Source organism: Bacteroides faecis MAJ27, from assembly GCF_900106755.1.
GTDB classification, from domain to species: Bacteria; Bacteroidota; Bacteroidia; order Bacteroidales; family Bacteroidaceae; genus Bacteroides; species Bacteroides faecis.
This window is the reverse complement of record NZ_FNNN01000027.1, coordinates 1-56,463: the sequence shown is the minus strand read 5'-3', so window position 1 is coordinate 56,463 and position 56,463 is coordinate 1. Positions and strand designations below refer to the sequence as shown.

Here is a 56,463-nt window from a genome sequence, read left to right as displayed (position 1 = left end):
CCATATTCCCATTTTACCCCTGTATTCCGTACGGACAAGGGAGATGTAAAACTAGAAGAGAAAGCAGTCTATAAATCAGCTATAGATGACGAGTTGATTATGCTCGAAATGACCAAACGGGAGAAAAAGAAATTTCAGAAGCAGAAATATTCAAAATAGAGGGAAACAATATGCGTACATTTTATCTGATCCTGTCTTTTGTCTGCCTTTGCGATCTGCTTCATGCACAAACCGTACGAATCGCCTATGAAGGGGATCCGCTTACGGACAAAGAGCGTCAGAAAATTGAACTGACCCTTCAATATGAAGTCGAATTCTACTCACAATTCGGACTTCCCGATACGCTTAACCTTAAATTAACTGTATTCAATAAAAGAGAAGACGCTCTGGTTTATCTCAATAAATTCAATATACATCCCCCTAAAAGCACAAACGGTATATACATCTCCAGATTACAGAAAGCCATCATATTGAGCAGGGAGAAAGAATACCAACAAGGTCTTGGTGTCATCTATCACGAACTGAGCCACCACCTCACCTTACAAATTACGGCAGGGCGCCCTCCAATTTGGCTCAACGAGGGACTTGCTGAATACTTTGAGCACTGTAAAGTCAATAAAAAAGGACTCCAACATACATTTACCGAATACGAAAAAGGAAGAATCCGCACCATATATATGCTGGGGGACATTGATTTACCTACCTTCATCAACAGCCGCCAAAACGAATTCATGAAGCAACAAAGAACCGATGAACAATATGCTTATATCCTCTCCCATGCGCTTGTCACTTTCTGGATTGAGAAAGCTCCCCGGCAGATATTCCGTGATTTCGTACTTTCCCTACAAAACAAAGACGACTCATCCACTGTTTCTGAACGGATAGAGCAGATTTACACCGGAGGGTTCAAACAATTTGAAAAAGATTTTGAAGCCTTTTGCAAATAGTTTTATCTTTTTTCTATCTTTGCACCGGCTATGGGATTAGCCTTTAACCGCCCTTTGGAGCTGATGATCCCTACAATTTGAATGTATAACTCTTAAATTGTCAGCTTATGCTCAAAACTCTATTATTTATTGGAATGGGAAGTTTTACCGGAGGTGTACTACGCTATCTCATCTCACGCTACGTTCAGAATTTCCTGATTCCTTCCTTCCCTTTGGGAACGTTTCTGGTCAACATACTCGGTTGTTTTGCCATCGGTCTGTTTTATGGACTCTTCGAACGGGGAAATCTGATGAGCCCCAATCTGAGAATGTTTCTCACGGTAGGATTCTGTGGAGGATTCACCACCTTTTCAACGTTCATGAATGAGAACTTTCTGTTAATTAAAGATGACAATTTCTTCTACCTCTCTCTCTATGTAGGCCTCAGCTTATTTGTAGGATTCATTATGTTGTACTTGGGACATTCATTGATAAAATTATTCTGAAATGTAATATGATAAAAAGAAATGCAGCCAAACCTGTCCGTGTAGTTCCTCCCATGATGGAGGAACAGGAAACCAGTACAAGCACATTGCAAGAATTGCTTGAAAAAGAAGAAACAGTCTCAAACCTTATATTCTGCAAAGGAAAAGAAGAAGGAATCAGCAAATCTTACAAGAGTTTCAAGAATTGCACATTCCGGAATCAGACATTCAGCGAATGTAAGTTCCGTTCTTCCCAACTGACAGATGTACGGTTTGAAAACTGCGACCTGTCCAATATATCTTTTGCCGAAAGTTCTCTTTACCGGGTAGAATTTATTTCTTGCAAATTATTGGGAACCAATCTCTCTGAGACGACTATGAATCATGTTTTGCTGCATGACTGCAACGCCGCTTACATCAATCTGGCAATGAGCAAAATGAATCAGGTACGCTTCTCGCACTGCCATCTCCGAAACGGCAGTTTCAATGATTGTCGTTTCTCTTCCGTCGCCTTCGAAAGCTGCGATCTGGTAGAAGCCGATTTTTCTCACGCTCCGCTTCGGGGAATCGATCTTCGCACTTCGCGTATTGGCGGGATAACACTCAATATCAGCGATCTGAAAGGAGCTGTCATTACTTCTTTGCAGGCTATGGATTTGCTTCCATTGTTGGGAGTTATTATCGAGGATTAGAATTTCACAAATTTCATCTATCCACATTCAAACAAAAAGCATCGTCACATTGTTATTTTATAAGACCGGACTAATGACATCTAGGGAATATGATTCGAAAGAATACCTATTTATAGTGATTTCCCACTCCCCGTCAAGTCCGTACTTTTGCAAAAATATTATTCAAAACAATAGAAACGATGAAAATAGAAAAAATTGTAGCTCGAGAAATTCTCGATTCAAGAGGTAATCCCACAGTAGAAGTTGACGTAGTATTGGAATCTGGTATCATGGGACGCGCATCTGTTCCGTCAGGTGCTTCCACAGGTGAACATGAAGCACTGGAACTTCGTGATGGCGACAAGCAACGTTACGGTGGTAAAGGCGTACAAAAGGCGGTTGATAATGTAAATAAAATCATCGCTCCGAAACTGGTCGGTATGTCTTCTCTCAACCAAAGAGCAATCGACTACGCAATGCTGGCACTGGACGGCACTAAAACTAAGGCTAACTTAGGCGCTAATGCCATTCTTGGTGTGTCTCTCGCTGTAGCGAAAGCAGCAGCTAACTATCTTGACCTCCCACTCTACCGCTATATCGGCGGAACAAATACTTATGTAATGCCTGTACCGATGATGAATATCATCAATGGCGGTTCACATAGTGACGCTCCTATCGCATTCCAGGAATTCATGATTCGTCCGGTAGGTGCACCCTCATTCAGAGAAGGTTTGAGAATGGGTGCCGAAGTATTCCACGCATTGAAGAAGGTACTGAAAGACCGCGGTCTCAGCACTGCCGTAGGTGATGAAGGTGGTTTCGCTCCTAATCTGGAAGGTACAGAAGATGCTCTGAACTCTATCATCGCAGCCATCAAAGCTGCCGGATACGAACCGGGCAAAGACGTAATGATCGGTATGGACTGCGCTTCTTCCGAATTCTATCATGATGGTATCTATGACTATACCAAGTTTGAAGGTGAAAAGGGTAAAAAACGCACTGCTGAAGAACAAATCAATTATCTGGAAGAACTGATCAACAAATTCCCGATTGACTCTATCGAAGACGGTATGAGCGAAAACGACTGGGAAGGCTGGAAAAAACTGACTGAACGTATCGGCGACCGTTGTCAGCTAGTAGGTGATGACTTGTTCGTAACAAACGTCGACTTCCTCGCAATGGGTATCGAAAAAGGTTGTGCAAACTCTATCCTGATTAAAGTAAATCAGATTGGTTCACTGACAGAAACACTGAATGCTATCGAAATGGCTCACCGTCATGGATATACGACTGTTACTTCTCATCGCTCCGGCGAAACAGAGGATGCTACTATTGCGGACATCGCGGTAGCTACCAACAGCGGACAGATCAAAACCGGCTCATTAAGCCGTTCAGATCGTATGGCTAAATACAACCAACTGCTCCGTATCGAAGAAGAACTTGGCGACTTAGCTGTATACGGATACAAGAGAATCAAATAACTTTTATTTTCTTTTTTAGATATCTTTCCCCGGGCAATGCGTTGTCCGAGGATTTTTTTTATATATTTGATGTTTTACAAACGACCTGAAGCATTTGGTTACGTATCATATAGTAAACAGGAATAAATAATGATGAATCAGGAAAAAATACAGGAACTGGTAAACCGGAGTCAGCAGAATGACAAAAGGGCATTCGCTCTATTGGTTTCGGAATTCCAGCCACTAGTGTTCCGACTCGCTTTCCGGTTACTTTGTGATGAAGATGAAGCCAGAGATATAACACAGGAAACGTTTGTAAAAGTATGGTTATCCCTAAAAACGTATAATCAGGAAAACCGCCTGTCAACCTGGCTCTATAAAATCACTTGCAACACCTGCTATGACCGCTTGCGTTCGTTACATCATTCTCCTCTGAATAATGAATCTGCTTTTTCCGGTTCGGTAAATATTCCTTCAGACGATAATATTGAAATATCTCTGTCCAACAAACAGTTGAAAGAGCTTATTCTGAGGTATACCAGCGAACTGCCTCCCCAACAGAAGTTAGTCTTTATGCTTCGCGATGTAGAGGAACTGGAAGTGGCGGAAGTACAGACTATCACCGGATTATCGCCCGAAAAAATAAAAAGTAGCTTGTATCTTGCCAGAAAGAATATACGTTATAAAATGAATCAAATAGATCCCGACTTATGAAACAAGAAGATAAACAGTACGAGAAATGGCTGGCTGAAGTCAAAAGCAGACAACCGATATTGGATAATCCGGAAGAACTGACAGCATCTATCCTCGACAGGATATCCGGAATCTCGCCCCCAAAGAAACAGAGAAAGTTTCTCATAGGAGCATGGGCATCAGGCATTGCCGCAACATTATTACTTTTATTATTCATCAATGACACATGCTTCACTCCTGTATCTCAAAGAACAGGAAAGCAAAATGAATATGATAATTGGTCGAACAGCATTCCATTACCTGCCAACTGGGAAGAAATGCGACTTCAGGAAAAGAACATTTATCTATCCTCTCAGTATACGCAACACCGGAAGTTCCGAAAAGCGCAAATCTTACAAGTCATTAAAGAAAAACGATTAAAATAGACAGGATATGAAAACTAACTATTTCATAATGGCAATGCTACTGCTACTTAGCGTGACTTCTTGCAGCACCTACTACCGGATGAGTTCACGGATAGAAAAGGATGGAAGCATATATAGAGAAATTTACGCACAGGGTGATTCAGCCTTCCTTGCAGGAGATAAGACACACAATCCATTTCTGTTTCAACCAGATGCCAACTGGCAACTAGTAAATCTGGACTCCACAATCAAATTCAACTTTTGGGGAGAAGAGGAAAAGCTGAACGTCAAAGCCTGCCAAAAAATTTCGGTAACGGACGGAGAATACTTCACTGTTGCCAAAAGCAAAGAACACCTAAATTCTATGGCTATCCCCATGGAACAGCTAAAAAAGAAATTCAGATGGTTTTATACCTATTATATATACACCGCTACTTACAAAGAACTTCAAGATAAAGGGCCCGTACCTCTTAGTGATTATCTGAATAAAGAAGAGCAAATAATCTGGTTTCATGGAAACGACGATGCTTTTAGAGGCATGAACGGCATCGAAATGAATGACAAACTGGATAAACTTGAAGCTAAATTCGGAGAATGGTATAATCGCAGCATCTATGAAATTAATTGGGAGGTCATCCATCACTTCGTTTCCCAACAAAAAGATACTGCCTGTCTGCATCGCCTGGAGGAATTGAAAGATGCTGTCTACAAAAAATATTCATCGGAAAAAGGATATAGTTTGGAGGATGCTGATCTTGAAGAAGTCTGCAGCTTATTTGATAAGGTCTGCAGTACGAAATATTTCTCAGACCTTTATAACACAAATAAGGAAATGATGGAAACCTTTTGTGAAGAGAAAATCAATATTGCCGAAGCCTTCTACCATGCCATACAGTTTGAATTGACAATGCCCGGCAGGCTGCTCACATCCAACGCCAAAGTTCAGAAGGACAGTTTAGTGATCTGGAAAATAGACGGTTTCCGACTTCTTGCCGATGATTATGTACTCACAGCAGAGTCACGGGTTATCAATTACTGGGCATTCGGGATTACCTTATTTATTATTCTGCTTATCTTAGGGCTCTGCATAAAATTATATAGAAGTTAGATTGACTTTAATCAGGATATAAAAGAAAAAAGCATCCAAGTAAATACCTGGATGCTTTTTTGAGCCTCTTGTCGGATTCGAACCAACGACCCCGAGATTACAAATCACGTGCTCTGGCCAACTGAGCTAAAGAGGCGGGTGGGTAAGCTTACTATATCGCACCGCTACAACCAACTACCTTTGCTGCGATCAAGCCCTGGAGGATTCGAAGGGAGCTGGCCGTATAGGACTTACCCGTTTTGCGGTTGCAAAGGTAGGCATTTTTATCAATTCTGCAATAGCTTCAGATAACTTTTTTACATAAAAGAAAGTAACACACTACATTTCAAGCAATTAAAAACCTAAAAAAATATTCGGAGAGCAACTTTTACTGCTTTATTAACTTTAACAACCATATTCCCTTTACCAACCGATATTATTTGTACCTTTGTGCGCAATTTATTAACGAAGATGACAGAGAACAGAAGCTATTTACAGAAATATGCCATGCACTTTGGCACGTATATGGGAATCTATTGGATATTGAAGTTCATTTTATTTCCGTTGGGATTCCACATCCCTTTCCTTTCGCTATTATTTGTAATTCTGACGTTGGCAGTGCCATTCATTGGCTATCACTACGTGAAGATGTATCGTGATAAAATATGCGGAGGAAGTATCCAATTCTCACATGCGGTTCTTTTTACCATATTCATGTACATGTTTGCTTCCTTATTGGTAGCCGTTGCACACTACGCTTATTTCCAGTTCATTGACCACGGTTTTATCATCAACTCCTATATCCAGTTATGGGACGAACTGATGACCAAAACACCCGCTTTGATGGAAAATCAAGAGATAATAAAAGAAACGATAGATACCGCCCGTTCACTTACGTCCATCAATATCACCATGCAACTCCTGTCATGGGACGTATTCTGGGGAAGTTTACTGGCCATTCCTACCGGATTGATGGTAATGAAGAAAGCACGACCGGAAAACAATACCCCGGTTTAATCATAATTCGTAATTCATAATTATAAAAAATGAATATATCAGTTGTAGTCCCATTATTCAATGAAGAAGAGTCACTGCCCGAACTCTACGCTTGGATAGAACGGGTAATGAAAGCCAACGGATTCTCATTCGAAGTGATTTTCGTTAACGACGGAAGTACAGACCGTTCATGGGAGGTGATAGAAAAACTCAAAGCCCAATCGGACTGCGTAAAAGGCATCAAGTTCCGCCGCAACTACGGTAAATCGCCCGCACTCTATTGCGGATTTGCAGAAGCACAAGGAGAGGTGGTGATCACAATGGATGCCGACTTACAGGACAGCCCGGACGAAATACCGGAATTATACCGGATGATTACGGAAGACGGATATGATCTGGTATCCGGATGGAAACAAAAAAGATATGATCCGCTATCCAAAACACTACCGACCAAGTTATTCAATGCTACCGCACGCAAAGTATCAGGCATTCCAAATTTGCACGACTTCAACTGCGGCCTGAAAGCCTACCGCAAAGATGTCGTGAAAAACATCGAAGTGTATGGCGAAATGCATCGTTATATCCCCTATCTGGCAAAGAATGCCGGATTCCAGAAGATAGGTGAGAAGGTGGTACACCACCAGGCACGTAAATATGGCTCTACCAAATTCGGATTCAACCGTTTCTTCAACGGATATCTGGATCTGATTTCTCTTTGGTTCCTTTCCAAATTCGGAGTGAAGCCGATGCACTTCTTCGGATTGCTGGGATCGCTCATGTTCTTTATCGGAATGATCTCCGTTATCATTGTTGGTGTAAGCAAACTGCATGCAATGTACAACGGTCTCCCCTACCGGCTTGTAACCGATTCCCCTTATTTCTACCTATCGCTTACGGCGATGATTATCGGTACACAGCTATTCCTTGCCGGATTCTTGGGAGAACTGATTTCACGTAATGCCCCCGAACGGAACAATTATCAGATAGAAAAGAAAATTTAATTCACGCCCAATAACCGAGATTATGAAGAATTTAATTCGTATCTTTTTAATATTAGTAATTGTTGGTGCAGGTATAAGCATCGGCAGTTCGTGTTCGGACGAAAATGATTGTTCATTGGCAGGACGTCCTATGATGTACTGCACATTGTATACTCTTGATGAAATAACCGATGACAGAGTAAAAGACACACTGGACTCATTGACTATTACAGCATTAGGGACAGATTCGATCATTCTCAACAACGAGAAAAATGTGCATACCCTGATGTTGCCGTTGCGATATACCAGTGATACGACTGTATTTGTTTTCCGTTACGATCCGAAACGCAGACCGAACGACGTTGATACATTATATATTGTACAACAAAACACACCTTACTTCCAGTCTATGGAATGTGGATACATGATGAAGCAAAACATTCTCGGCACTAGATTCGGAAATACCAGAAATAGCTCAGAAAGAATAGACTCACTTCGTATATTAAATAAAGAAGCCAATACAAATGAAATTCAGAATTTGGAAATATTCTATAAGTATCGCGACCGTACACCTCCTACGATTGAGTAGTGTGTTGCTCCTACTTTGTATTGGACTACCGTCAATTGCACAACAGCAACAACAACGACCGGCTCCCGTACAGAAAAGAGACCAGAAGAAGAAAGAGGTTGTAGTCGACACTATCCCGTTTTATAATGGGACGTATGTCGGCGTGGACTTATATGGCATCGGAAGTAAGATGTTAGGCGGCGACTTTATGAGCTCCGAAGTCAGCATAGGTGTCAATCTTAAAAACAAATTCATCCCAACTATCGAGTTTGGTATGGGAGGAACAGATACATGGAATGAAACGGGAATACACTACAAAAGCAAGGCTGCCCCATTCTTCCGGATCGGCGTGGACTATAACACGATGGCAAAGAAAAAAGAAAAGAACAGCTATCTGTATGTAGGTCTTCGCTATGCGTTCAGTTCATTCAAATATGATGTGTCTACCATGCCGGTTGATGACCCGATTTGGGGAGGAAGTATCGGAAATCCAAGTCTGGAAGACGACTATTGGGGAGGAAGCATTCCTTTCAGTCATTTGGGGATGAAGGGGTCTATGCAGTGGTTCGAATTAGTGGTAGGCGTCAAAGTACGCATTTATAAGAATTTCAATATGGGCTGGTCTGTACGCATGAAATACAAGACAAATGCTTCGACCAATGAATACGCCAACCCTTGGTATGTACCCGGCTACGGAAAATTTAAATCAAATAACATGGGAATTACCTATTCCCTCATTTACAAATTACCTCTTTAAAGAATAATGACAGGACTAGAAATTTGGCTGCTTGCAATAGGTTTGGCGATGGATTGTTTCGCTGTTTCAATTGCAAGCGGTATTATTTTGAAACGTACTCAATGGAGACCGATGCTGGTCATGGCTCTGGCATTCGGGCTTTTTCAGGCTCTCATGCCTTTTATCGGATGGATGTTTGCAAAAAGTTTCAGTCACCTAATAGAAAGTATAGACCATTGGATTGCTTTCGCTATTCTTGCCTTTCTGGGCGGTCGCATGATTCTTGAATCTTTTAAAGACGAGGAGTGTCGCCAGACATTTAATCCGGCAAGTCCGAAAGTTGTGTTTACGATGGCAATAGCGACAAGCATCGATGCTCTGGCCATAGGTATCTCCTTTGCCTTTCTCGGCATCAACGACTATACTGAAATCCTCTCCCCCATCCTTATCATCGGATTCGTCTCATTTGTCATGTCACTGATCGGCCTTTTCTTCGGCATCAAATGTGGCTGCGGATGTGCACGGAAATTAAAAGCAGAATTATGGGGCGGCATCATTCTGGTAGTTATCGGATTAAAAATATTGATAGAACATTTATTCTTCCAATCATAGAAACTTGTTCCTCCAATTATAGAAAAAAGAAAAGTGTATGAAAACAAAAAAGAGCTTCCTTTGGCTGGCTTTCCTGATCCTGGCAACAATCTGGATATTAGCCAGGCGTAATCAAAAGACTGATTTTAACACTGCCAGCGGTTTTGTCTTTGGAACAGTATATAAAATTACATACCAGTGTAAAGACGACCTGAAACCGGAGATAGAAGCGGAACTGAAACGTTTTGATCAGTCTCTGTCACCGTTCAATGACAGTTCTGTCATCAGTCGTGTCAATCGTAATGAAGAGCTGGTAACAGACAGCTTCTTCCAGACTTGCTTCAATCGCTCTATGGAAATCTCCCGCGAAACGGAAGGAGCTTTCGACATTACAGTAGCACCTCTTGCCAATGCCTGGGGGTTCGGATTTAAGAAAGGAACTTTCCCGGATTCATTGATGATAGACAGTCTGTTACAATTCACCGGCTACGAAAAGGTTAAGTTAGAGAACGGCAAGGTTATCAAGCAAGACCCACGTACGATGCTCAGTTGCAGTGCTGTGGCAAAAGGATATTCTGTAGATGTAGTAGCACATCTGCTTGACCGGAAGGGTATCAAAAACTATATGGTCGACATAGGTGGAGAAGTAGTGGTAAAGGGTAAGAATGCGACAGGAGACCTGTGGCGCATCGGTATCAACAAGCCTTACGACGACTCACTGGCCGTGAAGCAAGATATACAGACTATACTCAACCTGACAGATGTGGGTATGGCTACTTCGGGAAACTACCGCAACTATTATTATAAGGATGGCAAAAAGTATGCTCATACAATCGACCCCAGAACAGGATATCCGGTACAACACAGCATTCTATCTTCTACAGTGGTTGCAGAAGACTGTATGACAGCCGATGCTTTGGCTACCTCTTTCATGGTGATGGGGCTGGAAGAAGCGGAGAAATTCTGTAAAGCAAATCCAATGATTGACGCTTACTTTATATATAGCGGTGAAAACGGAGAATTTAAAACTTACTATACGGATGGTATGAAACGATACTTCAAATAGAGCATTCTTTTACTTCTGAGTAAGACTCCCATGCAAAATAAATCAAACTTGTATTAGAGTACTTCCCGATAAGTACAAGACTTGCTTGTGACAAATACTTAAGTGGTCCGGTTCTTGTACAACGTTTGGGTCGAAGATGTACAACATTGGAATGAAAGATGCAGTACCTTTACTCCACACACTATTACAGAGTACTCACCGCCTTCAGCCCTTTCAGTTTCGCTCGCAAACGCCCTTGCAGAAGGGGATACCGGCTGAAGGCACTATTTTGCAACTTGTCTCTGATAAGCTCAGGGAGGGGGGGGCAGTAGTTTCAGCCCTTTCAGCCTTGATCCTACATAAATTCTTTGTTTGTTTTGCCTATGGTTACTCTACCTGCGAGTGATCGTTACTTTATATACGGGCTGCACTCCGCAAGACCCGAGGTGAATCTCACTCACCACCGAGATGAAGGATACTCACCTCCGAGGTAAAAGTGGATGGTATACTAGCTTATTTTAAATGAATAAACCGATCTATAGCTCAGAAAAAACTGAGGTTCCATTTGCCTCAAACAGAGATTTTGTTTATCCTCAATAGAGCCTCTGTTTGAAGTAAATACAGGCTCTATTGAATCAGATATTATTAGCTTCCGAATTTATGGTCTTCCCGACTGAAAGGGCTGAAACCACTGCCCCCTCCCAAAGTTTATCAGGGACAGGTTGCAAAATAGTGCCTTCAGCCGGCATCCCCTTCTGCAAGGGCGTTTGCGAGCGAAACTGAAAAGGCTGAACGCGGAGTGTCAGTTCTTTGTTAGGGAGGTAGGATTTTGTCTCTTTTGGCGTAATAATGAAGAAAAATGAGAGCCGGTGTCATTCTGCGCTGCGAAGGAGAATTCACTGTAAATCTCTAAATACAAACGACATAGTTTTATGCGGAAGAAGTGGATCGTATTAAGCATAAATCATTTGTACTACCTGTAAACAAGAAAAGCCCGGAAAAGATTTGCATCGCCAACAGAAAAAGTATACTTTTGTAAAGTTCTAATTGTGCATTTGAGATAATGCCATGGAACATACATATTGAGAGACGTTTTCATGCGTTCATCTTCGACCTTTTGAATCTCGCAAATCCAAAACTCAGAGAAGATAAGGCAACAAAGGCGTCTACGTGGTATGATTGTATCATTTTATACTTGTCAATGAACAATTGACAAGAGGAAGTGTATATCATACAGGCGTGGGCTAACTGGCGTTGTATCAGCGTCGTACATTGAAAGACGATATTTCTTATTTGTTACCTACTTGATTATCAGCAGGTACAGGAAAACTCAAACGTAAGCATCATTTTATTGGGTGACAAGAAAGAACCAACAAAATGAAAAACAAATCTTGTGCAACAAATTTTGCTACCCAACAACCATTTTCCCTGTTACTTTTACTTCAAGAACCATTTTTACTGGCGGAAAGAAAAAAGATGTGTTACTTGTCTATGGCTGCCAACCAAAGCCAATACACAAATATAAATTCATTCATCTTAGGATATATATACTAATGGATTGGATGAACTGAACGAATTGCGGAGCGATAGCCCAATCGTGCCATGTGCAGTATTGGGTTGTCGCTCTCTTTCTTTCCGCCAGTAAGAACTCTTGTATGATTTCTGTTACTTTCCACTTGTAATCGCTTGTTTCAAGTCGTTCTTGTCTCTTTTTATCCTCATATCTCAACTTTTCTAATTGTTACTCCGTTACCTGAATCTTCATCACCATTTCTGGGCTTTGATAAATTTGGTTGCAAAGGTAATGTCTGTACCCATATTCCTTGCAAGGTCAGTGCCTATGGTCTCTTGCTAAAATCTCCACCTTGCAGGTTGTATTTTAGCAGAGAACCTTGCAGGAAAAGCACAGACACCTTTTGAGGCAACAAAATTTAAATCAATCCCGAAATTGCAGATGCAAAATTAGGGAATAAAAAAATGAAGACTTATGGCAAACATTTGTGACACTCAGTACAAGGTGATGGGCGAACGCAAGGCGGTAGCCGACCTTTGGAACACGCTCCAAACAATGGAGGTGAACACCAAGAACGTACATCTCTACAAGTTGGCGGAACACTATGGCATCGACTATGAGAAGATGGGCATATCGGTAAGAGGATATATCTATTGGGCAGAGTTTGAGGCTGACGAGGACATCTGCTTGGTGTCCTTTGACACCGAAAGTGCATGGTCTGCCTGTGAGGAGTTCTTTGATGAACTGAACAAAGTTCTTGGTGGAGAACTTTCCGTCAGTTATCGTGAGATAGAATGTGGATGCGACATTTTCTATGTCCATGACGAGCAAGGCTTCTTCCCAGAGGAATGCTGTGTGAGTTCTTCGGGTGAGCCTTTCGAGGATGCTTGTGAGGACATCTTTGACACTTGCCAAGATGCTATTGCCAAGTGGTGTGAGAAGATGGGTATATCGCAAGGTGACAGAACCGAAGATGAAATGGTGGACTTCATCAACGGCTATGAGTATGAGAACGAGGACACCTATTATTATATAAACAAGTTCACGTTTGACTGATGGAAAGATTTGAGACGATAGAGAAAATCCCCACATGGGCATTATGCTACATCATCAATGGCGACCCTACGGGATTGAGTGATGAAGACATCAAGATGGTTGATGGCTTCATGCAGAAATGGCAAGTGGAGATTGTTTCTCCACTCAGCCAAGATGGAAACGCATCATTCTCACACTATCCTGCCTTTGGACTACCTGCCGAGGTTGAGGATTGCAAGGTGATTTATCATTCGGAGAACCCACAAACTTTATAGAGCTATGTTTGAATACGAAGAATTGACCGACATTATCGGTTGCAGTTGCACACTGCTGATACCCTACAGAGGACGCACAGAAGGTTTCGTGGTTGCAGACTATGGTGAGGACATCGTAGTGAAATTGCGCAATGGCAAGGAAATTGTAGAAAGACGTGATGACGTTCTTGTCTATGACTGACGAAAAGGATGCTTGGTGAAGGTTATACTCGCCAGGCATCTTTTTTCTTTCCGCCAGTAAAAGCCCTTTTGTATGTAACGGCAAACTCCCTTCATCGTTTACCGATAAACTTTTATATGGCTATGCTTTGATGGTTGTATTCGCCAAATGGCGACCTGCCTCTTTGTATGAGATAAAATCTGCGACTACGCCTTTCTTGGAGCTTTTCGTGCAATGAAGCCTTTTGTCTGAGGATGGATCTTGTTTGCAGCATTGCGATTGTAGTTGGTTGCTCATGCTTACCTTCCTCTACAAATAGGAGTAGCCTTCGAAGCTGGTTTTCCTTCTGCTTGTCTTGGTCAATATGCTCATGCGACCACCCTCCATGCGGAAAAGTATATTGCCTGTTGGTTTACCATTGTTTATGACGGCACACGCCATGGAAACGTGTTTTGCATTGGTGATGGTTGCAGCAAATGATTGAGCCATACGATGCTGTTACGGTGTTCTTGCGTCCTTTTCTGAATTACCGATTTTTTGAAGCCACTATTTTTCCTATGCAAAGGTAGCGTGATGCTTCGACAGATGGAATCCGTCTTGTGCGGTCGCTTCGCTGTGACCAATAAAATAGCCGATAATCTTCCTTTTTCTCCTCACCGCCAACAGAAAACGAGTATTATAGTCGATTTTCATGGTGCTGCCCTCATGTGCCACATCCCTGCTCTTGGATTGCATGTAAAAATTAAGTTTCACTTCAAAAAGTAATTCTATATGAAAAAGATCGAGAACACTTTCGTAGTAACAGGATTCGTAGGCAACAACGCAGAAATCCGTCAGTTCACCAACGCTTCTGTAGCACGTTTCTCATTGGCAGTCAGCCGTCAGGAGAAGAATGGTGAGGAAACCAATAGAGTATCAGCTTTCATGAACATGGAGGCATGGCGCAAGAACGAGCATGTTGACTCTTTCGACAAGCTGCAGAAGGGAACCATGCTCACCGTCGAGGGCTACTTCAAACCAGACGAGTGGGTTGATCAGCAAGGCACCAAGCACAACCGCATCGTCTTCATCGCAAACAAGTTCTATCCTACACCAGACAAGGAGGAAACTCCAGCGGCAGAGCCTGAAAAGCCTACCAAGAAAGGCAAGAAATAGGATTTCTTCATTCTCTCCAATAAACAAAGCGGCTTCGGTCGCTTTTGTTTTGCTCATACAACCATGTTTTCTTTTATACCCACTATTAGCAAGTTTACTCTTATAACCGCATGCGTACTGCTATTATAAGCGTCAAGCCGTCTTCCCTTTTTATTACTTTGTCCCACCCATCTGCGAAACCGCACCAACAGTTCGTCAAAGCGACATTCTTTATTTATCGGGAGTAATATCCCGAAAGATGAAGAATGACCATTGGCCGAAGGACAAGCACGAACAGAATGGCATTGGCTAACGGCATCCGTGACGCAACCGTCACTTACATGCTGTCTACCAATGCCACCCCTTTCGTTAAGTTGCTTGTCTGGCTGTTGCGCAGTTTCACTCCCACCCATATCTTTTATATTCGCTTCTCGTCTTCCTTTTATAATCCATGGTTTACCCTTTTTATAGCCGTCACAAAGATTTCATGCCAAAAGGCTCCTTGACTGTGGCGACCAACTGTCGCTACTGCAATAAGCCACATGGCATGAAGGCTGGAGCGGAAACACACTCGGCATAGATGCCAAGAGAGTTTCCCAATTACTCCTGCCGCATCTTTGTTCCATTCTCTTTTATAAACGACAGGTCGTCTTTCCATTTTTATTACTTTGTCCCACCCATCTGCGAAACCGTACCAACAGTTCGTCAAAGCGACATTCTTCATTTATCGGGAGCAACATCCCGAAAGATGAAGAATGACCATTTGCCGAAGGACAAGCACGAACAGAATGGCATTGGCTAACGGCATCCGTGACGCAACTGTCACTTACATGCTGTCTACCAATGCCACCCCTTTCGTTAAGTTGCTTGTCTGGCTGTTGCGCAGTTTCACTCCCACCCATATCTTTTATATTCGCTTCTCGTCTTCCTTTTATAATCCATGGTTTACCCTTTTTATAGCCGTCACAAAGATTTCATGCCAAAAGGCTCCTTGACTGTGGTGACCAACTGTCGCTACTGCAATAAGCCACATGGCATGAAGGCTGGAGCGGAAACACACTCGGCATGGATGCCAAGAGAGTTTCCCAATTACTCCTGCCGCATCTTTGTTCCGTCCTTCTGTTATAATCGGCAAGCCATTCTCTCTTTATAGCACTTCGTCCCTCCCTTGCGGAATTGCACCAATGGCGCAGTTCCACACCCACCCTTTTCTTGTTGTAATCTTATGTAGTAGCACTTATAGCCATTTCATTTCGTCCATCGTCTTTGCCGTTTCGGATATTTTCCGCAAAGGTACCAGTTGCGTGGCAAATGCCAAATTGGGCATCATGGATGCTTTTCAAAAAATCTTCCTCTATGTGCCTTGCATATAGAGCGTATTTTTCACTTCCGATTTGTCTTTTTGCCTTCCAACTCCTTTGCGTGGCGGAAAAATATCCCTTGGGCAAGCCGAAAGGCTTCCGAAAATAGGGAAAATAAATAATCGAGTTTAACGCAAATAATTTTTCCGACTATGGCAAGAATGATAGACGACAACATCAAGAGACAGCTGAGCAAGAGGATGGATTTCTTCTTGAAGTATTTTCCTGTGAGGGTTCGCAATGTGGGCGAGGACGCAGTGGCTGCACGCCAACTGATTTGGGCGTTCAAGGATGCAAGGGACAACGCTTTTGAGAAGGTGGCGCAAATGACCGCAGCACATCTTATCAAAGTTTGTGGTGAGAAGATAAAGGACATCGTGTTTGTATGTGTGCCAGCCAGCACCCAAGCCAAGAACGAGAGTAGATACATGGCTTTCTGTAATCGTGTGAGCGAGCTTTGTGGCATCATCAACGGCTATTCGCACATATCCGTTTCAGGCGACCGCTTGGCAGTACACGAGCACCGCCATGACAAGGAAAAGAGCATCACTAAGACACAAGTGATTGAGTTTGATGAAGCCTACTTCAAAGGCAAGGACATCTATGTTTTTGATGATGTGGTAACGACCGGCGCAAGCTATGCCATTTTTGCCAATCAGTTGGAAATGTTTGGCGGAAACGTGTTAGGCGGTCTTTTCTTGGGACGCACACACTATAAATATGCAAAGTGATATGGATAAGACAAAGTACATCAAAGCCAATTCCGTGGCTTTTTCGGGACATCGCACGATAGCAGAAGACCGCAAGGACGAGATAAGGAAGAAACTGAGGGGCAAGATAAGGCTGCTCTATGCTATGGGCATCACCAATTTCTATTGTGGCATGGCACTCGGTTTCGATATGTTGGCAGCCGAGGAGGTGATTTCATTGAAAGTGGAACTTCCCAATCTGAAACTTATTGCCGTCATTCCCTATGACGGTCAGAATGAGAGGTGGAGCGCAAGGGAGCAAGACCGCTATTGGGATATTCTTGACAAGGCGGACGATGCTATCCTGTTGAGTAAGCACTATTTCAATGGATGCTTGCTCAGACGAAATGATTATATGCTTTCTCATTCGTGCGGACTGATTGCTTTCTTCGACGGCAAGCCCAAGGGCGGCACGTTCTACACTTGCCGAAAAGCCAAGTCGATGGGGATGGACATCATCAATCTGTACAAGACACAAGTATAACAAACGAAAACTATAGCGTATGGACGACATCGTATCTTTGTTCGTGGTGTTCTTCGTGTTCAAGGCTTTAGGCGGAACGCTTAAAAGCCTTTTCCACGGAGACAAGCGAAATGATTTCAGAAGAGACAGATAAGGAATTGCCTTATCTGCCAAGTATTATGGGCAAGCCATACTGCAAGCATCAGTTGCAGTATGGCTCACCATTTATCTATATTGCACAAAAATCTAATTCGTCCAATAAGGATTTGTATGTTTTGCGAAACTTACTAATGGCAATATTTTTGATATTGCCTGGCTTGTTGCTTGTTATCAATTCATTCAGTAAAGCCGTGTCAGCTATGGCTGATTTCATTGCATCTACGCTCTTCTTATATCCGCATACCAATTTTGCGCCTGTAATAGACTTGAAGTGCTCAACTTCAGAGGTGTTAGCAAGTGTTTTACAGCAACTAAAGTGAACTATTTTATCACGGAAGAAATCCCCGGCTATATCTGCCAATTCTTGTAAATCAACATTTCCATTCTCTCCCTCTAAACTTATAGAATGAAACCAACCATGACAAGCTATATAAACAATGTCTATTTTATTCCATTCACGTTTGTTCCTGTTAAAATACTCTATATAGAGTTTCAAATCCTCTTTTGTCAAAATGTGCCTATAAATAGCATCGCATTTATGATATTCTTTCAACATTCTAAGAATAGGCTCGCTATTCAAATCAAAGCGTTCAGGCTTTTTGTGGGTATTGAATTTCCATTCTCCCTCAAAACAAAGTATATTCTTCATAAAATCACCTTTTATATTTCACTTTCATTCTTTGGTTTTCTCTTGCCAAGCGGTCCGCTGAACTTGCCACGGTTCAGCTTCACCCCATACTTGTTGAGTATGCGGAACACCGAGCTGCGGCTCCTGAAGCCGCTGACCTTCCAGATGTCATCGATAGTGTAGTTGTTGTTATACATATTGACGATATTCCTCTCACGGTCAATGCCTTTCTTTGGAGTTGAGCTCTTGGCAGGTTTGATACCCGACTTGATATATTCCACATGGGTAGCAGCCTTGCGCAAGGCAACGACCTCTTCGGACAACGAACCGAACATGAAAAGCACATCAGCTATTGATGTACTTGGGAACAACTCCCCCTTTGAGTCAATTTTATCCTGAATGGATATTATCCTTATCACCTTCACCCTGCAAAACTCCAGGAACATCGCCAATTCCCGAACACCACGCAGCGCATTGCTGAACTTCGAGATGACCAGTTCATCACCTCGTTCTAGACAATCCATGAGCTGCTTCCATTCCGGACGTGTCTTCTCTTGGCTTGCACTATCTTCTATGATACGGCAGCAGCCATACTTCTCCATCCAAGCCCGGTCAAAGGTGAATGTGTCATACTGCTCCGAGTTAAATATGTAACCTACTTTTGCCATAGCTATTATACACTGATTTGTAATTTGCTGACAAAGATACTTATATTCCATCAAAGTATAATCATACTCTGATAATTATTATAGTTAATTAAAGATTGATGTACTGCACTTTCTTGGATATATTATCATTTCATATCATACTATAAAGTATGAATGAGAATAAAACATAAAGTTTGATTTAGTTTGAATGAATACCCGATAAATAGTCGTAAATTTGCACTGTAAATTTCAAACAAAGTCCGAAATGGAAAGTATAAATATTATCATATCTGCGGCAAAAAGCCGATTGAGGGTGAAGTGCAAACAATCTTGCACTTCAAGTTTTCGCATATCATACTTTGAAGGTAGAAAGCATATGTCCATGTTGTCTGCCATCATACTTGCCATTCTTTTGCTGGCATCCTGTTCAAAAAATGCCAGTGAATCATCTTTCCATGATGCAAGGGAGGCATTGGATGCGCAAAAGGAGTTCCTTTCAAGAATGAAATCAGACAAGGATTTGTCTATGGAACACCTTGCCAACAAAATATCCAAATGGCGTACTTTAGAAGACTCAGTTTCTGTTTGTCTGATGCGAGACACCATCAAAAAGGCACATTCGTTTCCGATGGAAGAATTTTCCAATGTCCATGACTCCATCCGTGACGAGTTTATGCGCATAGCTACCGCCAAGCGAAGGACATTCAAGGATGTGCTCCTGTTGAAGATGAACGCCTCCCCTTATAAAAGTAAGAAGGAAACGGACAGCCTTTCCTTGGTGGCTTCAAAGTTTTTTGAGAGTATGGACACCATACCATTATATAAAGGTGACAAGACAAGGAACTTGACCACCTATCATTTCTTCTTGGAGAAGGTGAAGAAGGAAGGCATTGCCAACCAATCACAGTTCCTCGCCTTTCTGAAAACGGAGGATAGGCTGTTCAGAACATTTCTATCTCATCTATACGAGATGAGCGACGTGTCGGTTTCGCATATAACAAGTGGAACAGAAGATGTGTGCAAGATGATTGCTCAATCTTCAAGGAAAGGAAACTTACCGGCAAGGGATGCCGTGGCATATATGGCGGTTCGTACCAATCGAAGAATCATCGCCAATGCGCAGACTTGCGTTGCTAATATTAAGAGTGGAAAGGTTACTTCCGCTGAACAACGGACTGCCTATTTTTGGATGATACTGCAACCATTCCTGTCCATTGATGACTTCGGAATGGCGATGCTTTCAGAGAATCAGCGAAAGGATTTGGTGCAACTGTCAATAGATGCTTTAGGCACAATCGCCTGTCTTAGCCGTTCCTTGCAGATGGACAAGAATATGACAGACGGGTTACCAGATATGTTCATCAAGCTATACATTTCTTCATTATAAACACAATAGTTATGCTGCATAAATTTCTCAACGACTTCCTGGCACTTGCACCATTGCAGTTGCCAGAGCTTATCAACCAGGAGCGCATGGAACAGCCAGTCTATGAAGACGGCTATGTCCTGCTTGACTTCAAGTTGGAAAAGCCTTGTCCTCTCGAAGAGGTGATGAACCTGTTCGAAGACCAGATGGAACTGGTCATCCTTTACCACAAGGTGACTTCCATACATACAGAGTTCGGACAGTTCTGCTGTGCCTTCTCTAACCCTAATTTCGGGCGGATGTACAAGATGAATGCCAGTACGGATGCCAATGGAAATGTCCACTCCGTCATGGTGACAATCTATGAGTCCTTGGAGTTCATGTACGGTGACTTGTGCCACGACATGGAACTGCAAGCGAGGACAGGCTTCTTCAAGTACAAGCGTGACAAGGCGGACATGCTGATGTGTTTCATGTGACATTACGTTCCATTTATGAGCGACATGCAGCTTCAGAACATCGTGGACATCATCCACAAATGCCACACATGGATAGACGTTGGCAGTTCGTTCCATTGGAAAGACACCGCAGTTTCACGGCATGGCATGGTGCAGACCATCTGCTGTCGGTGTATTACCCTTCGGGCCTGTCATTCCAACAATGATTATGTCCGTGGGCAAGAGTGGCATATTCCTCTGCTTGACATTGACCGAAGTGTCAAGATTATTATGAGAAAGGATGCTGGTTTCAAGAAACGCCTTGCTTCAAATGCTTTGACAATGGCGGATGTCGAGCGACTTTTCATGGAAGTCACCTATGGAATTATTGAGTTGGAGCTATTCGAAGGTTATTGACCGTTTTACATTTTGATCTATGATATTCAAGATTATCTTTCTTTTCTTCCCTATGTTTCTTTTCTTGGCATCAACGATGTGCTACAGAAAGAACAATCGGATGATGCAGAGATTTTATCTCCGCATGGTGTTTTCGCATAATTTTCGAAAACTGTACACATTGCTGTTGCTGATGGCAATATTGGTGTTCAGTTTCGTGGCATATCAAGTACAGCCCAACGAGATTGGTGCTCATGTAACGGCACTGTTGGCATTGTTGCTGTTCAAGTTCTCCTATGCAGACAATCTGCTGCATAGGTTGCATGACAACAGGAAATCATGTGCCATCGCTTTTACAGCCTCATTGGTGTTCATGTTCACTCCCCATTTGTACACATTGGGGGTGATGGTAGGCTTGCTCTTGGTAGCATCCATCTACTATCCGTCCTCAAAGGTCATCTTCAAGGCACAATGTCCTGACAGTGGCAGACACTTGGCGCAATGTCCTGAGGACATCGTAAACTTCTACTTTTAGTCCTATCTTGGAATATGCCACTTGGTACTGGCACATTCCACAACACTCAGTCAAAAAATGAGAATCATTATTTCACAACATCAACAAGACATTTTCAATGAAACATATACCAAAGGAAAATATAAAGGTAAGTCTCTCTGTCGGCTTTCTGGCATCTCTCCAGGACCGACATAACGAGCGGTATTCCAAACACGAAGCGTTCTGCTATCTGTTGGACAAGGCTTGTGAACACTACATGCCGAAAGCCGTAAGCAAGGAAGTGGCAGGCGAATTGAAAGATTTTCAGTTTGTTACAACCAAAACTCAACTTGCGGAGGACTGGCATTGGCATCGTGCCACCGTGCGTCAGTTCCTCGAAAAATTAACGGAACATGGGCTGATACACTGCAAGGAGTTTGAAACGAAATACACCATCATCACGATGATTGGCATGAAGGACGGTAACGTTCCGACAATGCGAAATAGCATATTGGAACCAATCATCCGTTTCACAATGGACAGTTGGTTCAATGGCACTTCCACCACAGAAGAGACTGCCGTTGTCTGTGGTCAGATTGTAAAGGGTGCAGTAGCATTATCGCAAGAAAACAACTCTGCTTCTACATCATCAGACAACCAACTTTCATCTGATGATATTGCCACTTGCATGATTGGCAGACTTGTGGATTGTATGCCTCTTGTAGATGAGGAAGAACATAACAGACTTCAGCTGCGTAACGCAATCTTCAAGTTCTTCACTCGTGTTCTCAATCGAGACTGGCTCCAGTTGCTCCTTCTGATAAAGGAACTGCCCGACATCGCCAGTCATGGAAAGTCTGCTTCCGTCAAATTGAACACAGCTGAAGACATGAGCCTTTTCCAATCCCTGTGTTCCGCTTATAAGGCTTGCTGTCCTACCTCAACAGTTGAGACAGCTGCCAAGCCAGTTGTAACCGCCAAGGCGGACAACCATAAGTAGAGTTCATTCTGTTCCATTATAGCTGCCTTACGGACATTCTCCTTTTAAGACCTCACGGTTCGGTACTGGCATATCGCACTCGTCGTGGCTTGCCTTTTTTAGCGCATCGGGCTTGCCCGCTGTTCACGAATTTAGGGAGTGTGGTAACTCATTACCCCTACGACCTAAAAGTCCTCGGGAGAGTGTCCGCCAAGGCAGCAAGCTGGGACACTGTTTTTCTGACACATATAAGCATATCAGAGATATGGAAAGAATAGCAAAGCAGGTTTTGAACGTCAGGGGACGTAAGGGATGCGCTGCCGCTCTCAGCCGTGAATACCAACGCAACTGGAGCGACCGGGCTTGGCAGGTAGCTATTGCCAAGGGTAACTATGACCTCGGCAGACAGCATCTGAACTTCCAGATTTCCAAGGGAGGCAAGATAGCACCTATCGACAAGAGCAAGTCCATCCCACAGATGATGGCTGAGAACTTGGCTGCTCGTGGCATCAAGGACAAAAATGAGGGATTGACTGAGCCACGTTTCAGGACGGTGGCGGACTTCATCTTCAGCGGTTCGCAATGGAAGATGCGTGAGCTTGCCTTCGGTGACCAAGAGGTAGTCTTCAAGCCCGGCGACAACAAGGAGAATTATGCCGTCAAGCGTATGCCAGAGATTGAGCAATGGGCGACGGACATTTATAATTTTGTCGCAGGAAAGTATGGCGAGGAGAACATCGTTGCCTTCTATGTACACTTGGACGAGACTTCACCACATATCCATTGTGTTCTTCTGCCAATCAAGGACGGCAAGTTTGCCTTCAAGGAAATCTTCGCAGGTGCCAACAATCGGGAATATAGTCAACGAACATCACAACTTCATGACGAGTTGGCGATGGTCAATGAACCTTGGGGACTGGTGCGTGGAACGAGCCAAACGGAGACTCGGCAACGACACAGACCTACGGAGGAATACCGCAAGCACCTGTCCGAGGAATGTTCTTCAAAGGAAGAGGAACTGGACAACCTTAACAAGGCTGTAAGCGATCTTCGGGTGGAAATAGCACTGGCAGAACGTCGTGTAAAAGGTCTCTCTTCCATGGTGGAACATCTGGAAAAAGAGAGACATCAGAAGATGTTGGAGATTGACAAGCTGAAGGTGCTGATTGCAAACAAGGAGGGTGACAGTTCTATCTTGTCGCAGAAGTTGGAAAAATTGCAAAATGAGTTGGCTTCCGTTGATGAGAAACTGGCTGACAAGAAAGACAAGCTCGCTGTGGCTGACCAGCAGTTGGATGAGTTGAACAAGGACATGGAGTTTGTCAAGGAGCGGACAGAGACGCTTCGACAGGATGCCATGCAGTTCTCTCGTGAAGCTCAGACTGGTGCCGGCACACTTATCAAGACAGCGATGTTGGAAAGCATGGTCACTGACTACCGTTCCAAAATGGCATCGTTGCCACCTGAAATCAAAGTAGCATTTGACGGTTCGCCATTGGAAACCATAGCCGAGCACACTGCCGAAATTCTTCATTGTGCCACCTTATTATACCTTGGCTACATCGACCAAGCCACGACATTTGCCGAAGGGCAAGGTGGCGGAGGCGGTGGCAGCAATGACATGAAATGGGGGCGCAACGATGACGAGGATGACAGGCGTTGGGCGCACCGCTGCCTTGCGATGGCAAACAGGATGATGCGACCGAAAGGCAGCAAGGGTAGAAAGCGTTAATAGAAAAAATAATCGACAAATTGAAATTCATGATTAGAAAAGCAATATTTATGATGGCATTGTGCCTATGCGGACAAATGCAAGTCAATGCAGAGACTATGGATGATGGCACGGATGATTTGGTGCTGTCTGGCATAAATGAGGATATGCTCCGACAGATTGAGCCTACATACCTCAAAGAAGTGGCAGTTCCTTCTGCATGGTCTTCCAACTGGTTCGTTGGTGTATCGGGTGGCACTTCCGCTTTTGTAGGAAAACCGCATGGTAAAGGAAACTTGTTCGACAGGATGAAACCTTCCCTGGCAATAAAGGCAGGAAAGTGGTTCACGCCAGAGATTGGTGGTCGGTTTAGTTTTCAAGGTTTTCAGTTCAAGGATGCCAGCAAGAATATCCGTGATTACAAGATGGTTCATGCAGATTTTCTTTGGAATGTGAACAGCAGCTTTGCCGCAAGTCATGCCACCACACAAAGATGGGGATTCATTCCGTATGTTGGTTGCGGTATTATCCATAACGAGGATAACGGCAAGAGTCCGTTTGTAATCAACTATGGATTGATTGGACAATATCGTTTGACAAAGCGTTTGGCGGTCAACATGGAATTGGGTGGCGCAACCACATTCCGTGACTTTGATGGTGTTGGCGCATCCAATAAGTTTAGTGACAATTTGTTCACCTTGTCTGCCGGACTGACTTTCAATATCGGGAAGGTCGGTTGGAAGAAGGTTGTAGATGCAGCTCCTTATATCAACCAGAACAAATGGCTGGCAGATTACACCAATGATTTGTTGGCTCGCAACCAAAAGTTAAGCAAAGCTCATGCGGAGGATGCCAATGCCATCGCTGAAATGAGAAAGATCTTGGAGATTGAAGGATTGCTGAAAGCCTATGCCGACCGCCTGACATATTATGCGGATAGTACGGAGTATCGCATCTACCCGAAAAATGACTACAGCGGTTTGAACTCGCTCCGTGCAAGATTGGCTCACAAGGATTGGAATGGCATGGGAAAACCAAAAACAAGCCGCTCTCTGGAGTATAGTTTCTCTGTTTCCGATTCTGTTTCTTGGAACAAATACGTTGCAGAAATGACAGGTGGAACCAAGTGCATCGGTTCGCCAGTTTTCTTCTTTTTTAAGATTGGAACCGCGCAGTTGGTTGACGTTTCACAGATGGCAAACTTGGATGAGCTTGCTCGTATAGCAAAGGCTTATCATCTCAAAATTTCCGTTGTTGGTGCTGCCGACAGTGCCACAGGAAACGATGGCATCAACAATCCTCTCAGCAAGTCAAGAGCGGATTATATCACGCAACAGCTTGTGGCAAGAGGCATTGGCAAGTCCATGATAATATCAAAAAGTAAGGGCGGCATTGATAAGTATTCACCAATTGCAGTCAACCGTCATACGGCTGTCAGACTATTTGCACAGTAAATGTGTTTTACTATCATTCATACGATAAGCGATAATCTGCAAAACAATGATTATCAAAAGAAAGAGTCCGTTCGTGATGAATGGGCTCTTTCTGCTATTGGTTGTTTTGTTCTTTCTCCTGTCGCAATATCTTGTTTATGACAGTGATGACTTGCTCTTGTATATAAGCTTTGAACATCGTGTCATCCTTTATGGCAAAGTCCAACTGTTCATATACTACAGTATTGACAGAACTTCTGAGTTGTTTTAACTTGTCATTTACTGGTATCTGTCGATGGGCTTGCCAATAGAACGTAACTTCATCTTGCACTATCGCTTTCAACACTATTTTCTGTTCACGGCTGAGTTTCTTGAAAGTCTTGTTTTCTCGTTCTTCGTTGTTGCCATATAAAATAGTATCGATATATTCATCGGCATCAACGATCTCAAACTCATTGTCCCCGAAAGGCAAGTCCAAAATCTTCTTGTTGCTTTTCATCATCTCACCCATGCACTCCTTACAGATGTGTTGGACATGACCTTTCCTCGAAAATGACTCGTTCGGCTTGTATTCACCACAAATCTTACAGTAATGTCCTTTATGCTTCTTCTTTGCCATATCTCTTATCTTATCAAGGGTTATGCAACTGTATGAGAATGCAGGATGCATCATCTTCCAAGTATTCTATACGACTTGGCAATTTGTTTTCTACTATAACAGAATCTATGCAATCCTTGGATTGATAAAATCCATCTGTACATAAAAACAACAAGTCCATGTCTGATATTTTTGTTTCTTGAATGGATATAGGGTTGCGGAAACCTCTTCCATTAACACAACGAGTCAGAAAGGTACAATTATCACCTTCCTTCTGGTGGTCTTCAGTAAGTTGATGTACACCTTTTTCTTTTTTGTAATATAGACGAACATTTCCTTGCCATGCGTAATTGGCAGTATCATCTTTTATGTATAAGACGGTAACTGCTGCTCCCATTTTGCAACAAAGAGCCTTGCATTTATCTGCAACTGCAATGTCTGCTTGTTCAAAAGCCTTTGCTAACAGCTCTCTTATATCCACAGAATTATGTTCTGCCAATATTTTATAAATACTTTGTGCAACAGTGGCAGCTGCGATCTCACCATATTGTAAGCCACCCATACCATCGGCAAGGATAGCGATGCAACTCCCATCTTGTAATTGTTTGCACAAGATAAAATCCTGGTTTGTATCACATAAGCCTTTTTGACTACAATAATTTATATCTATCATTATAAACCCCTTTCTTCTGTAGCAGAGCGAAATACTTCTGAAATGACTTGCCATGTTCTCCTTACTTGGTCATAATTCAAACCCGATTGTGAATTGAGAGTTTGGCTTATCAAATAGCTTCTCTCCTCCAACTGCAATTCCTCGTCAATTTTGTCTGCATAATATACAAGTTGGTCTCGGTTCAATAACTTTGCCAAATCGTTTGCCAGCCAATAGCCACCAGCCACATATTCGTCAAAATCTTCCCAATCATACACTTCCATATACGCTTCTCGATCCAAGTTTGCCATAAGGTAGTTGTCCAATATGAACGACATATCCTCTGCATCCTTGTTTGTGGTTAGATGTCTGTCCATCCAAGCATTGAACTTCAGCAAGAATAATCCATGCAAAGAAGCTATCTTTACAGTGAATCTGTCATCAATACTAACCGTTATAGCACCAGAAAGCACTTCGTCAAACCCTTTTACGGACATGGCAATTGTTTCTTCGGGTGGCCAATAGATGTTGTCATCTTCCTTGGCGACATATCCGTATGGAACAACATCTATCTCATAGTCACCATAATAGAAGCGTTGGTGTTTTGACTTGTCCTTCTCGAAACCATCCGCAATCAAACTATTTTTGATTTTGTCAAATTCCTGCCAGTTTGGAACAGCTATAGCTAGATCCAAGTCTCTTGTCTTTCTACGTGATGACGTGTTCAGCATCTGCTGCATGACTATATCTCTAGCGGTGGCTCCTATGATAAAGAAGTCGTGATCCATTCTACGGAAGCTATCTGTAAGTTTCTCCAACAAATCCACAAGAAATGGATTGTTTATCTTTTCACTCGAAATCTTTAAGCTCATTCTTTAATATGCGTTGCGCAGCCTCCAAGCAGCGACTATTGCCACTACCCATCAAGTCTGCATAGATTAATATAGCAGGAACAGTTCTGTTGTCTGTTTCCCAATTCCAAAATTTGTTGTACAGATGAATTTCCCCATTTGCATCTTGCTTGACGACACCTGTTCGTATAAGATGTGCTGCAGGTATTTCCGTGTATATGTCGAAAATTCCTGGTTGTAAGTAGCCATCCGTCAAGTTTGCGGCAGGTTCTCCTCCCCATGACATGCCCTTTGGCAATGCTATGTTTTTCCACTCATTTTTATTCGCTTCTGTTCGAAATGCCATTGCGCCTACCAGCAATTTGGGTTTCAATACTTCATTGTAATTGCTAACCCATAAGTCAAGCAGTTGTTTTTTGTCTTTTATTATGCGCCCGTTTTTAGTGTCACAAACAAAACCACGTCTTGCAAGTTCATCCAAAACGTTTTTTACGCTTCCCAAAGATACACCAATTTGCTCTTTTATCTCTCGATAAGGCTTCTTTATATTGTCTGCATCTTGCAACAGATAAAACACGACCTTCAATCCTGCATCTTGAAACACGGGATAGGTTTTCACCTTGGATTCTGTATTTTTCCTTCCTTGATTAAATATTTGGAAAATCAAGTTTCCTGCCTTTGTATATCTGACAAAGCAGTTTCCTGCACAGTCCAGATAGTTGATACCTCTGTTTGCCAATTCTGTTGATACCTGCGGCGTGACGTATTGCGTAACAAGCAAGATTTGCTGCTTGTCATTGTTCATCGTTTGCATAGTCGCTAATGTCGGATTTAATGTGGCCTTGGTTATGTTTTCCCTTACATGACACACAAAATCTATATTCATTATCTTAACAGTGACATCATTTTCATTGGTACAATTTACTTTGACGGCTGTTGTTGACACAACATCCCCCACAGGAAGGCTTGCTCTAAGAGCATCCAATGCTTGGTTTATTATGATATTGTTTGCCATCATTTTATGTTATTTGTTCAATATATCAGTTGTGTTCAATTTGATTGAACGTTGCAAAGATAATGAACAAAACTTAAACGAACGAACTTTTTGTTCAATATTTCATCTTGTTCAATACTATTTAACATAGTGCTAAGATTGAACAGGGATATTTTCAGAAATACAATTCCCGAAAAGTGACACAAATGACAAAAAACGGGAATGCACGAACTGTATATGCCGGTTCTAACAGATCTCTCTATTATCAAAAAGCGGTAATCTTACCAGTTTTAGTCACTACACATCTCCCATACACCTTCATCCTCCCTTGTTTTTCCTTAGCAAATTTAGTTCAGCCCACCAGACTGTCAAGTACCGCCTTGCTATTGGCTGGTTATTTCCTTAGCAGCCTTCCGCCAATCAAAGATTGGGGTATTCCAATGAAATAATCACCCAATTCCTTGCCTTGTCTGCCTCCATGTCCGAACTCTTGATTGCACGTAAAATCAATTCCCTCGATGAAGTCGTAAAGGCTTCGAGAATAGGGAAGAAAAAGAAGTTTCACAATTTAATCCGAACAGATATGAACGATATGATTAACGAAAGAGACAAGGAGTTTTCCAATGAGTTTTCACGCTTCGTGAACGGCAAGATGTGTTCCGCATCCAAGGTGGGTGCAGAGTTTGCCAATGACCACCGCTTTCTTGTAAACGAGAAGTTCAAGGTGATGATGGCTTTCATGGAGCAGTTGGCAATAAACTATCAGAAGGGCTATTATGACCTTCGCAATGAATGGGCTTGCACTTTGGCACATGCAGCCATTGAAGCCTTGCGTGAGCAGCAGCTCTACTATCCATCTTCATCAGAGTATTCACCCAATAAATAATGCAGTTATGACAAGCAGATTGATTACACCACAGTTGGCGGAGCAGTTCAAGCAATATCCGCTTTATTCACAGGACGGCAAGAAGAAGGATGCCATTTGCCAATGCGTCTTCTTCATCGGCAAAGTCCGTTGGTATGTATTGGAAGGTCAGCCGGAAGGCAATGACTTCACGCTGTTCTCTATCGTTGTCGGTCTTGCCGATACAGAATATGGCTATGCTTCCATCAAGGAAATGGAAAGTATCAGCGTGGATGTCGGACATAACCTTCCTAAGATACCGATATTGCAGGACAAGAGCTTCAAACCTTGCCCAATCGGAAACATTCCCGACGAGAGATTGCAGTCGTTTCTGTCTGACATGTATGACAGGGAAGAAGTTTAAACCATTCATCAGCCGTAGGCTTCTTGCCTATGGCTGCTAAAAATCAAACTATATGATACAGCAAAAGATAACGGAGATAGCCGAAATATTAGGATGGAGCGTTGATTTCTCCGAGCCACAAAATGGCAAGACAGATGTAAACTTCGCCAAATATACTTCCTATGGTCAAGATTTCAATTTCAGCGTGGAACTTGAAGACGATGATATGGAAGCCTTCATCGACAATATCCATGAGTATTATGAGAACTTTGATGTTGACGAGGAAGCGTACATTTGGATTGGCTCAGACGGTCACGGCAAAAATGGCGCACCTTACCACATTGCCGATATAGTCAAAGACATGGAGGAAGTCGAAGTCATGATGGCTGACCTTTATGAGGCATTCAGACAATATTATTCACAGTTGGAACTTCAAGCCGTATGACAATAGAACAATATCTTTACCGCCTATGTCGAAACATTCTCAATGAGCGTTTCGACTGGCGCAAATACCTTACCACCCGAAGCTATTTCGGCAGAGACCTTTGCGTCACTCCGCTCCATGTCTCCTATGGACAAATCGGCTATACCATCCATTTCCCTTACTCTCGTGACCCAATGCCCGAACTCGCATATGATTGGGAAATGGACGACCTCACCATCGATGAGAAAGATTGGCAGAAATGGCTATCACCCGAAGAAGATGATGAGGAGGAAGAATAAAACTCCCAAAACGAAAAATCCAAGATGCCTACACATTATTATATATGTGCGCATCTTGGATTTTTGCATGTTTGCCACAGATTGACTCGTTACCGACGGAACGCAGACCGTGCGACTTTTTCCTCTTCTACCTCAGTCTGCTCATTATCATTTGATGATGCAGATTGCTTCATGTCCTTCGCATCCTTGTTTTCTTCCGATACTGAAGCTGCAACATCCTCACTCTGTTGCTCCTTCATTTCCAAAGACACTTCGTCTATTCTCTGCGTGAGAATAGACGTTGCCTTTTTCACATCCATCAAGGTGGTCTTGATGAAACTTGGCGTCTCCTTCAGACTGCCGAGCCACGATTTCAGATAGGCGGCACTGTCTTCCTTCAGATTCTTGGTCATGCCATACTTCTGGCACACCAACGCACTGCCCAACTCTGCAACAAGTTCCTCCCTTGCATATTCATCTGAGCCAAAGCCCGATTGAGGATGCAAACGGTTCAACTGATTTTCCGCTCCTGTCGAGTGAACCATCTCATGAAACGCTGTTCCATACCACGACTCACCGTCTTTAAACTGTGCCTTCTCAGGAATGGTTATCTGGTTGCGGGAAATGGAGTAGAACGCATTGTCCTGGTGTTCGATATTGATGGGGCAAATCCATTTCTGCTCCTTGAACATCTGGTCAACAGCAGGAAATGAATACATGTCACCTTCCTTCACCAATGCCTTTTCTGGCTTGTTCTCTGCTTCCAACTTGGCATACAATTCAGGTCTTGCCTCCTTCAGATTGGTCTGTGCCACATTGAACACCTGGTACACATTCAACTTCGGATAGACATTATACTCCTTCTGCTCCTCAGCACTCATTCGCTTGTAGTCGTCATAGGGTATCTTTTCTTTTGTCTCCTTGTGTACAATGGTGAAACTTGTCAGCATCACGGGAAAACTCTTCTCTCCCTTATTGATGCCAACCTTGGGCAACGGCTCGCCATTGGCATCCACCATCTGCTTCTTGTTACCTTGCTTGTCGGTCTGATAGTTCAAACCCACTGCACGGTTAAAGGTGCAGAACACTGGCAACTCGTAGCCTTTCTTCTCGCAGAGCATGGTGAGCAACAAGGCATTCATGCCGTTATACTCCCTGCCAGACAGGTTCTTCGGCCAACTCAATGTACCTTCCGTAAACCAAGGCTTTTGCCATCCGTCATTGTTTCCCAACGACTCGATTTTCTCTATCATCATGTTGGCGAAGGTGTCCAAGGCTCTGTCCTCAGCATTCTTTCCATCGCCATTATTCTGTGGACTCTTATTGTAATATGCCATACTTGCTAATTGTTAGGATGATACGGTTTCTTCTCCCACTGGTTCAACTCCGCCACCTTGCAGCCTAAGTTAAGTCTGTCGTTATACACCGAGATTTCCAACTCGCCCTTTGCCTCGATGGTAGCTTTCGGCTGCAGCCATTCTTCCTTTTCTTCCGAGAACCGGACAAAGCGCACCCATGTAAAGGCAAATTCTTCTCCAATCTTCTCTGCACTGAAAGCAGAAAACATCAGGAAAGCCTTACCATTTTTGCCTTTCTTCATATCAATGTCCTTACCGACCTTGCCCTTGAACTCCATGTCGCCCACGATGCCACCCTTGCTTTCCGATACAGGCGAAAGGTTCATTTCCGATACTTTCAAGTTGAAATACAGGTTGTCATCTTTCTTCTTGAAGGTCAATACACCTTTCAACTCAATGCGATTGCCCACAACGATAGCTTCGGCACAATCTCCATCCATGATGCAGCTTACCATCACCGTCTTGTTGATACCTTTCTTGGCTGGCACCACCACATCCACGGAATATGTAGTAAACGGCATTCCGTCCTTTCCATTGCGAACCACAGCAGCCTTGCTAACGGTTCCGCACACACTTACGTTACATTTAATCATAGCTCAAATACTTTTTTATTCGTTTTCAATCGACCAAGATGTGGAACTTCCAAGTATCTTACTTTCTTTGCATTGTCTGACTTTGACCTTCTTGCTGTTCCAGGACTTGCTCATAGTTTTGCGATGCCTGTTGCGTCAGCACGATAGTATTCACCATTCCAGCGATGCGCATTTTCTTGGCATCATTGCTCAGGTTGGTATCACCCAACACTTGCGACAATCTACAGAACTCCGCATTGGTCAGCTCTCTCGTCACTTTGGTAGTGCCATTGTCCGCTTGCAACACAGCCTTTCCATTATCGCCAATACTCAACACGCACTCCTTCATAGTCGGCATCAACGGTTTCAAGTCCACCTGCCTTTTGCTTACAGCTTCTGAGATTTGCGCTTTTTGCTCTTCCTCGCTTTTACTATCTATTTGCACAGCGAGGGCAAGCAGACTGCTATACATGGTAGTCACCAATCCCATTATCGGGTCTGCACTTGACAATCCTGTGCTTGCGTCCTCGGATGAAAACAATTTCTTCATCCAATCGTCAGGTGACAGACTCGTGTCCACTGCCGAACTATTTCCCTTGTATTTTGCCAACAGGTCATTGCCGTTATACAATGCCTGTTGCTTCAGATTACCTTTCTGTGCTATCTCCGCCAAGTACGATGCAGGATCCACGTCCCTTGTCTTGCCGTCTGCCGATATGGTCTTCACCCCGAAATGCAGATGCTCACCTGTGGTTCGCGTTCCAGTATTGCCAGATACACCTAACTTCTGTCCTGCTTTTACCTCGTCACCCACCTTCACGACGATACTGTCCAAGTGCATATAGGTGGTTTGCACCTTGCTTCCATTCGCTCTGCTATATTCCACTGTCACAGACTTGCCACCGCCAGTATTGGCATTGTGGTTCACAGCTACCACCTTGCCACCATTCTCGGTTGCCAACACATCATCATGCTTGGCTCTGATGTCAATGCCCTTGTGCATCTGCTGTTTGCTTTTGTCCATAGGGTCTTGACGCATACCGAATGGAGAAGTGACAAACAAGAACTCGTCCCTTTTCACAGGGAATGAGTATTTGTCGTTGGTTGTTTGAGATGCTGTTTGCTTCTTTTCGTCATTATTGGATGTCGATACCGAAGACGATACCGTTGCTGAAGTCCTTGCATTCTGTTCTACGCCGAACTTCTTGCCCTCAGCCCTCATCTCTCGCATCACCTGTTGGTCATACTTCTGTAATCCATTGATCTCGATAATCTTTTGCAAACTGGCTGCATATCCTCCACTGGTGGCATAACCGCCTCGCTCAATGCCTTTTGTCCATCCCTTGTAATCATCGGGAGAGAGTTTGAAGCATTGGCTGTAGCGGCTGCTGTTCTTCAATATCTTGGAATGGTGCTCGTATGAGTCACCCACCGTGGCATACTTGCAGAACTTCTCATTAGGCTTGTCATCGGTATAGACAAGATAGTCGCCACCGTTCTTCAACCAACTTTTCGAAGCCTTCACGCCAAAGTGGTTGTTGCCCAACTGCGACAGTTCACTCTGTCCATTACGGCTTTCTAAGATGCCTTGCGCCAAGGTGACGGAAGCAGGGATGCCATATCGCTTCATTTGTTCCATCGCCTCGGCAGCATATCTTTCTGCATATTGCTGATTCTTGCTCATGTCTTTATCCTCATTATTATCGTTTCATACCGCCAGAACGCTGCTGCTCCTCAGTATTTTGCTCCTCTTGCTTCTGCTTGGGTGCCTCCAACTGGTCACAGATAGCTACTCGTTCTCCTGCTCGAATAAGCTTGGGCAGATAGGTGTCCAAGGCATGATGTGGAAAGCCAGCCATGTAGTGACCTGCTTGGGTGTTTCTCTTTGTCAATGTAATCCCCAACACTTCCGCTCCTCGCTTGGCATCCTGTTCATACATCTCATAAAAATCACCTACACGAAACAGCAGCAAAGCATCTGGATGCTTGGCTTTCAACTCCTTCCATTGCTTCATGATGGGAGAGTCCTTGGTCTCTTCCTTCTGCTTACCCTTTGTTTCTTCCTTCTTTTCCACAGTAGCGTTATTATCTCTTTGAACAGTCACATCCTTCTCTTCCCTAATATCTGTCTTTTCCTCAGAGGAAGCTTGCTTGTTCTCTTCCTCATGATATTCTCGATGTTCTTCCTCATTCTTATCGGTGGAGACTTGTGTTTCTTGCTTCACATCGGTTTCCTCAACTTGCTTTTCAGATGCAGTCTGCTCCTGTGTCTGTCCTTTCTGCAGGATGTCAGCAAACAAGGTTGCTGCAAGATGCTTTTTGTACTCGTTCTTGTCTTCGGCAATCCACATTCGTTGCCATTGGCTTGGCGATACCACACGAGGCTGCAACTTGTCTGCGCCATCAATGGTGGCTGCACACAGAATGACATCGTTCTTTGCCTTGAACACGTTCACTTTCTGTATGCGGTTCATGTCCACCTCGTTGTGCTGACCGCTGCCAAACAAGTCCACCTTCAGGTCAGGCTTTGTCTCTGCCATCGCATAGTATTTCTGTGCCAGTTCCACTCTCAAACTGTCCATCGTGTCCTGCGCCTGTTTCAATGTGGTGAAGAAGCGGTTCAAATCCGCCTTGTCGGGATAGATGGAGAATGCCTTCTGTCCTTCGGGCTTGATATACATCGCCCAACGCTTGTTGTCATCCTGCACCATCTGTATGCGGTCGAAGCCCACCTGCTTGCTCTGTCTCACGGCATCGCTTACGTCTATCTTGGATATGTCTTCCAATTGCCAGTTCTTCAGTCTTGCAACGGTGATGTCCTTTCCTGCGAAATAACTGTCATCAGGATGGTAGCCTAATGCACCATCGGGATTGTAGAACTTGACAGACAGAAAACCTTCCTTCTGCAAGGCATGTTCAATGCGCTGCTTGCTCATGCCCGACACCTCGTTGTTTACTTCCAATGATGCTCCTGCCGGCAATACCACATCGGCACTCTTGTTTTCCATATCCCTTACTATCACCACAAACTTTTGTTCGCTGTCGGGATGCTTGGCTATCTCATCTGCCACAAAGTAGTGTTTGGGCATCTGCGCTTGCATCTCGGTGGTCTGCTGCTCGTTCTTCAAGGATGAATATTCTATTTTCTCGCCACGCTCTGCCTTGCGGATAACGTCCAAGGCATTGTTCACATCACTCTCTATGGCATCTATCAGGCATGGATTTTCCTTCAATTCGCGGTTCCAGTAGTCCACCAGTCCAATATTCTCCTTGGAAATCTTGGCTGGCATACCCATTTCCATCATCTTGATGCCCGAAGCCAGTTCCACAACCAGTTTCTCTTGCTTCACGGCATCCTCCGATGGCGCAATGCCGTTTTTCATCACCATGCCCTCCCTTGCCAGTCGCTGTTGATGTCCTGTAGCACTCACCACTTGGCGCAGCATTTCCTGCACATAATCGCTATAATGCTCAAAGTTTTCTTGCTTTGGCATATACACTGCATCTTTTTCTGTGTCATAGTGTGCCACTCCGCTTCCGTCTTTGCGCACCGCCATCAGGTTTTCCTTTATCTTCTGGATGAAGTCATTTACTTGGCTACGAAATGCCTTGTCTTCATTCGCACCGACATTCGCCTTCACCACATCTTCATATTTCTCCTTGTCTTTCAGTGGCAGCATGGTCTGGTCGATGTTAAACAGCACTCGTATTTCCCGATTATGTATGCCCTTGTACTGTGTCTGATCGGTAGCCGACAATTCCTGGTAGTCCTTTCTGCTGATGATGTCTTCCGGATTATGACGGTTCACATATTTGTTCCACGCATACCAGTTGAACGGCACACCTCTCTCATGCGCCATCACAGACTCGTCTCGCTTCTTGGCTTCACTAAATAACGTGTAAAGATTTGTAGAAAATCCGTTCTTGTCGGAGTTCAATCCCATCACGAGGGCATTGAACGGACTCACTGCCGCTCCCTTCGGGTAAAACCGTGGATATTGCTTTCCTTGCTCATTCAGCCAGACACCCTTGTTGTCGGCTGCTTTCGACAGGGCCTCGGTAATCAGTGACACTTGACGCTCTGCCGCATTCTTCTCTTGTGGACTTTTCTCTTTCATTGTATGATTGTTTTACGTTTTCTTTTATTATCTTGAACGTTGAATAACTTCTCGCTGCTCTGCGTTTTCCATCGCCTCGTTTCTCACATTTCTCACTTCTTGCTCGCCATAGTTGCGTTCTGCCATCTGTCTCATCTGGTCACTCTTGGCAAGCACGGCATTGGCAAGGGTGTTGAGTGGTAAGGCTCCTGCTCGATATGCTCCAACCACATGCTCTGGCAGTTGGATGGTGTATGGCACTCGGTCGATGGTTGCTACTAAACAGTTGCCTTGTAGTACAGGGTTGGCTATTCGGGGATTCAACGGTTCGTCTGGATAGGACTTATATTGCACTGCTTGTGCTGTTGTATTATCGTATGATACAGCATTTCCATCATTGCTTTCCCGTTTGTTTGCCAATGCTTCATGTCCTGCCTTGTTCAGCAGATTGGCACCGCCCATACCGATGAGCGTCATCTTCAGCAATGGATTTTTCACAAACATTCCTGCAAGAATGGCGGCTATTGGCATCATATTGTCCTTCAAGCCTAATGATTGCGTCTTGCCAGTGAACAGTCCAACAAGGATGTCGGGCAACATGGCTATCACATAGCCGAGGTTATTGCCGATGTCGCTGAAACCATTCAGTCCGAAGTTCTTCAACAGCCCTTCCCAACCGTTACTGTTATCATTTTCAGGTTGGTCTTGAAGTTCTTCCTCTGATTGCGCTTGCTGTTGTTCATCAGTTTCTGTTTGTTGCGCCTCTGCCTCTTTCTTTTCTTGAATGATGCGCTCTGCCTCTGCAACCTTGGCTGCGTCGTGCTTGGCTTTCTCTTCCAGATAGGCATCTTCCTTGCCGGGTGCCACTATCAGCGGTACATTCTTGTATTTCGGATCGTTCCGTTTCTCTTGCTCTTTTTGGAAAGGAAACTTAAAACTGTTATCTGTCCATGCCATAGATGTAAATGCTTTTTGTGGGATATGTATCTTGTTATGGAGTTTGCTGTTGAGCGTCTTGACATAGCCATTGTCGGTGGCATTCACTTTCTTGGCTTGTGAGCGAAAACCAGTGAAGGCATTGCCGTTCTGTCCGAATACGCCCTTGCTGATGCTCAATTCCATGACTTGCTCTTTCCGCTGTTCGCCGTTTCCCTTCTTGGAATCGAGGATATAGCCCAATGCCATGTCGCTCCCCACCAAGGTTGCCAATGACTTCCAACTACCGATACCGCCCATGGTCACGGCATCCACTACCGAGGCGGTAGCCCTTCCTGCAAACTTCTCCGTCTTGCTTGGCTTATAGGCTTTCTCGCCACGAGCTTCTATCTCAGCCGTCAATGGTGACTTCATCAGTTCTTCTTGCAGTCCCCAGATGCTGTTTTGTGCTGCCTTTCGCAAGATGTAGTCCATCGTTGATTTGGGTGTATTGTCCTTGACGAGCTTCCCAATCATCAGGTCTTCCATCCTTTGTGCAACGTATGCGTATGCCAAATCCTCGCCACAGGCTTTCGACAAAGCGTCATATTTACTTCGTCCAATTTCCTTCACCACGGCATTGCGCCACTCGCCAGCAAGAAGAGCCAAATCCTTCACGATGTTTTTGTCCTTCCATATCTTCTGGTTGCACATCGCCAGATAGTCCTCCGTGGTTTTGCTGTTCCATTTGCCTGTTTGCTTTAGAACAAACTCGGTGTTGTCGGCATACGGATTGGCAGAAGCAAGCACTCCTGCCAAACTGCTCTGGTATCTGCCTCTTTCCTCCAGTTGCTTGTGAGTCAAGTCATCTCGCACCTGTTTCATCACAGGTGCCAGCTTGCCGTCAAAATATCCTTGAAGGCAATACTCCAGTTCTGCAAAGCGTGTCGGGTTCTTGATAGTACTCATTATAGCGTTACGTTTAGTTGACCTAATATCTGTTCTCTTGTCTGCTCGATGGCTTGGTGATACACTTCCATCTGTTTGGGGAAGTATTCCTCCAGCCAAGAGTCCTTCTCTATTCTGTTATGGATGAAGAGGATGGCTTGCTGCAGTTCTATCTCCACGGAGCATTCTCCTTCCTCTCTGTTGTTGAACCACGCCTTTGTCCACCATCTCACTCCTGCACGGTCTGGATAGACGCTCACCAACCTTGGAATGTCGAAGCTCTGCACATCGATGTCCAGTTCAGCAAGCGGGTCGATGATGCCACTCGTCCTTATGGCTTCGTCATGGAGTTTTTTTTTAGAACTTCGCTCAATGTGGACAGATAGATGCCATGCCGCAATGCCAGATAGTTCAAGAAATCCGCAATCAGCAAGTTCTGCACCTTGCAAGCCAAGGGCATAGCTCTATGCCCGATGCCTAACGGATTGCTGATGGATGGCATAGCTTCATAGAAATAGTGTTTCGCCGCTGACAAGGTAAAGATGTTCCTTAGCGACTGCTCTGCATGTTGCGGTGTCACATACATACCTTTATACAGGTCTTCCATATACGATGGCATGAAGCGCAACATCAATTCTTCTATCTCTTTCTGTTCTTTGTCATACTGTGTGGCTATATTCATGTCGTAGGTCTCAAACTCAGGAAAACCAGTCTTACCGGTCTGTTCCATTGCCTTCACATTGCCATATAGCATGGTCAGAAAATCAATCGGATTGATTTCCTTGCCGTCAAACTTCACCTCTAAATGCAGTCTGTCACCGCTCAATGCCACGATGTTTCCTGCCTTCACGGTTTGTCCGAAGTTCACGAACACGTTGGCAAGGTGGGCGTAGGTCACTTCATATTTGCCGTAGCGTATCACTTGGTAGATGCCGTGTGTCGCATCATTGCCAATGCCCGATACCGTTCCGCTTGCCAAGGCAGACAGCAGATAGTGATTTGCCTCAAAGTCCAGTCCGTGATGGAAGAACACGGTTCCTGTTACAGGATGCTTCTGTTTTCCATAGCCAAGTGTCAGTTCCACATCCTTGCCTCGCTCCTCAAAGGGCATGCAAAAGCCGCTTTTTGATTGCAGCATCATTTCTTCTGTATATCTCATGTTGTTGTCGTTTTTATGTTTATCGTTTCATGCCGCCACTGCGTGTGGTTGTTTCTGCTTCGTTCACATTTCTTCCTTGACCGCCATCACCACTGACAATGTTCTTGATATTGGAATTGTTGCCGATGAGCATCATGCCGAGCATGGCTCCTGCTATCTTGCCAAGCCATCCGAAACGTCCGAAAGTGAGGAACGCTGCTGTTACCAGTCCTGCAATGCTCAATCCCGACACGTTGCCTTTCCCTAAGTTCTTGAAGAAGTTACCAAACATCTCCAGTCCGTTTCCTCCGAAGATGCCACGGAAGAAGTTACTCATTCCGCTCCACTTGCTGTTGATGTCGCCCATGGCACCATTCACCGCATCCACGGCTTCCCCTGCCTTGTTCTTCAATCCTTTCACATCTTCCACAGCTTCGGATATTTTCTCCGTGGTGTCTTTTCCGACCACCACGTCACTGGCTATCTCCACCATGCTCTTGTCGTTGACAAGGTTCTGCCATGCCACATATCCTGCTGCGCTGCCCACGGCGGCTGTTTTCATTGCACTTCCTGCGCCTTTTAGTGCTTGGGTGGGATGCACAGCCGTATTGCTTGCAGATTTCAGTCCTTGTTTGGCGACACTACCCACACCTTTCAAGGCACTGCCGCCATACTTCGCTATTTTTGCCCATATACTCATAGTCGTATCTTTTTGTTGTTATTTAATCTTGCCGTTCCGCTTCCATCTGTTCATGCAGTCCTTCACGATGGTTTTCTTGTCTGCCTTGTCGTGGCTGCCTTCCTCTATTTCTGCCCAGATGTCCGCCATCGAGGTGTACTTCACCGCCTTGGTCAGCCGTTGCAGCTTTTTGTTCATTACCTTCAGCTTGGGGCGGATGCCGAAAACGATTTCCACTCGTTCTTTCTCGGTCATCTTGTTGCCTGACAAGCATACAAGCCTGATGTCATTTACTATCTCCACGCTGCCCATAATCAACTCCCGATAGATCTTGTTGCGCTTGGCTGACAGTGCCACAGCAAGGGCATTGCTCGGATGTTTATCCAGTTGTTTGGTGAATTCTCCCAAGTTATCCACCAGTCGGTCTATCTCGTGATAGAAGCCATATACCTGTGCAGCATACACCACGATGGAGCGGAACGAGTCCAAGTAGTTGTTGAACTCTCGTTGCAGATTGGTGGTTCCTTCCACTTCCTCTTTCAACCATATATGACCAGTGGTCTGCATCAGCATCACCTTCTCCTGGTTCTTCAACTCCTTTTCAGCCTTGTTTGTATATGCGTATATCATTCCTGCCAACACAGGGTCGTTCTGGGCTTGCACCTTGCAGACGGAAAGCAACATTATGCCAAAGCAAAATATCCATGTTCTCATACTCAAATGTTTTTATATTATTATGGTGTACTTACTTTGGCAGCTCTCCGCCACCGTCCCAATGCTTGCGTAGCAATCTCACCATTACTTCTGTCTATCATCCCTGCCGTGACATTGTTCCACACATCACTCATTGTATAGTAGCGGATGCTCAGATACAGTTTGTTGAGCTTCTTTTGGAAAGCAGATAGTTTGTCGTTTAATGCCCACAAGGTCTTGGAACGGTCTGCTCCTGTCAGCATATTCTCTGTGCCACCATTCGCCACGGCATCATTCAATAGATTGAAAACCGATACCAGTTCCGTTGCCGTCTCGATATACAGGTTGTTCATGCTCATACTCGCCACAATGCCCTGCGGATTGCCCTTAATGGCTGTCTTCAACTTGGCGAGCGTGATGAAAATCTTCACGCCATCATCATACAGATGAGTACAGGCTTTCAGCGAAGAGGCATAGCCGTTCACTGATTTCAGGTAGCTGTTGTACTTCTTCTCCCATTTGTGTATCTGGTTGAACTCGGCAGCCATTGTATTCTGCAACAACGCCGTCTTGGTCTGTCCGTTGATTTGCTTTTCAATCTCACTGTTGATAAGTTCATTGCCTTCTGCCAATGCCATCCATTCCAAGGGATTGGATGACACCAATTGTGCCTTGGCTTCCGATGCCGTTGCTATGCCGATAATTGCTATCAACCATATCTTACCTATTTGTAATCTCATAGATGCTCCTCCTGCGTTTGCTGGTTTCTACTCGTTCTCTGATGGTTGTTACCAAGTTTTCCTTCATCGGTACTCCGATAATGTCAAGCCTTGGTGTCGTTCTGTCTCCAGAATATATGCTCACGGTTTTCAATCGGAATAGTTGCTGCATGAAAGTTTGACTTTCGTTGAAATCCACCACACGGTATAGTTCCAGATAATCTACTTCACGATGAAACACGCCATGCTCAAACACTAATTGTTCGTTACTGATGATGTACCGCATCCTGCATAGATAGACCATTCGATATGCCAAACATAGGGAAAGCAAGAGCGAGAGGACAAACACCAAAGTGGAGAGAACGGCATCATCAATACCTGCATATACAAAGCCTACGCTTATAAGCACAAGCAAGTGCAGCTCGTTGATGACGAACTGCATCCAATGGGGCTTGATGATGATGTTTCTATACCGATATGTCTGCTGCATAGTTCTCCTTTTTGATAATGACACCGTGCTTTATCTGCGGAAGCCCGATGTCTGTTCCTCTTTTTCCTTCTGTTTGGCTTGCTCTTGTTGCCTCTCAGCCTCTTGCGCCTTGGCGAACTCGAAATAGTCGAAGTCTATCTCTCCTTGGTCTATCAACCGTTGGTCTCGTTTGCCAAGCAAGGCATCGTTCCAGTCTTTGTATTGTCCCAAAGGATGAAAGGCTTGCACCGTAAAGTCTGCAAATCTCATTTCCTTGGCGATTGCTTTGAAGTTCTTCACAAAGCCACGTCCTGCCTCGTCTTTGTCAAAGCCCAAATAATGGTTCGCTTGTCGGGTCTCTTCCAGCATTCCCTTTATTTGTCCCTTAGTGGGTGTGCCTCCAGTCGAGACATACACGCTCTTCACCGGGTTGATTTGGTACTCTGCCATGGCATCGTATGCACTCTCAAACCATAGAATATTTGTGGCTTCTTTCAATGGCTTACCTGTCAGGTTGGCTATCCACAATCCTTCACTGCTGTTGCTGCCTTCTGCTTTCCCCTTGTATGCCTTACCGTCTTCTCGCCTGGGTCTACCACGCTCTTCCAATCCAACGATGCTGTCTGGCTTGGACGGCAAAGACAGTGGAAAGACGAGATTGGCAAAGCTCAATCCTTCATTTCGATGCTTTGTCGCCAAGAAGAAATGCTTGTGAAAGGCGAACTGTGTCCCCATGTTGATGCCTCTTTCCTTGAAGTAAGGATAGTGTTTCCATTGAGTGTCCTTTTCCCTTGGGTTGAAACGCAAGATGTCATAGTCTGACAGGTTGAAGGGCTTGGCATCTCGCTTGGGTTCTGCCACTCTGCTTTCACGCACGTCAATGGGATTGTTCAACAGTCTGTTGCATACCACATTCACCAGTCTGTCCAATGACATCCCTGGCTTATAGTCGTCAAACAGCGTAGGATGCTCCTTGATGAAGCCTATCACGTTGTAGTTTTTCTGTTCTGGTGGCTGAAAACAGCACTTGCCATTGCCTGTGACAATAAACTTGTCGCCTCTCACTCGCTGTCCATGACTGTCCACCTTTACATACGACGGATAGCGCAAGCCATCTCGTTTGTTCAACTGATAGCCTGCGTCCACCAGCAGCTCCTGTATGTTCAGACGCTGTAAGAAATCATTATATGTCAGTTCGTTGTTTGCCATAAGCGTATTCCGTTATAGTCCTTTCCCCATGTGCGGATGCAATACCTCTTGGTTCATGGCAGCCTCAAAGTTTCTCGCCGCCACATCCATCGGTGTATCTACTCCTGGTTTGAAGTAGGGACGAGGTGGTGCAGGGACTGCACCATGATGGTGGTCAACTATCACTACAGGTGCGCCATGTGGTCTATGAAGTTCACTGCCGACTTCGGCTGCAACACCCAGTCCTGCCAACAAAGCTGCTCCTATCTTGGTTCCCAAACTGGTACGGTCTTTCATATCTACCTCACCGAATATCTTGGAAAAGAGTTTCATGCGATGGTAGTCATCCACTGCCATGAACTTGTCATACTGCTTCTGCGTTATCTCGTGGCTTACTCGCTCACCGTTGATGATGGCGGTCATGCGGTACTTGCCTTCTTGCTCCGCTGGCTCCACTTGTATCTCACCAACAGTTACTTCTCTGCCATGCTTGCCTTCACGGAACCACCCCTTGCTCTCGTCCAAGTCCTGCCCATCCACAATACCTACTTTATTGTTCATAGGTTCTTGCTGCACTTGCAATGGCTCAACGGTAGATTGCAACCGCATCTTGCCATCCAACTCCTGCTGCACCTCTGGGCGCAAACTGATTTGGATGCGCTCCTTACTGTTGAGCATGTCCATTGTTATCTTGTCTGCGAAATCATCCTTGATGACATTGTTCAGTATCTCCAGTCGTTTGGCTACAGATACTTGCTTGACTGAATTGTTGGTCAATGCTTTCAATTCTTCGTCGGTCAAGTCATACACCATATCACTTTTGGTGCTTTCTGATTGGATGGTGAGTGTCTTTGCCTTCTCATCGATGATGATACCGTGTGAAGACAGGCATTCCTGCCATTGATCGTTGGAGAAATATACAGGTGAGCTTATCAGTTCCTTGTAGGGTTTGGCTGGCTCTTGACTTCTTGGACGTGTTTCTACAGGTGTCATCACGGCTTGCAGGTTTTGTAATACGTCTGCTTGTGGTGCTACTTGTTGCTGTCCTTTATAGTAAAAGCCATAGCCTCCAGAGGTTAGCTCACCTGGTTTAAGCCTTCTGTCTGGTCTTTCCGCTACCATCGGTGCACCTGCATAAAACATCTGTCCTCCGACTCTGCGTAGATGATAGCCGTCCTGCATTCTCGGTGTCCAACCCAAAAACTCTGGACTCCATCCTAACCGTCCGTACTCTCCTGCACCAATCCTATATCCATGCAGTCCCATTGCCACTCTTCCGTTGGCATTCCTCGCATGGACAAGGTTTCTCGGCATATAGAAGTCTTTGCCTATAATGCTGGTAAAGACATTGTAGGCCTTCTTGTTGGCAGAATTGATTCCCCAATCAGTCAATGCCAACATCTGTTTCTCGGTGAGGTTATAGGTCAGAAGTGGAGAGTCGTGTCCCTGCACCGCTAACTGATAACCGTCACCGTTGGTTATGATATGAGCTTGCATACCATTGCGCATGAGAATGTCACGCATCTCTGGTTGTATGTCCATCTGCCTTGGATTCAAGTTCTTTCTTATCGCCATAGCATGATTGTATTAAGCGTTCTCTGTTTCCATTCCTTGCTCCAACAGCTCGTCCTTGTACTTCACAAACTGTTCTGCACTCTCGTTGCCGATGCACAGGGCATGTTCCTTGCAGTATTCTTGATACTCGTTCTGCCATTCCTCACTGAAATGGTTCACATAGTCAAGCCAACCGTATTCGCCGCTCTGCATCTTCTCCACGAGAATGTCTTCTGTATAATAAGGTCCTTTTCTCATTTCTTCCCTAAATTTGATGTTTCACTTTACTTTCTTGCAACGGCAGAAGTATGTCTTCCAGCAGCCTTTTTCTGCTCATTCCACAGTTCTTCGGTATATTCCTCCTCTGGAACATAGTCAAGATTACCGTCATCATCCATTACCCAACAGCCATAGATGCCGAAGGTGTATTTGTCCCACTCTCGCTTGCCTTCCTTGCGCCACAGCTCATCATCGCCGTTGGCAAAGCGGATGCCAGTATCGCTCTTCAGGTCGATGCCTACGGTCAAAGGTTCGTCTTCTATGGCAAATGTCAGTGACTCGCCATTTTGGATGCTCTTTAGCTCCGTTCCTCCAAGACTGAGTTCGTCAGATAGCACCTGCAAGTTTCTACCAATCACAGGTGTCGGCACAGCCATCACTTGGTTGGTCTCTCCGTCAATCTGTACAAATGCCTTGACATGTGCGCCATCTGGCATATCCACATCTGCCACCACAGCCTTGCCCTGCTTCAACAGTTCCTGCTGCCCCTTGGTGAATTTGTCCAATGGGGCATATTTCAACACAGGATAGAACATCACATCCACGTTGCCGTCTGCCATTCTTACCAAGGCGAATCGGGTTCTGCTCTTGATACTGTAACCCTCATTTACCTCCATGCTAACAGGCAGCACTGGCGATGGGCGACCATTGCTGATGTCATCCAAGGCATGCATCGGAAGGTCTTCTATCATCTCATGGGTAAGACCGAACTTTGCAAGTGTCTGATATGGCACTTCGCTTTCTTCAAATGAGTTTCTTTTCATATTCTGATTATATTTTGAATGATACTTTGCATATAGCCATGCAAAGATAACCCAAGAGTAATGAATACAAGAAAGCCTACGTTCTTCAGCCCAATCTTTTCCGTTTTATTATGATTATATCATCACTTCATACTCTCAATCATACTTTAATCTTATTTTATGTTATACTTTTATAGCATCGTGTATCACTCTTGATTTCTTTCCCTAACTTTGCACCATGAAAAGGAAAATAGTGGCATTATGGGTAATAAGTTGTCTGGCGGTATCGAATGCAAAGGCGCAGTTCAATACCATCAGCGACAATGCGTGCCGTTATAAAGTCAAGAAAGTTGAGGAGAAGTTTTTGCCTCCTGCAAACAATCAGGTAGATTCCGTCACAGCAAATCTACCACTACAGGAAACAGAGTCTGTGGATAGCAAACAAAAACAGTGGATAAGCAGCTATTCAAACATCACTTTTCCACTGAAATCAATCAAAATCACCAGCCCTTATGGCTATCGTCGTGACCCTTTTACAGGAAAACAATCATGGCACAACGGTTTGGATCTTCGTGCGAAGAACGAACCTGCCTATGCCATGATGGATGGTATTGTCGAAAAGGTAGGGTATGACAATCGTTCTGGCAATTATGTTACGTTGAAACATGGCAACTATCATGTTAGTTATTGCCATTTGTCTTCCGTTATAGTTGGCAAAGGTGAGCGTGTTTTCTCTGGTACCATTGTTGGCGTTACTGGTAATACTGGTCGCAGTACTGGCTGTCATCTTCATCTTACATGCAAAAAGGATGGCAAGAGTGTCAATCCTATAAGTCTAATCAAATTAATGAGATAATGCTATAACCTTTATTCGTTCAGCCAAGTATTGCCTATATTTAATCAAAATTTCAGTAATTAATTTTCTTTAAGATTTATCCACGCAGTCTTTTCTGTTTTTCTCGTACCATTATAAAATGGTGCGTAATAAGCATCCCCCAACATGAAAATAGAAAAGTTATTGGAAAAAGTAAAAGCGGGTGATACTGACGCTTTGAATATAATCTACGAAAGATACTCTCCTATGATGAGAAGTATTTGTTTCAGTATCACTAAGGAGGACGAGGACACGATAAATGACCTCGTCCAGGACGCTTTTGTCCTTACATATTACTCATTGAGTAAACTAAAGGATAATTCCAAGTTCAAAGAATGGTGTGCTGCCATCACAAAAAATACAGCACTTAAGCATTTGGAGAAAAAATCAAAACTACAAACTATCTCTTTTTCTTCTATTATGGATGAAGAATTGGAGATTGAAGGAGCATTGCAAACAGATTCCTTATTGCATGAGAATGATATTTTAGAACTTATCAACAGCTTACCTACAGGATATGGTAAAGTGTTCAGAATGTCTGTTATAGAAGGGTTCTCGCATAAAGAGATAGCCGATAAACTTGGTATCGAACCTCATAGCTCCTCTTCACAATTGGCAAGAGCAAAGGCGATGTTACGTAACATGATAGACAAACGTGCATTGGCTGCCATTTCAATCATCCTTATCAGCATTCCTCTATGTAAATATTTATTCTGGAAGAAAACTGTAGAAGAGAAGAAGCTGCCTACAGCCAATGTGGAAAGAAAGAATAATAACAAAATAGACAAACCGGAGTTAGAGTCAATATCCTCTCAAACTAATCGGTATGTAGCAAACACTTTTATTACCAAAAAGAAACAGATACGTGAAATATCTTTGGATTCTATAGTGAAAAGCAATGAATGGAAAAATGAAGATACGATTCGCAATATAGCAATAATCATTGAGGAGAGAGACACAACTTTGTCTGATACGACAAGTATGTTTATCCCTCAAATCGAGAATTATATAGTGGCAGACACGACAAGGCATAAGAAGAACAAGTGGCAATTCCTTGCTACAGGTTCTTTAGGTTCAGCTCTGGCTCAAAATGTTTATAAGTTGATAGCGTCAAACAATAATGGCTTACCAGACCCAGACGGACCTACACCTATAATACCAAATGAAATTTCAACATGGGAGGATTATTACAAGCATCTTCAACAGAAAGAACATGAAGGTATGTCTGCTGACACGTTGGCACTTATGACAATCGCAAAGCATAACAGTGGAAAGATTGTGGAGCACGAACAACATGACAAACCTATAACTTTTGGTATATCACTGACAAAAAATATAGGAAAGAACTGGAGTTTGGGAACAGGCATACAATATTCACTTTTGAAATCTAATTTCACATTGGGTGAAGGTGAGTACTTTATAAATAGAGTCCAAAAAGTTCATTACTTGGGAATACCTTTGAGTACATCTTACAAATGGTTTAATTCCAAGAATTGGTCTGCTTATTCTTCTGCTGGAATTATATTTAATATACCAATGTATGGAAAAAATAACGAGCAATACGTTACAGGTATAACCGTTCCATACAAAGATTCATGGCATTTCATTCCATCTGTGCAGTGGTCTGTTGGCGTAGGTACCGGTTTACAATACCATTTCGCACCAAACTGGAGCATATATTTGGAGCCGTCATTCAACTGGTATATTCCTAATGGAAGTACTATTCACACCATTTGGACAGAACATCCATTCTCTGTTACTGTTCCATTCGGAATAAGATTTGCATGGTAATTTTTCTCTTCTCATGCAGTCTTTAGAACTTTTGTTGCATCTTTACTAATAGAAGCACAAAAGTTTCTAAAGACAACATGTACAAAACAAGAGACTACATACATAATGGGGTGCTATACCTCAACAACATCATCCGTCCTCGACATAAGAAGTTGAGTACGCTGATGATATATTCTACCACAAAATGCCAATCTCGTTGCAAGCATTGTTCCATTTGGCAAAAACCAGTGGAACATCTTTCTCTTGAAGACATCAAGAATGTGATGAAAAGCAAGTGTGTAACAAGAAACACAACGGTAGGATTGGAAGGAGGAGAGTTTATCCTCCATCCAGAGGCAGATGCCATCATGGAGTGGTTTATGAATAATCACCCCAACTACACGCTGTTGTCTAACTGTTTGAAACCACAACGAGTCATAGAGGCGGTTCGGAAATATCATCCAGTCCATTTGTATGTATCACTTGATGGAAACAAAGAGGTTTACAAAGAGATGAGAGGATGCGATGGTCATGACAAAGTGGTGGAAGTCGTGAAAGCCTTGAATAACGTGGTACCACTCTCATTGATGTTCTGTCTTTCACCATGGAATAGTTTTTCCGATATGGAGTATGTCATCAATATGGCAAGAGAATATAACATAGATGTACGCATCGGCATATATGGCACAATGGACTTCTTTGATACTAAAGCAGACCTCCTTGCAGCGGATTTGTCAAATTTCATCCAAAATATTCCACAAAATATACATGATACAGAGGAAAACTTTGATTTTGTTGCATTGTATGAAGAATGGAGAAATGGACATCTGAGACTTCGTTGTCAAAGCATATTCAGTGAGTTAGTGATACATTCCAATGGTGATGTACCACTTTGCCAAAATCTAAATGTCAAGCTTGGTAACATTCATGAAAACTCGTTGGATGATATTTTCAATTCACGGAATACTCAACAAATCCAATGTAGATACTCCAAAGAGTGTAATGCGTGTTGGATAAACTTTCATCGTAAGTTTGACTTGATACTATTGCGAAATCTTGAAAGGGTCTTTCCGAAAAGAATCATAGAAATCTTTTATGGTAAATACCAATGGACAAATAATAGCAAAATAACATATAGAAAACAGATCAAACGGATCAGAAAAATATGAAATATATAAAGAATATCATAGAACGTTACAAGCATATACGGAGCATCAAGCAATTGCAACAAGTGCCGAAAGGCATGTATGCTTTTGTTGGTTTTGGTAATCATAGCACAAGTAACCTTTATCCTGTACTCGGTTATCTCCATGTTCCATTGAAATACATTTGTTGTAAATCAAAAGACAAAGCTCAACTAATAAATACGGCTTATCCTCATGTTCGTGCTACAATATCATTACAAGAAATCTTGGATGACGAGGAGGTTAAAGGCATATTTGTGGCGGTTACACCTCAGGAACATTTCCATATAGCATCGGAGGTGTTGAAAAGCGGTAAAGCTATATTCATAGAGAAGCCACCATGCCAAAGTCTGGATGAATTGATGCAACTAATCAATATTTCCATAGAAACAAAAACTCCTTCTGTTGTAGGGTTGCAGAAACGACACGCACCAGTAATCCAAATCCTTAAAAAGGAATTGGCTAAGAATAAGAAGCCTGTTACCTACAATCTCAAATATCTCACTGGAGCATATCCTGAGGGAGAAGCCATGATGGATTTGTACATACACCCATTGGACTATGTGACATATTTGTTTGGAAAAGCAGAAGTCAAATGCGTTGAGAATATAGAGGACCACACGTTGATGTTATTGCTCAAACACAACAATGCAACAGGTGTTCTTGAACTCTCTACTGCTTATTCTTGGACAGAAGCAAAAGAACATCTTACCATTAATACCCAACATGGTATTTATCAAATGGAACAGATGGATAGTCTAACATTCCAAAGTAAGCAACGAGTATTCATGGGGGTGCCAATGGAGAAGATAAATACACAAAAAATGGTTACGATAGATTTGTTAGGCAGAAACAACTTCGTACCTACGATAAAGAATAACCAAATTTACACACAAGGATATTTTGACACCATCAAACACTTTGTTGATATGGTTGAATGTGGCAAGGCTTCACAGGTGCAGTCATTTGCAAACTTCGTTGAAACATATTCTTTATTGGAATCAATACGTTCATTAGTAAAACAATTATAACATAAAACTAAAACATTAGCAGAAAATGAAACACTGGTTTGTATTCTTCCTCGCTTTAGCTTCGGTTGGTTCTGTCAAAGGACAGCAAACAATCACGCTAAGCAATGGAAACATGGTAGCAGGTGCTTATAAGCAACCTCCTACAAGAACAGTCCAAAGTGTTGATAATGGCTACATCGTCACATACACTTTTGACAAGGCAACAGTTATTGATGATCCCTTGTACAAAGGAAGCATCATGTGGAAAGTAGCTGGTTTTGGTGAGGAAGACACTCCTCAGAAACCTGCATTGCCATACAGGTTGGATTCTTTTACTGTTCCAGATGGTTACTCAGTCAATGTTAAAGTTGTGGATAGTCTCTTTGTTGAACTTCCATATACTTTGTCGCCAGCTCGCCCCCCATTGACGGATAGTGGAAACGTCTCCTATACAAAGGACAATGTTCCCACAATCTCTGCGTACAAAGGGTTCTTGCCAAATAGGATTGCAAACATGGACAATATGGGTGTCTATCGTGGCAAAGGTGTTGTGGATGTAATGGTTTCACCAATCCAATACAGTTACGAACAAAACACCATTCGTGCTTACAAGAGCATTAGCTACAAGGTTACTTTTGCCAAGATTAATACCAAGAGTAATGCTAACGTGAGTGCGCAAAACTTAGATGCAGTAGATGATTTTCTCAACAATACGACTATCAATGGTTTTCAACAACCAGTTACACTCGCTGATACAAAAGCGACAAATGCCAAGAAGGGGTATTTGATTATCTCAACATCCAAGTTCAAAACTTCAGTGGAAAAGTTTGCGTCTTGGAAGAGACTTCTTGGCTTTGATGTACGTATTGTACTAAATGACTCATGGACATCAAGTTCTTTAAAGGAAGAGGTAAAGAAGCAATACAATTCCAATAGCAACTTGTATTATCTTTTGATCGTTGGAGACAATGCTGATGTGCCTGGGCAAAGTTCAAGTCTGATGAATACGCATGTTACAGATTTCTACTATTCATGTATGGATGGTGACAATGATTTGACACCAGATTTGCTGTTTGGACGTTTGCCTGTTGCAACAGCGTCAGAAGCGAATGTAGTTGTGGATAAAATCATAAATTATGAGAAAAATCCTGTAAGTGACGCTTCATTCTACAAAACAGGTATCAATTGTGCTTATTTTCAAGACAATGATAATAACAGCTATGCTGACAGACGATTTGCTCAAACTTCCGAAGAAGTACGCAATGCCCTTTTGTCAGAGGGTATTAATGTTAAACGAATATACACAACTGATAACAGTGTTACGCCTTTATACTGGAATAGGGGCATATACTCTTTCGGTGAATCAATCCCAGATGAATTGAAGAAGCCAGGATTCCCTTGGAAAGGAAATGCATCTGATATAAATTCAGCAATCAATAATGGTGCTTTTTATGTACTTCACAGAGACCACGGTAATGTAAAATTATGGGGCGACCCTTATTACACTATCAGCAACATCAGCTCTTTGTCTAATGGTGCCAAATTGCCTGTTGTATTCAGCATGAATTGTCTCACAGGAAAATTCAATGAAGACTGTTTCTGTGAGGCTTTCATCAAAAAAGCCAATGGAGGTTGCGTCGCCATATATGGTGCTACACAATTGAGTTATTCTGGATATAATGATGCTTTGACAGAAGGAATGTTTGATGCTATTTGGCCTTCAAGTAAATTGCATCCAAAATTCCCTGGTACAAGTGGAACTGCTAGTGCAACGCCTACACCAACTTATGAATTAGGGCAAATTCTGAACCAAGGACAAGCAAGGTTGGCTGAAACTTATGGTAAACGTAATTCTGGTTATACAACATACACAAAAGAATTGTTCCATTGTTTCGGTGATCCAAGTATGAAAATCTATACAGCAGCACCTACGGCATTCACCAATGTGTCTGTCAATAGGGGTAGTAATGCTGTAAGCGTAAATCTGAACGGAACCACTGCAACGATTGCATTCTATGACCTTGTTTCTGGCGAGGTAACATACACAACAGGAACTACAGCTACATATTCAACGAATCATGCAGCAAATGTATCTGTAAGTGTATCTGCACACAACAGAATCCCATATGTAAATGAGGGAACACCTGTTACTTCTGTCTATATCCAAAATGAGACGGTTGTTGGACCTAAGACCTATACAGGTTCTAGTATCAAGGTTGGTTCTTCTGTCACAACTTCCAAAGCAAGTGGTCCAGTAACGTTCAAAAGTGGTACAATCAACTTAAATGCTGATTCTATAACTATCGACTCCGATACGACTATCAACAGTGAAACTGAATTCAAAATGTCAAATCAATAACTATACAAACAAAATGAAAAAGTTCTTCCTTAAGAGCGCAGCATTGGCAATATTCACATTGCTGCCTATGGGTATGAATGCGCAGATTACGTATTCAAGTGGTAACCTCAACATCAACAATGCTCCTAAGCACAACTACTTGGGATTGACTGTAAACAAATGGCTGGGAATGTATTGGACTTGTAAGACTAACAACTTCTTCCAATTGGACATTTCTCCTGCAAACCCACGACTTGCAGGAACAGGCAATCAAGTAGTGTTCTACAATTCTGCAACAAGTACATTCAATAGCATTCAGGTTGCAAATGTGTATAACTATTCCGACGCTCGTGCAAAGGACAACATCAAGCCTTTGACTACAGGTTTGGATGCTGTTCTCCAGTTGCGTCCTGTTTCTTACACATGGAAACCTGAAACTGCGGTGACTTTAGCTGCAACAGAATCTGGTTCTTCTGTAGCCAATGGCCCAGTAGAAGAAGGTCAGACACAGTATGGCTTCCTTGCCCAAGAAGTAGAGGCTGTTTTGCCTGATGCTGTAAAAACTGACGAAGAAGGCCACAAGATGATCAACTATACAGCTATCATTCCGATGTTGGTTCAAGCAGTTCAACAGTTACAGGCGACAGTGGATGAACAATCTGTCAAGATTGCGGAATTGTCAAACACTCCATTTGAAGCTTCAAATAAAGCAGCCTCTCCTTACAAGATAGTTAGTTGCACCCCAAATCCTGCTAATGGACAGGTGACTATAACTACAAATCTTGAAGGATTGGATAAGTCTGCAACCATCATCATTAGCAGTCTTACAGGAACAAAAGAGAAGACCTTGCAGGTTTCATCTACTTCGCCTTCTGTAACAGCAACGATTTCTAATCTTGACAGAGGCATGCATCTTGTGTCTCTTCTTGTAAATGGTAAACTTGCAGATTCCTACAGATTGATTAAGGAATAAACAACGTGTGTTTTCGAGTGGAGAGGCAGTTCGATTATTGCTTCTCCACTCTCAATTTTTCAAAGATATGGCAAATAGAAAACTTCTATCGTTTTTATTCTGTATGTTTGCTATGGTCTCTACAGCACAAACATACATGCCTGTTTTGTCAGAAGGAAAAGTATGGCGATATGCAACTGTCAATCGATACGAGAGGACTGATACGACAGGCTATTATAATGTAACGATATCAGGCGATACCATTGTAAATCACTTTGTTTGTAAAAAGATATTGGTACAAAACGAAAATGGTCTATACCCTTGTCAAACATTTGTCGCATATGAAGATGGCGGCAAAGTATATAAGGTAAAAGATAATGTTTTTACTTTGCTTTTTGACATCGGATTGCAAAAAGGTGATTATATTGACAATCTCGCCCAGGTAGTTGCAGAGAATATAACCACTATAAATGGAATGCGGCGCAGGGTAATAGTTATTGATTCTATGGTTGACCATTCTGGGGGAGAGTGCTATTATCTTATCATAGAAGGCGTAGGGGTTAGTAAAGATGAATTTATCCCGAATTTCAATTTGGGAAATAATGATGAATTTTGCACTCTGGTTTCATGTACAGATAAAGGGACTATCATAAGTGAAGAATCTCTTAGAAACATTGAAACTGGCATAAAATCGCCAACGTTCACGAATAGAAAAAATGATGCCTATTACGATTTGAATGGCATAAAGATTCTCATTCCGCAAAAAGGATATTTATATATATGCAATGGTAAAAAAATCGTATTTAGGTAATGTTCCCAATCGTATAAGATGGATGGCAAAACGTAGTTGCTTGCCATCCATCTTTTCTACATAAGCTACATTCATTTAATCCTTACGCCTTTGCCATTCAATATTTCTCCCCTAATATCATCTGTCTTACATAAATACAAGTCGTAGCCAATGGCTGTAATATCGCAATATCTTGGAGGAGTAATGACTTTTCCACTTGGTGACATCAACCCATACCAACCAATGTCTGCTTCATATTTTTTGCAATTTGCAGTCTTTTGATAAGGTGTTGGTTCTGCTTCTGCCGTTTCACCTGTTAAATTACCCTCATCATCATAGTTCTTTGCCGTAGTATATCGTATTTCATCGGTATCATACAATAATCTGTCAACATTACTAATCAAGAAATCGTCAATCAATTCACCTTGCAAATTATATTTGCGAAGAGTGTGGTCTTTCATTGTTGCAGTAATGCTATTACCAGAGATCCAGAGGTCTGCTTCCATAAAAGGCAATATTGGTTTCAGATTTTCTGTAAGAACACTCTGCATACCTCCTTTGCTTACGACAAAGAAAGAATCCTTGGGCAAAATAGCATCATATTCAGCTTTTAACATCCAATTTCCTTTTTTGTCTATCAAACCAAATTTGTCACGTTTGTTATTATGTATTACGCAATGTCCATTGTGGAATACATATCCTTCTGCACCAGTGATGTATGGAATATTCAAGTCAATAACGACATTTCCTCTGGCATCGATGAATTTTATCATTCCGTTGTCATCTACGGAAGCCAAGCCATCAGAGAATACCCATGCGTGCTTGTACTGAGGCTTGATAGCTATTTCACCTGTCAGCATATTGAAGTAGCCACGAGCATCGCCGTTACTATAACAGACAAGCGAGTCGTCCCCCAATGGTTTTGAAATCCAATGTATGCCCTTGACAGTCTTCTTGCCATCACGAGTCTCCACATATCCATCCGTTTCATAGGAACGGCTATAGTAAGTGGCATTTCTTGACAGGTACTGCGAGTCATAGTAGGAGTCATCCAAATATTTCGCAGCATTCACTTTCTTGTAAACAAACTCGTATAGCGCATTACCTCCAGCACATGCAAACACAAACATGATGAACGCAAAACATCCTCCAACAACACGTCGAATAAACTTGCCATACTTAGATTCATCCTTCATTCCAAGTATCACGGTGAACCATTCTGCTGTTGCAGCAATGATACCTGTTAAACCTTTCCAAAATAAAACAATCGTTCTTTTTAAGGTTCTCTTTCTTTTTTCCATATTTATATGATATTTTGTGTTTCAATTATTTATCTGTTGATGAAAATAAAGTAAAAGAAGTAACCTGTCTCATCGTCAAAATATTGCTATTTGATGAATCTTTTCAACTTTGGTTTCAAGTCCTCATGCTTGGAATAGTCGAACATCAAACATTTATTAGCTTCCTTGAAAGACAATGGTTCGTTAAAATTTGAGATAACGGCTAAGCGGCTTTACGCTGCCAGCCAAAGAGTTCTTTGATAGTATGACTAATTAACTTTCGGTTCG

The 56,463-nt window shown here is 43.1% G+C and carries 63 protein-coding genes, 1 tRNA gene, 1 pseudogene and 1 riboswitch (1 of these 66 only partly in view); of the genes and pseudogenes, 38 read left to right on the top strand and 27 right to left on the bottom strand.

Features of this window, described 5'->3' with window-relative positions; all coding sequences use genetic code 11:
- The 8 genes from BLW31_RS19440 to BLW31_RS19405 all read left to right on the top strand — a co-directional run.
- Positions 1–159, top strand: partial view of a peptidoglycan DD-metalloendopeptidase family protein gene (locus BLW31_RS19440; RefSeq protein WP_022301447.1) — the 3' portion only. It extends 675 nt beyond the left edge of the window; only the last 159 of its 834 coding nucleotides appear in the window; the start codon falls outside the window, past its left edge; the stop codon is at positions 157–159.
- A gap of 11 nt (positions 160–170) precedes the next feature.
- Complete coding sequence (locus BLW31_RS19435) at positions 171–947, top strand: hypothetical protein (protein WP_010537223.1); 777 nt, start codon at positions 171–173, stop codon at positions 945–947.
- A gap of 17 nt (positions 948–964) precedes the next feature.
- A riboswitch (Fluoride riboswitch) is annotated at positions 965–1,027 on the top strand.
- Positions 1,028–1,054: 27 nt separating this feature from the next.
- Positions 1,055–1,432: a fluoride efflux transporter CrcB gene (gene crcB / locus BLW31_RS19430; protein WP_022301448.1), complete on the top strand. Its 378-nt coding sequence runs from the start codon at positions 1,055–1,057 to the stop codon at positions 1,430–1,432.
- Between the two features lie 8 nt (positions 1,433–1,440).
- A complete protein-coding gene (locus BLW31_RS19425; RefSeq protein WP_010537221.1) occupies positions 1,441–2,103 on the top strand; it encodes a pentapeptide repeat-containing protein in 663 nt (220 codons plus the stop codon).
- A gap of 179 nt (positions 2,104–2,282) precedes the next feature.
- Complete coding sequence (gene eno, locus BLW31_RS19420) at positions 2,283–3,563, top strand: phosphopyruvate hydratase (RefSeq protein WP_010537220.1); 1,281 nt, start codon at positions 2,283–2,285, stop codon at positions 3,561–3,563.
- 129 nt (positions 3,564–3,692) lie between these two features.
- Positions 3,693–4,256, top strand: coding sequence for an RNA polymerase sigma factor (locus BLW31_RS19415; protein WP_010537219.1), 564 nt, complete (start codon positions 3,693–3,695; stop codon positions 4,254–4,256).
- Positions 4,253–4,660 (top strand): hypothetical protein, encoded by a 408-nt coding sequence (locus BLW31_RS19410; RefSeq protein WP_010537218.1) that lies wholly within the window; start codon positions 4,253–4,255, stop codon positions 4,658–4,660. Before BLW31_RS19415 ends, BLW31_RS19410 begins: the two co-directional genes overlap by 4 nt.
- A gap of 7 nt (positions 4,661–4,667) precedes the next feature.
- Positions 4,668–5,747, top strand: coding sequence for a hypothetical protein (locus BLW31_RS19405; RefSeq protein WP_010537217.1), 1,080 nt, complete (start codon positions 4,668–4,670; stop codon positions 5,745–5,747).
- Positions 5,748–5,809: 62 nt separating this feature from the next.
- Here BLW31_RS19405 and BLW31_RS19400 read toward each other — a convergent pair.
- Positions 5,810–5,883 (bottom strand) — tRNA-Thr (locus tag BLW31_RS19400).
- Positions 5,884–6,197: 314 nt separating this feature from the next.
- Here BLW31_RS19400 and BLW31_RS19390 point away from each other — a divergent pair.
- From BLW31_RS19390 to BLW31_RS19345, 9 genes are all read left to right on the top strand, one after another.
- Positions 6,198–6,743 carry a DUF4199 domain-containing protein gene (locus tag BLW31_RS19390; RefSeq protein WP_010537216.1) on the top strand — a complete coding sequence of 182 codons (546 nt, stop codon included), beginning with the start codon at positions 6,198–6,200 and terminating at the stop codon, positions 6,741–6,743.
- Between the two features lie 29 nt (positions 6,744–6,772).
- Positions 6,773–7,723, top strand: a complete 951-nt coding sequence (locus BLW31_RS19385; protein WP_010537215.1) for a glycosyltransferase family 2 protein — start codon at positions 6,773–6,775, stop codon at positions 7,721–7,723.
- Between the two features lie 22 nt (positions 7,724–7,745).
- On the top strand, positions 7,746–8,291 hold the full coding sequence (locus BLW31_RS19380; RefSeq protein WP_010537214.1) for a DUF6452 family protein: 546 nt from the start codon (positions 7,746–7,748) through the stop codon (positions 8,289–8,291).
- Complete coding sequence (locus BLW31_RS19375; protein WP_032836846.1) at positions 8,227–9,027, top strand: DUF6048 family protein; 801 nt, start codon at positions 8,227–8,229, stop codon at positions 9,025–9,027. Before BLW31_RS19380 ends, BLW31_RS19375 begins: the two co-directional genes overlap by 65 nt.
- 6 nt (positions 9,028–9,033) lie before the next feature.
- Positions 9,034–9,618: a manganese efflux pump MntP gene (locus BLW31_RS19370; protein ID WP_010537212.1), complete on the top strand. Its 585-nt coding sequence runs from the start codon at positions 9,034–9,036 to the stop codon at positions 9,616–9,618.
- Positions 9,619–9,655: 37 nt separating this feature from the next.
- Positions 9,656–10,663 carry an FAD:protein FMN transferase gene (locus tag BLW31_RS19365; protein WP_010537211.1) on the top strand — a complete coding sequence of 336 codons (1,008 nt, stop codon included), beginning with the start codon at positions 9,656–9,658 and terminating at the stop codon, positions 10,661–10,663.
- Between the two features lie 1,966 nt (positions 10,664–12,629).
- Complete coding sequence (locus BLW31_RS19355; protein WP_010537208.1) at positions 12,630–13,211, top strand: hypothetical protein; 582 nt, start codon at positions 12,630–12,632, stop codon at positions 13,209–13,211.
- Positions 13,211–13,465 (top strand): DUF6926 domain-containing protein, encoded by a 255-nt coding sequence (locus BLW31_RS19350; protein ID WP_010537207.1) that lies wholly within the window; start codon positions 13,211–13,213, stop codon positions 13,463–13,465. Before BLW31_RS19355 ends, BLW31_RS19350 begins: the two co-directional genes overlap by 1 nt.
- Before the next feature lie 4 nt (positions 13,466–13,469).
- Complete coding sequence (locus BLW31_RS19345) at positions 13,470–13,646, top strand: hypothetical protein (protein ID WP_010537206.1); 177 nt, start codon at positions 13,470–13,472, stop codon at positions 13,644–13,646.
- A 288-nt stretch (positions 13,647–13,934) separates the two neighbouring features.
- Here the strand turns inward: BLW31_RS19345 and BLW31_RS19340 are convergent, their stop codons facing one another.
- Both BLW31_RS19340 and BLW31_RS24190 read right to left on the bottom strand, forming a co-directional pair.
- Positions 13,935–14,114: a hypothetical protein gene (locus BLW31_RS19340; protein WP_074759647.1), complete on the bottom strand. Its 180-nt coding sequence runs from the start codon at positions 14,112–14,114 to the stop codon at positions 13,935–13,937.
- 66 nt (positions 14,115–14,180) lie between these two features.
- On the bottom strand, positions 14,181–14,378 hold the full coding sequence (locus BLW31_RS24190) for a hypothetical protein (protein ID WP_141565419.1): 198 nt from the start codon (positions 14,376–14,378) through the stop codon (positions 14,181–14,183).
- 18 nt (positions 14,379–14,396) lie between these two features.
- On the opposite strand from BLW31_RS24190, the gene BLW31_RS19330 reads away from it, so the two are divergent.
- Entirely contained in the window at positions 14,397–14,780 is a 384-nt protein-coding gene (locus BLW31_RS19330) for a single-stranded DNA-binding protein (protein WP_010537205.1), read from the top strand.
- A 53-nt stretch (positions 14,781–14,833) separates the two neighbouring features.
- On the opposite strand, the gene BLW31_RS24540 is transcribed toward BLW31_RS19330, so the two are convergent.
- Together BLW31_RS24540 and BLW31_RS24180 are read right to left on the bottom strand one after the other, a co-directional pair.
- Entirely contained in the window at positions 14,834–15,172 is a 339-nt protein-coding gene (locus BLW31_RS24540; RefSeq protein WP_010537204.1) for a hypothetical protein, read from the bottom strand.
- A gap of 219 nt (positions 15,173–15,391) precedes the next feature.
- Positions 15,392–15,661 (bottom strand): hypothetical protein, encoded by a 270-nt coding sequence (locus BLW31_RS24180; protein WP_141565418.1) that lies wholly within the window; start codon positions 15,659–15,661, stop codon positions 15,392–15,394.
- 611 nt (positions 15,662–16,272) lie between these two features.
- Between BLW31_RS24180 and BLW31_RS19305 the strand changes: the two genes are divergently transcribed.
- Both BLW31_RS19305 and BLW31_RS19300 read left to right on the top strand, forming a co-directional pair.
- Positions 16,273–16,851: a ribonucleotide-diphosphate reductase subunit alpha gene (locus BLW31_RS19305; protein WP_010537201.1), complete on the top strand. Its 579-nt coding sequence runs from the start codon at positions 16,273–16,275 to the stop codon at positions 16,849–16,851.
- A gap of 1 nt (position 16,852) precedes the next feature.
- Entirely contained in the window at positions 16,853–17,353 is a 501-nt protein-coding gene (locus tag BLW31_RS19300; protein WP_029425422.1) for an SLOG family protein, read from the top strand.
- A 208-nt stretch (positions 17,354–17,561) separates the two neighbouring features.
- On the opposite strand, the gene BLW31_RS19295 is transcribed toward BLW31_RS19300, so the two are convergent.
- Together BLW31_RS19295 and BLW31_RS19290 are read right to left on the bottom strand one after the other, a co-directional pair.
- Positions 17,562–18,140: a DUF6642 family protein gene (locus BLW31_RS19295; protein WP_010537199.1), complete on the bottom strand. Its 579-nt coding sequence runs from the start codon at positions 18,138–18,140 to the stop codon at positions 17,562–17,564.
- A gap of 11 nt (positions 18,141–18,151) precedes the next feature.
- Positions 18,152–18,787, bottom strand: coding sequence for a recombinase family protein (locus BLW31_RS19290; RefSeq protein ID WP_010537198.1), 636 nt, complete (start codon positions 18,785–18,787; stop codon positions 18,152–18,154).
- Positions 18,788–19,031: 244 nt separating this feature from the next.
- On the opposite strand from BLW31_RS19290, the gene BLW31_RS19285 reads away from it, so the two are divergent.
- The 7 genes from BLW31_RS19285 to BLW31_RS19255 all read left to right on the top strand — a co-directional run bounded on the left by BLW31_RS19285 (position 19,032) and on the right by BLW31_RS19255 (position 25,602).
- Complete coding sequence (locus BLW31_RS19285) at positions 19,032–20,153, top strand: hypothetical protein (RefSeq protein WP_029425421.1); 1,122 nt, start codon at positions 19,032–19,034, stop codon at positions 20,151–20,153.
- Between the two features lie 11 nt (positions 20,154–20,164).
- On the top strand, positions 20,165–20,611 hold the full coding sequence (locus BLW31_RS19280) for a hypothetical protein (protein WP_010537196.1): 447 nt from the start codon (positions 20,165–20,167) through the stop codon (positions 20,609–20,611).
- Between the two features lie 15 nt (positions 20,612–20,626).
- Positions 20,627–20,986, top strand: a complete 360-nt coding sequence (locus BLW31_RS19275; RefSeq protein ID WP_141565416.1) for a hypothetical protein — start codon at positions 20,627–20,629, stop codon at positions 20,984–20,986.
- 100 nt (positions 20,987–21,086) lie between these two features.
- Complete coding sequence (locus tag BLW31_RS19270; protein WP_010537194.1) at positions 21,087–21,500, top strand: hypothetical protein; 414 nt, start codon at positions 21,087–21,089, stop codon at positions 21,498–21,500.
- A gap of 97 nt (positions 21,501–21,597) precedes the next feature.
- Positions 21,598–22,458 (top strand): hypothetical protein, encoded by an 861-nt coding sequence (locus BLW31_RS19265; protein ID WP_010537193.1) that lies wholly within the window; start codon positions 21,598–21,600, stop codon positions 22,456–22,458.
- A gap of 244 nt (positions 22,459–22,702) precedes the next feature.
- The gene (gene mobV / locus BLW31_RS19260) at positions 22,703–24,169 is read left to right on the top strand and encodes a MobV family relaxase (protein WP_010537192.1); all 1,467 of its coding nucleotides are present in this window, start codon (positions 22,703–22,705) and stop codon (positions 24,167–24,169) included.
- Positions 24,170–24,219: 50 nt separating this feature from the next.
- Entirely contained in the window at positions 24,220–25,602 is a 1,383-nt protein-coding gene (locus BLW31_RS19255) for an OmpA family protein (protein WP_233424542.1), read from the top strand.
- 94 nt (positions 25,603–25,696) lie between these two features.
- Here BLW31_RS19255 and BLW31_RS19250 read toward each other — a convergent pair whose 3' ends face one another.
- From BLW31_RS19250 to BLW31_RS19235, 4 genes are read right to left on the bottom strand one after another with little or no spacing between them, the layout of a single operon-like run.
- Entirely contained in the window at positions 25,697–26,200 is a 504-nt protein-coding gene (locus BLW31_RS19250; protein ID WP_029425416.1) for a hypothetical protein, read from the bottom strand.
- Positions 26,201–26,213: 13 nt separating this feature from the next.
- Positions 26,214–26,852, bottom strand: a complete 639-nt coding sequence (locus tag BLW31_RS19245; protein WP_010537189.1) for a PP2C family protein-serine/threonine phosphatase — start codon at positions 26,850–26,852, stop codon at positions 26,214–26,216.
- The gene (locus BLW31_RS19240) at positions 26,852–27,703 is read right to left on the bottom strand and encodes a nucleotidyl transferase AbiEii/AbiGii toxin family protein (RefSeq protein WP_010537188.1); all 852 of its coding nucleotides are present in this window, start codon (positions 27,701–27,703) and stop codon (positions 26,852–26,854) included. The genes BLW31_RS19245 and BLW31_RS19240 overlap by 1 nt, the downstream gene beginning before the upstream one ends.
- A complete protein-coding gene (locus BLW31_RS19235; RefSeq protein ID WP_010537187.1) occupies positions 27,681–28,700 on the bottom strand; it encodes a type IV toxin-antitoxin system AbiEi family antitoxin in 1,020 nt (339 codons plus the stop codon). The genes BLW31_RS19240 and BLW31_RS19235 overlap by 23 nt, the downstream gene beginning before the upstream one ends.
- Before the next feature lie 559 nt (positions 28,701–29,259).
- Between BLW31_RS19235 and BLW31_RS19230 the strand changes: the two genes are divergently transcribed.
- Genes BLW31_RS19230 through BLW31_RS19215 form a run of 4 tightly spaced genes read left to right on the top strand, consistent with a single transcriptional unit; the run spans position 29,260 to position 30,646 of the window.
- The gene (locus BLW31_RS19230) at positions 29,260–29,562 is read left to right on the top strand and encodes a hypothetical protein (RefSeq protein ID WP_029425414.1); all 303 of its coding nucleotides are present in this window, start codon (positions 29,260–29,262) and stop codon (positions 29,560–29,562) included.
- Positions 29,563–29,569: 7 nt separating this feature from the next.
- Positions 29,570–29,944 carry a DUF2958 domain-containing protein gene (locus tag BLW31_RS19225; RefSeq protein WP_010537185.1) on the top strand — a complete coding sequence of 125 codons (375 nt, stop codon included), beginning with the start codon at positions 29,570–29,572 and terminating at the stop codon, positions 29,942–29,944.
- A gap of 52 nt (positions 29,945–29,996) precedes the next feature.
- Complete coding sequence (locus tag BLW31_RS19220) at positions 29,997–30,368, top strand: hypothetical protein (protein ID WP_010537184.1); 372 nt, start codon at positions 29,997–29,999, stop codon at positions 30,366–30,368.
- The gene (locus BLW31_RS19215) at positions 30,365–30,646 is read left to right on the top strand and encodes a hypothetical protein (RefSeq protein ID WP_032836839.1); all 282 of its coding nucleotides are present in this window, start codon (positions 30,365–30,367) and stop codon (positions 30,644–30,646) included. The genes BLW31_RS19220 and BLW31_RS19215 overlap by 4 nt, the downstream gene beginning before the upstream one ends.
- 116 nt (positions 30,647–30,762) lie before the next feature.
- Here the strand turns inward: BLW31_RS19215 and BLW31_RS19210 are convergent.
- The 15 genes and pseudogenes from BLW31_RS19210 to BLW31_RS19140 all read right to left on the bottom strand — a co-directional run.
- Positions 30,763–31,962, bottom strand: a pseudogene (locus tag BLW31_RS19210) (ArdC family protein); the annotation flags it as partial.
- 5 nt (positions 31,963–31,967) lie between these two features.
- The gene (locus BLW31_RS19205) at positions 31,968–32,576 is read right to left on the bottom strand and encodes a hypothetical protein (RefSeq protein ID WP_010537182.1); all 609 of its coding nucleotides are present in this window, start codon (positions 32,574–32,576) and stop codon (positions 31,968–31,970) included.
- A gap of 58 nt (positions 32,577–32,634) precedes the next feature.
- Positions 32,635–34,239, bottom strand: coding sequence for a glucosaminidase domain-containing protein (locus tag BLW31_RS19200; protein WP_010537181.1), 1,605 nt, complete (start codon positions 34,237–34,239; stop codon positions 32,635–32,637).
- Positions 34,240–34,255: 16 nt separating this feature from the next.
- A complete protein-coding gene (locus BLW31_RS23865; RefSeq protein ID WP_010537180.1) occupies positions 34,256–36,673 on the bottom strand; it encodes a MutS N-terminal domain-containing protein in 2,418 nt (805 codons plus the stop codon).
- Between the two features lie 27 nt (positions 36,674–36,700).
- Complete coding sequence (locus BLW31_RS19190) at positions 36,701–38,536, bottom strand: hypothetical protein (protein WP_010537179.1); 1,836 nt, start codon at positions 38,534–38,536, stop codon at positions 36,701–36,703.
- Positions 38,536–38,835: a hypothetical protein gene (locus tag BLW31_RS19185; RefSeq protein ID WP_074759650.1), complete on the bottom strand. Its 300-nt coding sequence runs from the start codon at positions 38,833–38,835 to the stop codon at positions 38,536–38,538. The genes BLW31_RS19190 and BLW31_RS19185 overlap by 1 nt, the downstream gene beginning before the upstream one ends.
- Positions 38,836–38,846: 11 nt before the next feature.
- A complete protein-coding gene (locus BLW31_RS19180) occupies positions 38,847–39,674 on the bottom strand; it encodes a M23 family metallopeptidase (RefSeq protein WP_010537177.1) in 828 nt (275 codons plus the stop codon).
- Between the two features lie 19 nt (positions 39,675–39,693).
- Positions 39,694–40,353 carry a hypothetical protein gene (locus BLW31_RS19175; protein ID WP_010537176.1) on the bottom strand — a complete coding sequence of 220 codons (660 nt, stop codon included), beginning with the start codon at positions 40,351–40,353 and terminating at the stop codon, positions 39,694–39,696.
- An 18-nt stretch (positions 40,354–40,371) separates the two neighbouring features.
- Entirely contained in the window at positions 40,372–41,046 is a 675-nt protein-coding gene (locus tag BLW31_RS19170; protein ID WP_029425411.1) for a hypothetical protein, read from the bottom strand.
- A 20-nt stretch (positions 41,047–41,066) separates the two neighbouring features.
- The gene (locus BLW31_RS19165; protein WP_010537174.1) at positions 41,067–41,765 is read right to left on the bottom strand and encodes a hypothetical protein; all 699 of its coding nucleotides are present in this window, start codon (positions 41,763–41,765) and stop codon (positions 41,067–41,069) included.
- A complete protein-coding gene (locus tag BLW31_RS19160) occupies positions 41,746–42,234 on the bottom strand; it encodes a PH domain-containing protein (protein ID WP_010537173.1) in 489 nt (162 codons plus the stop codon). The genes BLW31_RS19165 and BLW31_RS19160 overlap by 20 nt, the downstream gene beginning before the upstream one ends.
- A 30-nt stretch (positions 42,235–42,264) precedes the next feature.
- Positions 42,265–43,422, bottom strand: a complete 1,158-nt coding sequence (locus BLW31_RS19155; protein ID WP_010537172.1) for a toprim domain-containing protein — start codon at positions 43,420–43,422, stop codon at positions 42,265–42,267.
- A gap of 12 nt (positions 43,423–43,434) precedes the next feature.
- Positions 43,435–44,976 (bottom strand): hypothetical protein, encoded by a 1,542-nt coding sequence (locus BLW31_RS19150; protein WP_074759645.1) that lies wholly within the window; start codon positions 44,974–44,976, stop codon positions 43,435–43,437.
- Positions 44,977–44,988: 12 nt separating this feature from the next.
- Positions 44,989–45,213: a hypothetical protein gene (locus tag BLW31_RS19145; RefSeq protein ID WP_010537170.1), complete on the bottom strand. Its 225-nt coding sequence runs from the start codon at positions 45,211–45,213 to the stop codon at positions 44,989–44,991.
- Between the two features lie 26 nt (positions 45,214–45,239).
- A complete protein-coding gene (locus tag BLW31_RS19140) occupies positions 45,240–45,998 on the bottom strand; it encodes a DUF4099 domain-containing protein (protein WP_010537169.1) in 759 nt (252 codons plus the stop codon).
- A gap of 217 nt (positions 45,999–46,215) precedes the next feature.
- On the opposite strand from BLW31_RS19140, the gene BLW31_RS19135 reads away from it, so the two are divergent.
- The 7 genes from BLW31_RS19135 to BLW31_RS19105 all read left to right on the top strand — a co-directional run bounded on the left by BLW31_RS19135 (position 46,216) and on the right by BLW31_RS19105 (position 54,916).
- Positions 46,216–46,833: a M23 family metallopeptidase gene (locus tag BLW31_RS19135; RefSeq protein WP_050544920.1), complete on the top strand. Its 618-nt coding sequence runs from the start codon at positions 46,216–46,218 to the stop codon at positions 46,831–46,833.
- Positions 46,834–46,977: 144 nt separating this feature from the next.
- Positions 46,978–48,642, top strand: coding sequence for a sigma-70 family RNA polymerase sigma factor (locus BLW31_RS19130; protein ID WP_010537167.1), 1,665 nt, complete (start codon positions 46,978–46,980; stop codon positions 48,640–48,642).
- A 77-nt stretch (positions 48,643–48,719) separates the two neighbouring features.
- A complete protein-coding gene (locus BLW31_RS19125; RefSeq protein WP_010537166.1) occupies positions 48,720–49,790 on the top strand; it encodes a radical SAM/SPASM domain-containing protein in 1,071 nt (356 codons plus the stop codon).
- Positions 49,787–50,836: a Gfo/Idh/MocA family protein gene (locus BLW31_RS19120; RefSeq protein WP_010537165.1), complete on the top strand. Its 1,050-nt coding sequence runs from the start codon at positions 49,787–49,789 to the stop codon at positions 50,834–50,836. Before BLW31_RS19125 ends, BLW31_RS19120 begins: the two co-directional genes overlap by 4 nt.
- 25 nt (positions 50,837–50,861) lie before the next feature.
- Positions 50,862–53,174: a C25 family cysteine peptidase gene (locus BLW31_RS19115; protein ID WP_010537164.1), complete on the top strand. Its 2,313-nt coding sequence runs from the start codon at positions 50,862–50,864 to the stop codon at positions 53,172–53,174.
- A gap of 13 nt (positions 53,175–53,187) precedes the next feature.
- A complete protein-coding gene (locus BLW31_RS19110) occupies positions 53,188–54,126 on the top strand; it encodes a tail fiber domain-containing protein (RefSeq protein ID WP_010537163.1) in 939 nt (312 codons plus the stop codon).
- A 67-nt stretch (positions 54,127–54,193) separates the two neighbouring features.
- Positions 54,194–54,916, top strand: a complete 723-nt coding sequence (locus BLW31_RS19105) for a hypothetical protein (protein ID WP_029425410.1) — start codon at positions 54,194–54,196, stop codon at positions 54,914–54,916.
- A 71-nt stretch (positions 54,917–54,987) separates the two neighbouring features.
- Here the strand turns inward: BLW31_RS19105 and BLW31_RS19100 are convergent, their stop codons facing one another.
- Positions 54,988–56,196 (bottom strand): WG repeat-containing protein, encoded by a 1,209-nt coding sequence (locus BLW31_RS19100; RefSeq protein WP_010537161.1) that lies wholly within the window; start codon positions 56,194–56,196, stop codon positions 54,988–54,990.
- Positions 56,197–56,463: the final 267 nt, after the last annotated feature.

Excerpts from the sequence above, each read along its gene's own strand:
- BLW31_RS19180 (WP_010537177.1), bottom strand. The coding sequence starts at position 39,674 with ATGAGATATACAGAAGAAATGATGCTGCAATCAAAAAGCGGCTTTTGC.
- BLW31_RS19245 (WP_010537189.1), bottom strand. The coding sequence starts at position 26,852 with ATGATAGATATAAATTATTGTAGTCAAAAAGGCTTATGTGATACAAAC.
- BLW31_RS19165 (WP_010537174.1), bottom strand. The coding sequence starts at position 41,765 with ATGAGATTACAAATAGGTAAGATATGGTTGATAGCAATTATCGGCATA.
- BLW31_RS19415 (WP_010537219.1), top strand. The coding sequence starts at position 3,693 with ATGATGAATCAGGAAAAAATACAGGAACTGGTAAACCGGAGTCAGCAG.
- BLW31_RS19380 (WP_010537214.1), top strand. The coding sequence starts at position 7,746 with ATGAAGAATTTAATTCGTATCTTTTTAATATTAGTAATTGTTGGTGCA.
- BLW31_RS19330 (WP_010537205.1), top strand. The coding sequence starts at position 14,397 with ATGAAAAAGATCGAGAACACTTTCGTAGTAACAGGATTCGTAGGCAAC.
- BLW31_RS19355 (WP_010537208.1), top strand. The coding sequence starts at position 12,630 with ATGGCAAACATTTGTGACACTCAGTACAAGGTGATGGGCGAACGCAAG.
- BLW31_RS19115 (WP_010537164.1), top strand. The coding sequence starts at position 50,862 with ATGAAACACTGGTTTGTATTCTTCCTCGCTTTAGCTTCGGTTGGTTCT.
- BLW31_RS19345 (WP_010537206.1), top strand. The coding sequence starts at position 13,470 with ATGTTTGAATACGAAGAATTGACCGACATTATCGGTTGCAGTTGCACA.
- BLW31_RS24540 (WP_010537204.1), bottom strand. The coding sequence starts at position 15,172 with ATGGGTGGGAGTGAAACTGCGCAACAGCCAGACAAGCAACTTAACGAA.
- BLW31_RS19175 (WP_010537176.1), bottom strand. The coding sequence starts at position 40,353 with ATGAGTATATGGGCAAAAATAGCGAAGTATGGCGGCAGTGCCTTGAAA.
- BLW31_RS19110 (WP_010537163.1), top strand. The coding sequence starts at position 53,188 with ATGAAAAAGTTCTTCCTTAAGAGCGCAGCATTGGCAATATTCACATTG.
- BLW31_RS19280 (WP_010537196.1), top strand. The coding sequence starts at position 20,165 with ATGCTGCATAAATTTCTCAACGACTTCCTGGCACTTGCACCATTGCAG.
- BLW31_RS19200 (WP_010537181.1), bottom strand. The coding sequence starts at position 34,239 with ATGAGCAAGAATCAGCAATATGCAGAAAGATATGCTGCCGAGGCGATG.
- BLW31_RS19285 (WP_029425421.1), top strand. The coding sequence starts at position 19,032 with ATGGAAAGTATAAATATTATCATATCTGCGGCAAAAAGCCGATTGAGG.
- BLW31_RS19435 (WP_010537223.1), top strand. The coding sequence starts at position 171 with ATGCGTACATTTTATCTGATCCTGTCTTTTGTCTGCCTTTGCGATCTG.
- BLW31_RS19350 (WP_010537207.1), top strand. The coding sequence starts at position 13,211 with ATGGAAAGATTTGAGACGATAGAGAAAATCCCCACATGGGCATTATGC.
- BLW31_RS19130 (WP_010537167.1), top strand. The coding sequence starts at position 46,978 with ATGAAAATAGAAAAGTTATTGGAAAAAGTAAAAGCGGGTGATACTGAC.
- BLW31_RS19205 (WP_010537182.1), bottom strand. The coding sequence starts at position 32,576 with ATGATTAAATGTAACGTAAGTGTGTGCGGAACCGTTAGCAAGGCTGCT.
- BLW31_RS19295 (WP_010537199.1), bottom strand. The coding sequence starts at position 18,140 with ATGAAGAATATACTTTGTTTTGAGGGAGAATGGAAATTCAATACCCAC.
- BLW31_RS19385 (WP_010537215.1), top strand. The coding sequence starts at position 6,773 with ATGAATATATCAGTTGTAGTCCCATTATTCAATGAAGAAGAGTCACTG.
- BLW31_RS19405 (WP_010537217.1), top strand. The coding sequence starts at position 4,668 with ATGAAAACTAACTATTTCATAATGGCAATGCTACTGCTACTTAGCGTG.
- BLW31_RS23865 (WP_010537180.1), bottom strand. The coding sequence starts at position 36,673 with ATGAAAGAGAAAAGTCCACAAGAGAAGAATGCGGCAGAGCGTCAAGTG.
- BLW31_RS19145 (WP_010537170.1), bottom strand. The coding sequence starts at position 45,213 with ATGAGAAAAGGACCTTATTATACAGAAGACATTCTCGTGGAGAAGATG.
- BLW31_RS19230 (WP_029425414.1), top strand. The coding sequence starts at position 29,260 with ATGAACGATATGATTAACGAAAGAGACAAGGAGTTTTCCAATGAGTTT.
- BLW31_RS19340 (WP_074759647.1), bottom strand. The coding sequence starts at position 14,114 with ATGGCTCAATCATTTGCTGCAACCATCACCAATGCAAAACACGTTTCC.
- BLW31_RS19250 (WP_029425416.1), bottom strand. The coding sequence starts at position 26,200 with ATGGCAAAGAAGAAGCATAAAGGACATTACTGTAAGATTTGTGGTGAA.
- BLW31_RS19155 (WP_010537172.1), bottom strand. The coding sequence starts at position 43,422 with ATGGCAAACAACGAACTGACATATAATGATTTCTTACAGCGTCTGAAC.
- BLW31_RS19140 (WP_010537169.1), bottom strand. The coding sequence starts at position 45,998 with ATGAAAAGAAACTCATTTGAAGAAAGCGAAGTGCCATATCAGACACTT.
- BLW31_RS19120 (WP_010537165.1), top strand. The coding sequence starts at position 49,787 with ATGAAATATATAAAGAATATCATAGAACGTTACAAGCATATACGGAGC.
- BLW31_RS19240 (WP_010537188.1), bottom strand. The coding sequence starts at position 27,703 with ATGAGCTTAAAGATTTCGAGTGAAAAGATAAACAATCCATTTCTTGTG.
- BLW31_RS19390 (WP_010537216.1), top strand. The coding sequence starts at position 6,198 with ATGACAGAGAACAGAAGCTATTTACAGAAATATGCCATGCACTTTGGC.
- BLW31_RS19370 (WP_010537212.1), top strand. The coding sequence starts at position 9,034 with ATGACAGGACTAGAAATTTGGCTGCTTGCAATAGGTTTGGCGATGGAT.
- BLW31_RS19105 (WP_029425410.1), top strand. The coding sequence starts at position 54,194 with ATGGCAAATAGAAAACTTCTATCGTTTTTATTCTGTATGTTTGCTATG.
- mobV (WP_010537192.1), top strand. The coding sequence starts at position 22,703 with ATGGAAAGAATAGCAAAGCAGGTTTTGAACGTCAGGGGACGTAAGGGA.
- BLW31_RS19305 (WP_010537201.1), top strand. The coding sequence starts at position 16,273 with ATGGCAAGAATGATAGACGACAACATCAAGAGACAGCTGAGCAAGAGG.
- BLW31_RS19270 (WP_010537194.1), top strand. The coding sequence starts at position 21,087 with ATGATGCAGAGATTTTATCTCCGCATGGTGTTTTCGCATAATTTTCGA.
- BLW31_RS19125 (WP_010537166.1), top strand. The coding sequence starts at position 48,720 with ATGTACAAAACAAGAGACTACATACATAATGGGGTGCTATACCTCAAC.
- BLW31_RS19255 (WP_233424542.1), top strand. The coding sequence starts at position 24,220 with ATGATGGCATTGTGCCTATGCGGACAAATGCAAGTCAATGCAGAGACT.
- BLW31_RS19265 (WP_010537193.1), top strand. The coding sequence starts at position 21,598 with ATGAAACATATACCAAAGGAAAATATAAAGGTAAGTCTCTCTGTCGGC.
- BLW31_RS19215 (WP_032836839.1), top strand. The coding sequence starts at position 30,365 with ATGACAATAGAACAATATCTTTACCGCCTATGTCGAAACATTCTCAAT.
- BLW31_RS19275 (WP_141565416.1), top strand. The coding sequence starts at position 20,627 with ATGAGCGACATGCAGCTTCAGAACATCGTGGACATCATCCACAAATGC.
- BLW31_RS19170 (WP_029425411.1), bottom strand. The coding sequence starts at position 41,046 with ATGAGAACATGGATATTTTGCTTTGGCATAATGTTGCTTTCCGTCTGC.
- BLW31_RS19220 (WP_010537184.1), top strand. The coding sequence starts at position 29,997 with ATGATACAGCAAAAGATAACGGAGATAGCCGAAATATTAGGATGGAGC.
- BLW31_RS19160 (WP_010537173.1), bottom strand. The coding sequence starts at position 42,234 with ATGCAGCAGACATATCGGTATAGAAACATCATCATCAAGCCCCATTGG.
- crcB (WP_022301448.1), top strand. The coding sequence starts at position 1,055 with ATGCTCAAAACTCTATTATTTATTGGAATGGGAAGTTTTACCGGAGGT.
- BLW31_RS19225 (WP_010537185.1), top strand. The coding sequence starts at position 29,570 with ATGACAAGCAGATTGATTACACCACAGTTGGCGGAGCAGTTCAAGCAA.
- BLW31_RS19365 (WP_010537211.1), top strand. The coding sequence starts at position 9,656 with ATGAAAACAAAAAAGAGCTTCCTTTGGCTGGCTTTCCTGATCCTGGCA.
- BLW31_RS19135 (WP_050544920.1), top strand. The coding sequence starts at position 46,216 with ATGAAAAGGAAAATAGTGGCATTATGGGTAATAAGTTGTCTGGCGGTA.
- BLW31_RS19150 (WP_074759645.1), bottom strand. The coding sequence starts at position 44,976 with ATGGCGATAAGAAAGAACTTGAATCCAAGGCAGATGGACATACAACCA.
- BLW31_RS19375 (WP_032836846.1), top strand. The coding sequence starts at position 8,227 with ATGAAATTCAGAATTTGGAAATATTCTATAAGTATCGCGACCGTACAC.
- BLW31_RS24180 (WP_141565418.1), bottom strand. The coding sequence starts at position 15,661 with ATGGGTGGGAGTGAAACTGCGCAACAGCCAGACAAGCAACTTAACGAA.
- BLW31_RS19410 (WP_010537218.1), top strand. The coding sequence starts at position 4,253 with ATGAAACAAGAAGATAAACAGTACGAGAAATGGCTGGCTGAAGTCAAA.
- BLW31_RS19235 (WP_010537187.1), bottom strand. The coding sequence starts at position 28,700 with ATGATGGCAAACAATATCATAATAAACCAAGCATTGGATGCTCTTAGA.
- eno (WP_010537220.1), top strand. The coding sequence starts at position 2,283 with ATGAAAATAGAAAAAATTGTAGCTCGAGAAATTCTCGATTCAAGAGGT.
- BLW31_RS19100 (WP_010537161.1), bottom strand. The coding sequence starts at position 56,196 with ATGGAAAAAAGAAAGAGAACCTTAAAAAGAACGATTGTTTTATTTTGG.
- BLW31_RS19300 (WP_029425422.1), top strand. The coding sequence starts at position 16,853 with ATGGATAAGACAAAGTACATCAAAGCCAATTCCGTGGCTTTTTCGGGA.
- BLW31_RS19190 (WP_010537179.1), bottom strand. The coding sequence starts at position 38,536 with ATGAGTACTATCAAGAACCCGACACGCTTTGCAGAACTGGAGTATTGC.
- BLW31_RS19290 (WP_010537198.1), bottom strand. The coding sequence starts at position 18,787 with ATGGCAAAAGTAGGTTACATATTTAACTCGGAGCAGTATGACACATTC.
- BLW31_RS19425 (WP_010537221.1), top strand. The coding sequence starts at position 1,441 with ATGATAAAAAGAAATGCAGCCAAACCTGTCCGTGTAGTTCCTCCCATG.